At 44.4% G+C, this 57,671-nt stretch carries 49 protein-coding genes and 1 riboswitch (1 of these 50 running past the window's edge); of the genes, 29 read left to right on the top strand and 20 right to left on the bottom strand.

Annotation, left to right across the window (positions count from 1 at the left end):
• The 4 genes from HUO09_RS20360 to HUO09_RS20345 form a co-directional block, all read left to right on the top strand.
• Positions 1-1,404 carry the 3' portion of an ABC transporter substrate-binding protein gene (locus HUO09_RS20360; protein WP_188235161.1) on the top strand. The gene continues 156 nt to the left of window position 1, outside the view, so the window shows 1,404 of its 1,560 coding nt (coding positions 157-1,560); its start codon lies beyond the left edge, outside the window; its stop codon occupies positions 1,402-1,404.
• A gap of 170 nt (positions 1,405-1,574) precedes the next feature.
• A complete protein-coding gene (locus HUO09_RS20355) occupies positions 1,575-2,552 on the top strand; it encodes an ABC transporter permease (protein ID WP_167412571.1) in 978 nt (325 codons plus the stop codon).
• Positions 2,553-2,554: 2 nt separating this feature from the next.
• Complete coding sequence (locus tag HUO09_RS20350) at positions 2,555-3,493, top strand: ABC transporter permease (RefSeq protein WP_102964138.1); 939 nt, start codon at positions 2,555-2,557, stop codon at positions 3,491-3,493.
• Between the two features lie 164 nt (positions 3,494-3,657).
• On the top strand, positions 3,658-4,602 hold the full coding sequence (locus HUO09_RS20345; protein WP_188235160.1) for an SPOR domain-containing protein: 945 nt from the start codon (positions 3,658-3,660) through the stop codon (positions 4,600-4,602).
• 72 nt (positions 4,603-4,674) lie between these two features.
• Here the strand turns inward: HUO09_RS20345 and HUO09_RS20340 are convergent, their stop codons facing one another.
• The 5 genes from HUO09_RS20340 to HUO09_RS20320 form a co-directional block, all read right to left on the bottom strand.
• Positions 4,675-7,800: an efflux RND transporter permease subunit gene (locus HUO09_RS20340; protein WP_188235159.1), complete on the bottom strand. Its 3,126-nt coding sequence runs from the start codon at positions 7,798-7,800 to the stop codon at positions 4,675-4,677.
• A 6-nt stretch (positions 7,801-7,806) separates the two neighbouring features.
• Positions 7,807-8,955 (bottom strand): efflux RND transporter periplasmic adaptor subunit, encoded by a 1,149-nt coding sequence (locus HUO09_RS20335; RefSeq protein ID WP_188235158.1) that lies wholly within the window; start codon positions 8,953-8,955, stop codon positions 7,807-7,809.
• A gap of 491 nt (positions 8,956-9,446) precedes the next feature.
• Positions 9,447-11,168, bottom strand: coding sequence for a chromosome partitioning protein ParA (locus HUO09_RS20330; RefSeq protein ID WP_188235157.1), 1,722 nt, complete (start codon positions 11,166-11,168; stop codon positions 9,447-9,449).
• Between the two features lie 297 nt (positions 11,169-11,465).
• A complete protein-coding gene (gorA, locus tag HUO09_RS20325) occupies positions 11,466-12,821 on the bottom strand; it encodes a glutathione-disulfide reductase (RefSeq protein WP_188235156.1) in 1,356 nt (451 codons plus the stop codon).
• Between the two features lie 130 nt (positions 12,822-12,951).
• Positions 12,952-13,791: a 23S rRNA (adenine(2030)-N(6))-methyltransferase RlmJ gene (locus HUO09_RS20320; RefSeq protein WP_188235155.1), complete on the bottom strand. Its 840-nt coding sequence runs from the start codon at positions 13,789-13,791 to the stop codon at positions 12,952-12,954.
• A 206-nt stretch (positions 13,792-13,997) separates the two neighbouring features.
• Between HUO09_RS20320 and prlC the strand changes: the two genes are divergently transcribed.
• Together prlC and HUO09_RS20310 are read left to right on the top strand one after the other, a co-directional pair.
• A complete protein-coding gene (gene prlC, locus HUO09_RS20315; protein ID WP_167412577.1) occupies positions 13,998-16,040 on the top strand; it encodes an oligopeptidase A in 2,043 nt (680 codons plus the stop codon).
• A 101-nt stretch (positions 16,041-16,141) separates the two neighbouring features.
• Positions 16,142-16,351 carry a hypothetical protein gene (locus HUO09_RS20310; RefSeq protein WP_167412578.1) on the top strand — a complete coding sequence of 70 codons (210 nt, stop codon included), beginning with the start codon at positions 16,142-16,144 and terminating at the stop codon, positions 16,349-16,351.
• On the opposite strand, the gene HUO09_RS20305 is transcribed toward HUO09_RS20310, so the two are convergent.
• The 4 genes from HUO09_RS20305 to HUO09_RS20290 form a co-directional block, all read right to left on the bottom strand.
• Entirely contained in the window at positions 16,323-16,787 is a 465-nt protein-coding gene (locus HUO09_RS20305; RefSeq protein WP_188235154.1) for a DoxX family protein, read from the bottom strand. The two genes, HUO09_RS20310 and HUO09_RS20305, sit on opposite strands and share 29 nt — an antisense overlap.
• 10 nt (positions 16,788-16,797) lie before the next feature.
• Entirely contained in the window at positions 16,798-17,562 is a 765-nt protein-coding gene (locus tag HUO09_RS20300; protein ID WP_188235153.1) for a DNA-binding domain-containing protein, read from the bottom strand.
• Positions 17,559-18,404 carry a DUF692 domain-containing protein gene (locus tag HUO09_RS20295; RefSeq protein ID WP_188235152.1) on the bottom strand — a complete coding sequence of 282 codons (846 nt, stop codon included), beginning with the start codon at positions 18,402-18,404 and terminating at the stop codon, positions 17,559-17,561. Before HUO09_RS20295 ends, HUO09_RS20300 begins: the two co-directional genes overlap by 4 nt.
• Before the next feature lie 100 nt (positions 18,405-18,504).
• Positions 18,505-18,765, bottom strand: coding sequence for a DUF2282 domain-containing protein (locus HUO09_RS20290; protein WP_167412582.1), 261 nt, complete (start codon positions 18,763-18,765; stop codon positions 18,505-18,507).
• 310 nt (positions 18,766-19,075) lie between these two features.
• On the opposite strand from HUO09_RS20290, the gene uvrD reads away from it, so the two are divergent.
• The gene (gene uvrD / locus HUO09_RS20285) at positions 19,076-21,250 is read left to right on the top strand and encodes a DNA helicase II (protein ID WP_188235151.1); all 2,175 of its coding nucleotides are present in this window, start codon (positions 19,076-19,078) and stop codon (positions 21,248-21,250) included.
• Between the two features lie 746 nt (positions 21,251-21,996).
• Here the strand turns inward: uvrD and HUO09_RS20280 are convergent.
• From HUO09_RS20280 to rarD, 3 genes are all read right to left on the bottom strand, one after another.
• Positions 21,997-22,656: a LysE family translocator gene (locus tag HUO09_RS20280; RefSeq protein ID WP_188235150.1), complete on the bottom strand. Its 660-nt coding sequence runs from the start codon at positions 22,654-22,656 to the stop codon at positions 21,997-21,999.
• Between the two features lie 81 nt (positions 22,657-22,737).
• The gene (locus HUO09_RS20275; protein ID WP_188235149.1) at positions 22,738-23,532 is read right to left on the bottom strand and encodes an AraC family transcriptional regulator; all 795 of its coding nucleotides are present in this window, start codon (positions 23,530-23,532) and stop codon (positions 22,738-22,740) included.
• Positions 23,533-23,605: 73 nt separating this feature from the next.
• Positions 23,606-24,523 (bottom strand): EamA family transporter RarD, encoded by a 918-nt coding sequence (rarD, locus tag HUO09_RS20270; protein ID WP_188235148.1) that lies wholly within the window; start codon positions 24,521-24,523, stop codon positions 23,606-23,608.
• A 313-nt stretch (positions 24,524-24,836) separates the two neighbouring features.
• Between rarD and recQ the strand changes: the two genes are divergently transcribed.
• Positions 24,837-26,672 (top strand): ATP-dependent DNA helicase RecQ, encoded by a 1,836-nt coding sequence (gene recQ, locus HUO09_RS20265; RefSeq protein WP_167412586.1) that lies wholly within the window; start codon positions 24,837-24,839, stop codon positions 26,670-26,672.
• The gene (locus HUO09_RS20260) at positions 26,665-26,979 is read left to right on the top strand and encodes a DUF3630 family protein (RefSeq protein ID WP_167412587.1); all 315 of its coding nucleotides are present in this window, start codon (positions 26,665-26,667) and stop codon (positions 26,977-26,979) included. Before recQ ends, HUO09_RS20260 begins: the two co-directional genes overlap by 8 nt.
• 143 nt (positions 26,980-27,122) lie before the next feature.
• Here the strand turns inward: HUO09_RS20260 and HUO09_RS20255 are convergent, their stop codons facing one another.
• Positions 27,123-28,952: an ABC transporter ATP-binding protein gene (locus HUO09_RS20255; protein WP_188235147.1), complete on the bottom strand. Its 1,830-nt coding sequence runs from the start codon at positions 28,950-28,952 to the stop codon at positions 27,123-27,125.
• 138 nt (positions 28,953-29,090) lie between these two features.
• Here HUO09_RS20255 and HUO09_RS20250 point away from each other — a divergent pair, with 138 nt between their 5' ends.
• The 4 genes from HUO09_RS20250 to fhuB all read left to right on the top strand — a co-directional run bounded on the left by HUO09_RS20250 (position 29,091) and on the right by fhuB (position 34,976).
• Positions 29,091-31,196 (top strand): TonB-dependent siderophore receptor, encoded by a 2,106-nt coding sequence (locus tag HUO09_RS20250; RefSeq protein ID WP_188235146.1) that lies wholly within the window; start codon positions 29,091-29,093, stop codon positions 31,194-31,196.
• 107 nt (positions 31,197-31,303) lie between these two features.
• Entirely contained in the window at positions 31,304-32,089 is a 786-nt protein-coding gene (locus tag HUO09_RS20245; RefSeq protein ID WP_188235145.1) for an ABC transporter ATP-binding protein, read from the top strand.
• Entirely contained in the window at positions 32,080-33,012 is a 933-nt protein-coding gene (locus HUO09_RS20240) for an iron-siderophore ABC transporter substrate-binding protein (RefSeq protein ID WP_188235144.1), read from the top strand. Before HUO09_RS20245 ends, HUO09_RS20240 begins: the two co-directional genes overlap by 10 nt.
• Complete coding sequence (fhuB, locus tag HUO09_RS20235) at positions 33,009-34,976, top strand: Fe(3+)-hydroxamate ABC transporter permease FhuB (protein WP_188235143.1); 1,968 nt, start codon at positions 33,009-33,011, stop codon at positions 34,974-34,976. Before HUO09_RS20240 ends, fhuB begins: the two co-directional genes overlap by 4 nt.
• A gap of 27 nt (positions 34,977-35,003) precedes the next feature.
• On the opposite strand, the gene HUO09_RS20230 is transcribed toward fhuB, so the two are convergent.
• Both HUO09_RS20230 and rsmD read right to left on the bottom strand, forming a co-directional pair.
• Positions 35,004-35,270 carry a DUF1145 domain-containing protein gene (locus HUO09_RS20230; protein ID WP_042489753.1) on the bottom strand — a complete coding sequence of 89 codons (267 nt, stop codon included), beginning with the start codon at positions 35,268-35,270 and terminating at the stop codon, positions 35,004-35,006.
• The gene (rsmD, locus tag HUO09_RS20225; RefSeq protein ID WP_102969462.1) at positions 35,267-35,866 is read right to left on the bottom strand and encodes a 16S rRNA (guanine(966)-N(2))-methyltransferase RsmD; all 600 of its coding nucleotides are present in this window, start codon (positions 35,864-35,866) and stop codon (positions 35,267-35,269) included. The genes HUO09_RS20230 and rsmD overlap by 4 nt, the downstream gene beginning before the upstream one ends.
• Before the next feature lie 217 nt (positions 35,867-36,083).
• Here rsmD and ftsY point away from each other — a divergent pair, with 217 nt between their 5' ends.
• The 6 genes from ftsY to glpG all read left to right on the top strand — a co-directional run bounded on the left by ftsY (position 36,084) and on the right by glpG (position 41,591).
• Positions 36,084-37,283 (top strand): signal recognition particle-docking protein FtsY, encoded by a 1,200-nt coding sequence (gene ftsY, locus HUO09_RS20220; RefSeq protein WP_188235142.1) that lies wholly within the window; start codon positions 36,084-36,086, stop codon positions 37,281-37,283.
• Between the two features lie 79 nt (positions 37,284-37,362).
• Positions 37,363-38,037 carry a cell division ATP-binding protein FtsE gene (ftsE, locus tag HUO09_RS20215; RefSeq protein ID WP_042489747.1) on the top strand — a complete coding sequence of 225 codons (675 nt, stop codon included), beginning with the start codon at positions 37,363-37,365 and terminating at the stop codon, positions 38,035-38,037.
• Complete coding sequence (gene ftsX / locus HUO09_RS20210) at positions 38,027-38,995, top strand: permease-like cell division protein FtsX (protein WP_167412550.1); 969 nt, start codon at positions 38,027-38,029, stop codon at positions 38,993-38,995. Before ftsE ends, ftsX begins: the two co-directional genes overlap by 11 nt.
• Before the next feature lie 164 nt (positions 38,996-39,159).
• Positions 39,160-40,017, top strand: coding sequence for an RNA polymerase sigma factor RpoH (gene rpoH, locus HUO09_RS20205; protein WP_167412551.1), 858 nt, complete (start codon positions 39,160-39,162; stop codon positions 40,015-40,017).
• 393 nt (positions 40,018-40,410) lie between these two features.
• Positions 40,411-40,731 carry a thiosulfate sulfurtransferase GlpE gene (glpE, locus tag HUO09_RS20200; protein ID WP_167412552.1) on the top strand — a complete coding sequence of 107 codons (321 nt, stop codon included), beginning with the start codon at positions 40,411-40,413 and terminating at the stop codon, positions 40,729-40,731.
• An 8-nt stretch (positions 40,732-40,739) separates the two neighbouring features.
• Complete coding sequence (gene glpG / locus HUO09_RS20195) at positions 40,740-41,591, top strand: rhomboid family intramembrane serine protease GlpG (protein ID WP_167412553.1); 852 nt, start codon at positions 40,740-40,742, stop codon at positions 41,589-41,591.
• A 37-nt stretch (positions 41,592-41,628) separates the two neighbouring features.
• On the opposite strand, the gene HUO09_RS20190 is transcribed toward glpG, so the two are convergent.
• A complete protein-coding gene (locus tag HUO09_RS20190) occupies positions 41,629-42,033 on the bottom strand; it encodes a flagellar basal body-associated protein FliL (protein WP_167412554.1) in 405 nt (134 codons plus the stop codon).
• 167 nt (positions 42,034-42,200) lie between these two features.
• On the opposite strand from HUO09_RS20190, the gene HUO09_RS20185 reads away from it, so the two are divergent.
• Both HUO09_RS20185 and ubiA read left to right on the top strand, forming a co-directional pair.
• Positions 42,201-42,731 (top strand): chorismate lyase, encoded by a 531-nt coding sequence (locus HUO09_RS20185; RefSeq protein ID WP_188235141.1) that lies wholly within the window; start codon positions 42,201-42,203, stop codon positions 42,729-42,731.
• Positions 42,732-42,744: 13 nt separating this feature from the next.
• Positions 42,745-43,599 carry a 4-hydroxybenzoate octaprenyltransferase gene (gene ubiA, locus HUO09_RS20180; RefSeq protein WP_188235140.1) on the top strand — a complete coding sequence of 285 codons (855 nt, stop codon included), beginning with the start codon at positions 42,745-42,747 and terminating at the stop codon, positions 43,597-43,599.
• A gap of 49 nt (positions 43,600-43,648) precedes the next feature.
• On the opposite strand, the gene plsB is transcribed toward ubiA, so the two are convergent.
• Positions 43,649-46,087 (bottom strand): glycerol-3-phosphate 1-O-acyltransferase PlsB, encoded by a 2,439-nt coding sequence (plsB, locus tag HUO09_RS20175; protein WP_188235139.1) that lies wholly within the window; start codon positions 46,085-46,087, stop codon positions 43,649-43,651.
• Between the two features lie 227 nt (positions 46,088-46,314).
• On the opposite strand from plsB, the gene HUO09_RS20170 reads away from it, so the two are divergent.
• The 4 genes from HUO09_RS20170 (at position 46,315) to dinF (ending at position 49,714) form a co-directional block, all read left to right on the top strand.
• Positions 46,315-46,677: a diacylglycerol kinase gene (locus HUO09_RS20170; protein ID WP_167412558.1), complete on the top strand. Its 363-nt coding sequence runs from the start codon at positions 46,315-46,317 to the stop codon at positions 46,675-46,677.
• A 77-nt stretch (positions 46,678-46,754) separates the two neighbouring features.
• Positions 46,755-47,375, top strand: coding sequence for a transcriptional repressor LexA (gene lexA / locus HUO09_RS20165; RefSeq protein ID WP_167412559.1), 621 nt, complete (start codon positions 46,755-46,757; stop codon positions 47,373-47,375).
• 122 nt (positions 47,376-47,497) lie between these two features.
• Entirely contained in the window at positions 47,498-48,310 is an 813-nt protein-coding gene (locus HUO09_RS20160) for a class I SAM-dependent methyltransferase (protein ID WP_188235138.1), read from the top strand.
• 99 nt (positions 48,311-48,409) lie between these two features.
• Positions 48,410-49,714 (top strand): MATE family efflux transporter DinF, encoded by a 1,305-nt coding sequence (gene dinF / locus HUO09_RS20155; protein ID WP_188235169.1) that lies wholly within the window; start codon positions 48,410-48,412, stop codon positions 49,712-49,714.
• Positions 49,715-49,802: 88 nt separating this feature from the next.
• Here dinF and sthA read toward each other — a convergent pair whose 3' ends face one another.
• Entirely contained in the window at positions 49,803-51,203 is a 1,401-nt protein-coding gene (gene sthA, locus HUO09_RS20150; RefSeq protein ID WP_188235137.1) for a Si-specific NAD(P)(+) transhydrogenase, read from the bottom strand.
• Between the two features lie 280 nt (positions 51,204-51,483).
• Here sthA and fabR point away from each other — a divergent pair, with 280 nt between their 5' ends.
• Together fabR and HUO09_RS20140 are read left to right on the top strand one after the other, a co-directional pair.
• Positions 51,484-52,125, top strand: a complete 642-nt coding sequence (fabR, locus tag HUO09_RS20145; RefSeq protein WP_042489723.1) for an HTH-type transcriptional repressor FabR — start codon at positions 51,484-51,486, stop codon at positions 52,123-52,125.
• On the top strand, positions 52,125-52,499 hold the full coding sequence (locus HUO09_RS20140) for a YijD family membrane protein (protein ID WP_167412562.1): 375 nt from the start codon (positions 52,125-52,127) through the stop codon (positions 52,497-52,499). Before fabR ends, HUO09_RS20140 begins: the two co-directional genes overlap by 1 nt.
• 88 nt (positions 52,500-52,587) lie before the next feature.
• Here the strand turns inward: HUO09_RS20140 and trmA are convergent, their stop codons facing one another.
• On the bottom strand, positions 52,588-53,697 hold the full coding sequence (gene trmA, locus HUO09_RS20135) for a tRNA (uridine(54)-C5)-methyltransferase TrmA (RefSeq protein WP_188235136.1): 1,110 nt from the start codon (positions 53,695-53,697) through the stop codon (positions 52,588-52,590).
• A 153-nt stretch (positions 53,698-53,850) separates the two neighbouring features.
• Positions 53,851-54,049: riboswitch (cobalamin riboswitch) on the top strand.
• A 48-nt stretch (positions 54,050-54,097) separates the two neighbouring features.
• Here trmA and HUO09_RS20130 point away from each other — a divergent pair.
• Positions 54,098-55,921 carry a TonB-dependent receptor domain-containing protein gene (locus tag HUO09_RS20130; RefSeq protein ID WP_188235135.1) on the top strand — a complete coding sequence of 608 codons (1,824 nt, stop codon included), beginning with the start codon at positions 54,098-54,100 and terminating at the stop codon, positions 55,919-55,921.
• Positions 55,922-56,038: 117 nt separating this feature from the next.
• The gene (murI, locus tag HUO09_RS20125; protein WP_188235168.1) at positions 56,039-56,839 is read left to right on the top strand and encodes a glutamate racemase; all 801 of its coding nucleotides are present in this window, start codon (positions 56,039-56,041) and stop codon (positions 56,837-56,839) included.
• On the opposite strand, the gene HUO09_RS20120 is transcribed toward murI, so the two are convergent.
• Positions 56,808-57,266, bottom strand: coding sequence for an RNA-binding protein (locus HUO09_RS20120; RefSeq protein ID WP_167412566.1), 459 nt, complete (start codon positions 57,264-57,266; stop codon positions 56,808-56,810). The two genes, murI and HUO09_RS20120, sit on opposite strands and share 32 nt — an antisense overlap.
• Positions 57,267-57,671: the final 405 nt, after the last annotated feature.

The raw sequence follows: 57,671 nt of genomic DNA, 5'->3' as shown, positions 1-57,671 counted from the left end.
ATGGTATTTGATCCACTAGTTCGTTACACACAAGATTTGGAATTTGAACCTCGCCTAGCGGAAAAATGGGAACGTATTGACGACAAAACAGTACGTTTCCACCTGCGCAAGGGTGTGAAGTTCCATTCTGGTAACGAACTATCGGCTGACGACGTAGTTTGGACATTCGACCGTCTACAAGCTTCTCCAGATTTCAAAGCGATTTTCGAACCGTTTGAAAAAATCGTTAAAGTAGATGATTACACTTTTGACCTAGTGTCAAAAGGTGCATACCCGCTTGTTCTTCAATCAGCAACTTACATCTTCCCAATGGATAGCAAGTTCTATTCAGGTAAGACTGAAGACGGTAAAGAGAAAGGCGAAATCGTTAAGCACGGTAACTCATTTGCTTCTACTCACGTATCAGGTACTGGCCCGTTCATCGTAACTGCACGTGAGCAAGGTGTAAAAGTTGAGTTTGAACGTTTTGGCGATTACTGGGACAAAGCGTCTAAAGGTAACGTTGATCACCTGACTCTAGTGCCAATTAAAGAAGACGCAACTCGTGTTGCTGCACTGCTTTCTGGCGATGTAGATATGATTGCTCCTGTGGCTCCAAACGACCACAAACGCGTTGAATCAGCGAAAGGTGTTGATCTAATCACGCTTCCAGGTACTCGTATCATCACATTCCAAATGAACCAATCTAGCAACGAAGCGTTGAAAGATGTTCGTGTACGTCAAGCTATCGTTCATGCGATTAACAACAAAGGTATTGTTGATAAGATCATGAAAGGTTTCGCAACAGCTGCTGGTCAACAAAGCCCTAAAGGTTACGCAGGTTACAACCCTGAACTGGTTCCACGCTTTGACCTGAAAAAAGCAAAAGAGCTGATGAAAGAAGCGGGTTACGAGAAAGGCTTCACGCTTACTATGATCGCTCCAAACAACCGTTATGTGAACGATGCAAAAGTAGCTCAAGCAGTTTCTGCAATGCTGTCTAAGATTGGTATTAAAGTTGATCTGAAGACTATGCCTAAAGCTCAGTACTGGCCAGAGTTCGACCTATGTTCGGCAGACATGCTAATGATTGGTTGGCACTCAGATACTGAGGATTCAGCGAACTTCTCTGAGTTCTTAACCATGACTCGTAACGAAGAGACTGGTAAAGGTCAGTACAACTGTGGCCACTACTCTAACCCAGAAGTGGACAAGCTAGTTGAAGCGTCTGCAACTGAAACAGATCCAGCGAAACGTGCAGCAATGCTACAGAAAGTTGAAGCGACTCTGTACAACGACGCAGCGTTCGTACCACTACATTGGCAAAACCTTGCTTGGGGTGCGAAGTCTACTCTACACGCGAAAGACATCGTTAACCCAATGGAAATGCCTTACTTCGGCGACCTAGTGGTTGACGAGAAGTAAGATTAAGCATTAACAAGTAACACCACGCCTTCGGTGTTTGACATCGAAGGCGTGTTTTAGCACTTAGACAGTTTATTTTTTCAGTCGGATAAAGTGTCGTTTTTTTAGGCTGAGTATTTTCGCACCTCGTGTGTATTCCGAATTTTGCATGGAAAGTTAAGGGGCAAGGAATGTTTACGTTTCTGGTCAAGCGCCTGTTTCAGGCACTGATAGTGATGTTTGTGATCAGTTTAGTGGCGTTTGCCATCCAAGATAACTTGGGTGACCCGCTACGTGAGCTTGTCGGCCAATCTGTTTCAGAAGCTGAGCGCCAAGCTCTGCGCGATGAACTTGGTCTGAACGATCCCTTCATTACCAAATATTCTCGCTTTGTTACTGCTGCAGTGCAGGGTGACTTAGGCACATCTTATTTCTTTAAACGCCCAGCTATTGAAGTCATTCTTGATAAATTAGTGGCGACTTTGGAACTTGTATTTGGCGCGTCATTAATCATTATTGTTTGCTCTATTCCAATTGGGGTTTATACGGCAATAAAACCAAAAAGTCTGTTTACGAAAGTCGTGATGGCCGGTAGTAGCATCGGTATTTCAATTCCGGTGTTCTTAACAGCGATTATGCTGATGTATATCTTCTCAATTGAATTAGGCTGGCTGCCTTCTTATGGTCGAGGCGAAACATACAATCTATTGGGCTGGGAGTCAGGCTACTTTACCTGGGATGGCATTAAGCACCTGATCTTGCCATGTGTTTCACTGGCTTCAATTATGTTACCGCTGTTTATTCGTCTGGTTCGTTCTGAAATGTTGGAAGTATTAAGCTCTGAATACATTAAATTTGCTACGGCAAAAGGTTTACCGCTGAAGAAAATCTATTTCCAACACGCTTTGAAAAACACTATGTTGCCAGTACTAACGGTCGGTGGGGTTCAGATTGGTACTATGGTGGCATATACCATTTTGACTGAGACAGTATTCCAGTGGCCGGGTACAGGTTTCCTATTCCTTGAAGCGATTAACCGTGTAGATACACCTTTGATTACTGCTTACGTTATTTTTGTTGGCTTAATCTTCGTTGTAACCAACACTGTGGTTGATTTGTTATACGGATTGATTAACCCAACCGTAGACTTAACAGGAAAAGGAGCATAATCATGAGCGAATTTGCAGCAGCTCCTTCACGCTGGGAGCGTTTTAAACAGTCAGATTTTCTGTACTACTTCTTACGTGACAAAGTGGCAATGTTCAGCTTTGCCATCTGTATGATTTTCTTGGTGCTCTCAGTGGCTGCGCCGCTTATTGCACCGACAGACCCATACGATATGTCATCCATCGACATTATGGACGCAGAACTACCACCATCTTGGATGGATGGCGGTGATACACGCTTTCTGCTGGGTACGGATGAACAAGGGCGTGATATTTTATCGACCATGCTTTACGGCTCACGTCTTTCACTCACGATCGGTTTCCTAGCGGTAGCTCTACAGCTGTTCTTAGGCATTATCATTGGTCTGTCTTCGGGTTACTTTGGTGGCCGTATTGATAGCTACTTAATGCGTTTTGCAGATGTTCAGTTGTCGTTCTCGACCATGATGGTGGCGATCATTGTGTCGGCAATCTTCAAAGCGAGTTTTGGCAGTGAATTCTATAGTGAGTACGCAGTTTTAATGCTGGTGGTGATTATCGGTGTGGCTGAATGGCCTCAGTACGCGCGTACCATCCGTGCATCCGTATTAGCCGAGAAGAAGAAAGAGTATGTGGAAGCGGCTCGCGTGATGGGCTTTAAAGCGCCTCGCATCATGTTCCGTCACATTCTGCCAAACTGTTTGTCGCCAATTTTGGTTATCTCTACGGTACAAGTGGCAAACGCTATCATGTCAGAAGCGGCACTTTCATTCCTTGGCTTAGGTTTGCCAGTTGACCAACCATCGTTGGGCGCGCTGATTAGTATCGGGTTTAACTATATTTTCTCAGGTTCTTGGTGGATCACTGCCTTCCCTGGCGTGCTGCTTGTCACTTTAGTGTTGGTGATAAACCTACTTGGTGACTGGCTACGTGATGTATTTAACCCGAAAATCTATAAAGGGTGATCCTCGTCGATTGATTTTGTTGACATAATCTACCTAAACTAGAGCCGTAAGTGATTTACGGCTCTTTTTTTGCTTATGTTTTTTCATAGAACTAGAAATAGTTAGGTAGATACAAGCTCAGGTCGGGTTATGACAATAACCATAGTCACCTGAACGGAGAGCGTATGGATATTAAAGGGATCGCAATGCCAAAACTTTCTCACCTTCTTTTGATTGGATTGCCTTTTTGTTTCGCTTCTCAAACACTTTTGGCTGCAGAGCCTGAGCAGTTTTTGTGTGGTGGAACTCAAACTTCAACCAATGAGCTTCCTCGATTAAACAGCAACTGCCCAATTGGTAAGGGACTGTGGGGGAAATCGGCGCCAAAAGGGAAAGATTCTTCTTTCTGGATTCAATGTGGCTTATTGAACGAAGCAATGCCCTTAAGCCGAGCGAAGGTTCTTTATCAGCATATTTCGACCGACGTGTGGATGAAGCCCGAGGGTAAAGCGCTGCGTTGTTTGATTGGTCCGTATAACGACTACACCACGGCCAAGAAAGAGCTCGCAGGGGTAAGAAGTGAGAAGCTGTACAAGGAAGCATTCATCCGTGAAGTGCGCAAAGGAGAGCAAGACGCTCCCGTTGTTACTGCGAAAAAACCGGCATCTAAACCGAAGAATACGCCTAAAAAAGTGGTCGCTTCGAAATCGAAACCTGTTGCTAAGCCAGCAGCAAAAGCAAAACCTGTAGTAATGCCAGCCACAGCTAAGGCGGCACCAAAAGCGACGAAAGAAATGTCTACTATCACCATTCGACGTGAAGCAACGCTGGGTGGTATTCATTACGTAGTTCCTTACGTGATGGATGAAAAAGAACAGTTTTATATGGAGCATGATTTGGCGTGGAATCGCTTAAGTTATGCCGACGCAGAGAAGCGTTGCCAGCAGCAGAAAATGCGTTTAGCAACAGAAGTGGAATGGAAACAGCTGCTTGATTCTAAAGTGATGGAAAAAGATAAGTGGCCAGTTTATTTGCCGTACTGGGGAGAGAACAGTAAAGGCTTCTTTACCACAGGTAAGGTTAATACCTTAAAAGGTACCTCCCTTCTCAACGTACTTTGCGTAAAATAACTCTCAGTTTATCGATTTGAGATAATAAAAAACCCAGTGAATGCCACTGGGTTTTTTCATTGCTAGAAAAGATTATGCATCTTCAGGGATCTTATGTGGTTGTGTGCGGAACAACTTCATCACAATCACAAAGAATACCGGAACGAAGAAGATGGCCAGTATCGTTGCGGCGAACATACCGCCCACAACACCCCAACCAATCGCGTTACGGCTAGCCGCACCGGCACCAGTACTCAGTGCCAGTGGAAGTACACCTAAGATAAAGGCAAATGACGTCATCATAATTGGGCGCAGACGCATACGACACGCTTCTACCGTTGCGCTGATAAGGTCTTTTCCATCGTCGTAGAGTGCTTTTGCAAACTCTACAATCAAGATAGCGTTCTTCGCTGACAAGCCGATAGTCGTTAACAGACCCACTTGGAAGTAGATGTCATTGGAGAGCGACTTCATGGTTGCTGCCGCAATGGCACCAAATACCCCTAGCGGAACAATCAGGATGACAGAGAACGGAACACTCCAGCTTTCGTATAGAGCCGCTAGGCTCAGGAATACGATCAGGATAGACAACGCGTAAAGTAGCGGCGCTTGTGAACCAGTTTGTACTTCTTGGTAAGAAGCACCTGTCCACTGCAAGCCAATACCTTGAGGCAGCTGAGCAACAATGTTACTGATCGCCTGCATCGCATCACCCGTACTCTTTCCTGGAGCGGCTGAACCTTGGATGTTTACCGCTGGAACACCGTTATAGCGTTCTAGACGTGGTGAACCGTAAGTCCAGTCAGTCGTCGCAAAGGCATCAAACGGAACCATTTCGCCTAAGTTATTTTTGACATGCCATAGACGCAGATCTTCAGGGTTCATACGGTATTCAGCATCTGCTTGTACGTATACTTTTTTCACGCGGCCGTTATCGATAAAGTCATTAACGTAGCTTGAACCCAGTGCCGTTGATAGAGTGCTATTGATATCCGAAACAGACAGACCCATTGCCATCGCTTTTTCATAGTCGATGTTAATGCGGAACTGTGGTGTATCTTCCATACCGTTTGGACGAACACCTGTCAGGTTAGGATTTTGCGAAGCCATACCTAACAGCTGGTTACGAGCCTGAATTAACTTATCGTGACCTAAGTTCGCATTGTCGGTGATGTAAGCATCAAAACCCGTTGCGTTACCTAAGCCCATAATCGCAGGAACGTTAAAGGTATAGATGTTTGCTTCTTTCACTTGAGAGAATGCCCCCCAAGCTCGGCCTACAATCGCGTTGACTGACATCGCTGGATTTGTACGTTCATCCCAATCCTTGAGTCGTACAAACGCCATACCCATGTTCTGCCCCTGACCTGCAAAGCTAAAGCCCGAAACAGTAAACACAGACTGAACGGAGTCAGACTCGTTTTCCAGAAAGTGCTTTTCAACTTTATCCATCACGTTCAGCGTTTGCTCTTGCGTTGCACCCGCGGGTAACTGAATGATAGACAGGAAAATACCTTGGTCTTCTTCAGGAACAAAAGAGGTTGGCAGACGAGTCCAAAGCGTGCCTAAGATGCCGACAATAATTACGTACATAGCAAGGTAGCGAATACGTTGATTCACGCCTTTACTCACAACGTTTTTATAACCGTTAGTACCACGGTCAAACGCTTTGTTAAACCAAGCTAGCGGGCCACGACGAACGTGGTGTTCACCTTTGTGCATCGGTTTTAGCAAAGTCGCACAGAGAGCCGGTGTCAGCACCATTGCCACTAATACGGACAGCACCATAGACGATACGATAGTCAGAGAGAACTGGCGATAAATAGCACCCGCTGCACCACCGAAGAACGCCATCGGGATGAATACCGCACTCAGTACCATTGCGATACCAACTAGTGCACCAGTAATTTGCCCCATTGATTTTCGGGTCGCTTCACGTGGCGGAAGACCATCTTCTGCCATTACCCGCTCAACGTTCTCGACCACAACGATAGCATCGTCAACCAATAGGCCTATCGCCAGTACAAGACCGAACATAGTCAGAGTGTTGATTGAGAAGCCAAACGCGGACATAACGCCGAAAGTACCTAACAGAACAACAGGAACCGCGATGGTTGGAATCAAGGTTGCGCGGAAGTTCTGCAAGAACAGATACATCACGAGGAATACCAGCACGACCGCTTCCACAAGCGTATGCACAACTTCTTCGATAGAGATCTGAACAAATGGCGTTGTATCGTATGGATAAATAACTTCAATGTTGTCTGGGAAGGTTGGTGACATCTCGTTGATACGAGCTTTCACTAACTCAGAGGTTTCCAGCGCATTGGCACCTGTCGCCAGCTTAATCGCAATACCAGCCGCGTATTTGCCGTTATATAAAGCAACCGCTTGGTAACTCTCGGCACCTAGCTCAACGCGAGCCACATCTTTCAAGCGAATTTGTGCACCATCGGTGTCTACTCGCAATAGGATGTTTTCAAACTCAGATACGGTTCTCATACGGCTTTGGGCCGTAATGGTCGCATTCAGACGCTGACCTTTAATTGAAGGTGTGGCACCTAACTGACCAACAGAAACCTGAGTGTTCTGCGCGCTGACTGCCGATTTTACTTGAGCAGGAGTCAGGCTGTATTTATTCAGTTTGTTTGGATCTAACCAGATACGCATCGCGTTCTGAGCACCGAACACCTGAACTTCACCTACACCCTGAACACGGCTCAGTGGATCTTTAACGTTAGAAATCATGTAGTCAGAAAGATCAGTGTTGTCCATGCTACCGTCTGATGAGACGAAGCCGACAACCATCAAGAATGAACTAGATGATTTTGAAACGGTAATACCTTGTTGTTTAACTTCACTTGGTAGCGTTGCTTCAGCAAGTGCAAGTTTGTTCTGCACCTGTACCTGAGCAATATCCGCATCAGTACCACTTTCAAAAGTAAGCGTAATGCTGAATGCACCGGATGAACTACTTTGAGACGACATATAAATCAGGTTATCAATCCCGTTCATATTCTGTTCTATCGTCTGTGTCACACTGTTTTCGACGGTATCAGCTGAAGCACCCGGATAGGTACCTGACACAATAACCGTTGGCGGTGCGATATCCGGATACTGAGATACTGGCAGTGTCATGATCGATAACACACCAGCAAGCATGATGATTATTGCAATCACCCAAGCAAAGATTGGGCGATCTATAAAAAATCGAGCCATATCTTATTATTCCTTAGATGATTCCATCATTTGCGGATTTACCGTACTGCCCGGGCGTACTTTCTGTAAGCCGGCCACAATAACGGTTTCACCAGCTTCTAAGCCTGAATCAATCAACCATTGTGAATTCACAGTATGACTTGCCACCACTGGACGGACTTCTACTACGTTCTCAGCATTTACGACTAATACAGAAGCTTCGCCACGCGCATTGCGGCTTAGCGCTGTTTGTGGAACAAGAATAGCGTCGGAACGAGCTTCAACTGGCAGTTGAGCACGAACATAAAGACCCGGTAGTAAGAACTGGTCTGGGTTAGGCAAAGTGGCTCGAACGTTGACTGTACCTGTGTTTTCATTCACAGAAACTTCAGCAAACTGTAGCGTCGCTTTTTGTTCGATTGGCGTACCGTCATCAAGGAATAGCTTAATGCCTTTCAGCTCGTCTTTTTCTTTACCTGTGCTTTGGCGCAGTTTCAAAAGCTCATTACTTGGCTGAGAAAGGTCAACATAAAGTGGGTCAAGCTGCTGAATTGTTGCCAGTACATCGGTTTGGTTAGCCGTTACTAACGCACCTTCGGTAACGTGTGAACGACCGATACGACCTGAAATTGGCGCTTTAATATGTGTGTAATCAAGGTCAATTTGCGCAGCGTTAACGTTCGCTTGCGCTGCTTTTACAGATGCCAAAGCTTCTTTGTAAGTCGCTTGTGCATCTTCATAAGCTTGTTGGCTAACAGCATTCTTTTTCACAAGCTCGTTGTAGCGTTTTGCTTGAAGTTCTGTACGGCTAAGCGTTGCTTCCGCTTTCGCCAAATTTGCTTTCATGCTTGCCAATGATGCTTGGTAAGTTGACGCATCAAGTTCAAATAGAACATCGCCTTTTTCAACTAAGCTACCTTCAACAAATTTACGTGCGGTGACAATACCACGAACCTGAGGGCGAACTTCTGCGATTCGGAAAGCATTAGTACGACCAGGTAGGGTGCTAGTTACCTGAACTGGTTGTGTTGTGACTTTGATGACGTCTACCGCAACAGCTGGTGCAGCACCGCTATTGACCGCTGCTGGTTTGGCGTCAGGTTGACAGCCGGCAAGCACAATTGCAGCAGCAATCGTGGTCAACCACGTTTTTGACAAGGATCTACCTTGGCCCATATTGATCTCTCCTTTACCACTAGAACTCATCCTGCACGCTTCCTTATTTATGCTTTAAAGGTAATTGATGGGCAGAACGTGAATTGGAACTCGAATTTACTTATGCAAATACCGATAGTGTAAATAACCAACAGTTAATAATCGGTTAAGACATCAGTCTGTTACACATTCTAGCAATGACTTTGTCATTTATTGCACAGTTGGACAAGACCCTACACGCAATTCATCATCAAAATTAATGAAAAAGGTTGAACTATATGTTTGGTGAGTGTTTGAACAATTAATGCGGAAGGATCGACCTTGTTGGTTAAGGTGGCAGCAATCAGTACTTTGAGTTTTATACCACTTGTTTTCAAAGCGACTCACAATAGAAGTGATAACTCGGAATAGGTGTAGGTTTACTAGAAGTGGAGCGCCTAAGAATTGTCGAACCTTATCGCCGTGGAGTGAAGATATAAAAAAGCCCCGCATTAGCGGGGCAGAGCTGGCTATTACTGAGATATTTTTCTCATAATAACGGTTGCTTCTTTGTTACCGCTATTATCTAACGTATCACGTACTAACGTTCCTTGGTCCCAATCAGATCCAGCTGGAATGTAGCTGAAGCGGTTGATTTTGAAGTAATCGGACGTATCGCCATCGTCTCTGTCATTCCAACGAATTGTTGTGTTTAGCTGATCGAGAGTCGCTTTAGAATCACCAGCACTGTTAGTTGTGAACCACCAGTAATCCTTAGTAGCAAGTTCTTCATAAGTTAGGCTTTCACTTATATCATCTAGAGTACAACTACTGCCTGAACCGCCCAGCTCTTGACCACTGACGGTGGCTCCTGTTGATGTAAATACATAAGTAGATTCAGCTACTTTGTTACAGCCACCAGGCATAGTAGCAATAGCTTTCCATGTGCCAATGAAGTCAACATATTTGTCTTCACCAACAGCGTCTACTTGATAGATAAACTCAATGGATTCTTCTACACGGCCAACAGTTGCTTGACTGGTTGCCGTATATTCTTTACTACGAGCTTGAATGTATACACCTGTGATTGGGTCGTAAGTACTTGATAAAGTTTCTTTGCGCATCTCTGTGCCAGCAGCTTCATCTTCGTCAGAGTCGTCTCGTTCTACAATCTCAAATTGTGTCATTGATTGCTCGCTACAACTGCTAGCAGCCATACATTCGTACGCTCCTCCCATTTCAGCTACTTTTGTCCAGCTAGTTGTCTCGTCAGCTGAGCTTGTTGATGATGGGTTATTTAGAACATAGATATAAGCACTTGGGAGGCTAGCGTTAGTCGTTGTAGATACGCTACATGAATTATTTGAGAATGTTCCGCCGTCGGCTATACACTCTAAGTAATTTTCTGCATAGTCCTCACTGATGGTGCCATCATTCGAACCTGACTTAGTTATAAAGTTATCATTTCCCAGAACATAAGTTTGAGATGACAAGCCTGAAGTCTGTTCGAAGATATCATCACCATTGACATCGTCACCTAAAGTTTTATCACCGTGTATGACTATCTTATATGAGCCACTGCCCGTACTATCTATTCTTTGTGTTGCACTACGGTGAACAAACACACCATCTGAACCTTTTGCCCAGTCAGTCAGAGCGATGTCTTCGCCACGCGTTAAATCACTTAAAGAGCCATCCATATGTTCAATCGCGTCATCAGCACTCACGATAGAACTGATGCTAAGTTCTGATAGCAAATCAGCGATTGAGGCTTCAAATTCTGCATCATCAAGAGAGATTTTTTGCAATGCAGCAGAGAGAGCTGAACCATCAGTAACACCTTGAAGGGTAGTAGGGATAACGATATAGCTCTCATCCCTAGTATTATCGATAGTCAGTAGAAGACGAGCTAGGTTTACTGAACGTTCGTAGGTACCTGCCGCTTCGAATGGTGTTGATACTGAACGAGCTGAAATCGTACCGATTTCTAAGCCGTTTTTACCACCGAGATAGAACGTTACTACGGCTGCATCGGTATCCACATCATAAGCACCAGTGCTGTTTGCTGTGTAACCTGATTTAGTGCCTGAAATATAATACAAGCCTTCAACTGTCGCATCGACGAATGAGCCTGATGATGGAACTGAATACTCTTTCTTGTTACCAAGGTTACCACCTGAATCATCACTACCACCACAGCCAACAAGTGCGGTAGAGATTGCTAGAGCGATCAAGCTTAAGCCAACTTTTTTCATATTATCATCCTGAATAATTATTATTATCCCATTGAAGTGGGGGTATGGATAATAAAGTGATTGCTCTACTTGTTGTATACAGCACGGATTCAACTGCTTTTTTCTTGGTCGTTTTTTTCTCATTTATGCGAAGAATAAGACTAAGATCATTTATTTTTGTGATATTAGTTCTAATTTTATCAATAATATTTCTAGGTTTTTCATTGTAACTATTTGAATAAAAATGAATTTGTTAAAGTTTTGGCTGAATAAAAAAGCCCCGCAAATTTTGCAGGGCTTTGCTCTAACAAGTGGTTACTAACGCATGGTAACGAATTCTTCCGAACCCGTTGGGTGGATAGCTACCACTGAGTCGAAGTCAGCTTTGGTTGCGCCCATCTTCATAGCGACGCCGAAGCCTTGGATCATCTCATCGACTGCGAAGCCAATGCCGTGAAGACCAACTACTGTTTCTTCTTCACCTACACAAACCAACTTCATCTTACATGGTTGACGGTGTGCAGTGACGGCTGTGTACATAGCGGTAAAGCTTGAAGTGTACACTTTCACATTCTCTTCGCCGTATTTAGCAATTGCTTCAGGCTGAGTTAGACCGATAGTGCCGATTGGTGGATGGCTGAATACCACGGTAGGAACTAGGTCGTAATCCATTTTCGCGTTGGTTTTGCCATTGAATAAGCGCTCAGACAATTGGCGACCCGCTTTAACTGCAACTGGAGTCAGTTCAATACCGCCTTCCATGATGTCACCGACACAGTAGATGCCAGCCACGTTAGTGTTCTGGTACTCATCAACTTTGATATAGCCTTGCTCGTTGGTTGCAACGCCCGTTGCTGCTAGGTTGATCGCATCTGTTGCTGGATGGCGACCGATAGCCCAAATCAGGGTATCAACGTTTTGGCTTTCACCATTTTCTAGGTGAAGAGTCAGGCTACCGTCGGCTTCTTTTACCACTTCTTTTGGCACGCTGTGAGTATGTAGCGTTGGGCCTTCAGCGTTCATCACTTCAACCAATGTTTCGATGATCATTGGGTCAAAGCTACGCAGCGGAGATTCTTTACGGCAGAACAGGTGAGTTTCTGTACCAAGTGCGTTGAGAACACCGGCAATTTCAACAGCGATGTAACCAGCACCAATCACGGCAACACGTTTTGGTTGTTCAGCCAAATCAAAGAAACCGTTTGAATCGATACCGTATTCCGCACCCGGAATGTTAGGAATCGTTGGGCGGCCACCGACAGCAATCAGAATGTTGTCTGCCGTGTAGTGCTCACCGTTAACTTCTACAGTTTTCGCATCGATGAACTTAGCAAAGCCGCGAATCACTTCTACTTTGTTGTTACCAAGAACACGGTCATAAGATTGGTGAATACGGCCAATATAAGCTTGGCGATTTTCAACCATTTTTGCCCAGTTGAAGCTTTTTACGTCAACGTCGAAGCCATAATCAGGCGCGTATAGGTTCATTGCTTCAGCAACTTGTGCACCGTGCCACATAACTTTTTTCGGCACACAACCTACGTTGACACACGTACCGCCAAGATCTTTCGCTTCAATCAGCGCGACTTTCGCGCCGTACATAGCTGCACGGTTTGCTGAAGCGATACCGCCGCTACCGCCACCGATACAGATGTAATCAAAATGCGTTGCCATTACTTTCTCCATTTTTCTTTGATCGCTCGCCAGTAAGATTAAGCAGGGAGCCATTATTTATTAGGGCATAGCTAAATAGTTGGGGTAAACCGCGAGATCACAAGTTACCCCTTGGAAAAACTTGAGCAAGTTATTCCGGAACAATCCATTCCACTTTGTAGTGACCTGTCGCGGGTGCAATTGCTTGTTTTAAAAACGGCAGGATTTCTTTCATTTGGCTTTCAAGTTTCCATGGCGGGTTGATAACAATCATGCCGGATGCTGTCATGCCGCGCTCGTTGGTATCAGGAGAGACACCCAACTCGATTTGCAAAATTTTAGTAATACCTAAACTTTCCAGACCTTCAATCATATCTTCAATATCACAGCGGTTAACCACCGGATACCAAATCGCATAGATGCCCGTTGCCCAGCGCTTGTAGCTTTGTGCAATGGCATTCACCACGTCTCGATACTCTTTAGCCAGTTCGTAAGGCGGGTCAATGAGAACCAAACCACGACGCTCTTGCGGTGGCAAGCTTGCTTTCAGGCGTTGAAAACCATCTTCTTTGTAAATCGACACTTGGCGATCACGATCGAACTCTTGTTCCAACAGTGGGTAATCACTAGGGTGTAACTCGGTTAATACCATGCGGTCTTGCGGGCGCAGGTGAGCATGTGCCACGCGAGGCGAACCTGGGTAGTAACGCAGTTCATCACCTTGGTTAAGGACTTTGATTGCATCAAGGTAGCTTTGAATGTCTTCTGGCAGATTATCTTGTTGCCAAATACGCGCAATACCTTGTTTGTATTCACCTGTTTTTTCCGACCACTCATGAGTCAAGTCGTAGCGGCCAACACCGGAGTGAGTATCGTGATAAACAAACGGTTTATCTTTTTGCTGTAGTGCATTGAGGATTAAGCTTTGTACGATGTGTTTCACTACATCTGCGTGGTTTCCTGCATGGAAACTGTGTCGATAACTTAACAAGTGTCGCTCTCTAACTTATGGCTGAATATGGAAAAACGAATGCGGCTAATTATACACCCAAAATTGTATGTTGAGGTGGGTCTAGACACATTTCGAATTGTATTGAATTGACGCTACTCTTGAAAATTCATCCTCCTACCTATATTTATTAACCTAACAGACGAGGATATTTCATCCTCACTATTTTTCATAAAAAGGAACGTTTTATGTCTAATCCACTTCTTAGCTTTACGGATTTACCTCCGTTTTCAGATATTAAGCCGGAGCACGTAAAGCCAGCGGTTGAACAGGCAATAGAAGATTGCCGTGCAAAGATTGAACAGGTACTTGAAGGTAATACACAACCAACTTGGGAAAATGTTATTGCACCTATCGAAGAAGTGGATGACCGCTTGAGTCGTTTATGGTCACCAGTGAGCCATATGAACTCAGTGGTGAACAGCGACGAATTGCGTGAAGCTTATGAGAGCTGCCTGCCAATTCTGTCTGAATACGGTACTTGGGTTGGTCAACACAAAGGTTTGTTTGAAGCGTACAAAGCAATCAAGAACAGTGAAGCTTTTGCAACGCTGAGTCAGGCGCAGAAGAAAACCATCAAAGATGCACTACGTGACTTTGAATTGTCGGGTATTGGTTTACCTAAAGCAGAACAAAAGCGTTATGGCGAAATCAGCAAACGCATGTCTGAGCTGGGTTCTAAGTTCTCGAACAATGTGCTTGATGCCACTATGGGTTGGACTAAACACATCACCGACAAAAATGAGCTGGCGGGTATGCCAGAATCGGCCCTGGCTGCGGCTCAAGCAGCGGCAGAAGGTAAAGGTCTTGAAGGTTACTTGTTAACTCTGGATATCCCTTCTTACCTACCGGTAATGACTTACTGTGACAACCAAGCGCTACGCAAAGAACTTTACGAAGCGTATGTGACTCGTGCCTCTGAACGTGGTCCGAATGCGGGCAAATGGGACAACACAGAGAACATTGCTGAGTTGCTGAAACTGCGTTATGAAGTGGCTCGAATGCTGGGTTTCAACACTTACAGCGAAAAGTCACTGGCAACCAAAATGGCGGAAACACCGGACCAAGTTCTGAGCTTCCTAAACAATTTAGCGAGCAAAGTGAAGCCGCAAGGTGAGCGTGAAGTTCAGGAACTGCGTGAATTTGCCGAGCAAGAGTTTGGTGTGACTTCATTTGAACTGTGGGATATCGCTTACTACAGCGAAAAGCAAAAACAGAAACTGTTTAAGATTTCTGATGAAGAGCTACGTCCTTACTTCCCAGAAAACAAAGTGGTTTCTGGCTTGTTTGAAGTACTGAATCGCGTATTTGGTATGAAAGTACAAGAGCGTGAAGGTGTCGATACTTGGCATGAGTCGGTGCGTTTCTTCGATATTTTTGATAGCAATGATGTGCTGCGTGGCAGTTTCTATCTTGACCTTTACGCTCGTGAACATAAGCGTGGCGGAGCGTGGATGGATGAGTGTCGAGTTCGTCGTATCAATGCTAATGGCGAACTACAAACGCCTGTGGCCTATTTGACGTGTAACTTCAACCGTCCAGTGGGTGACAAGCCTGCACTGTTTACTCATGATGAAGTGGTGACTCTGTTCCACGAAACGGGTCACGGTATTCACCATATGCTGACTCAGGTGGATGTGAGTTCGGTTTCTGGTATCAACGGTGTGCCGTGGGATGCGGTTGAGCTACCAAGTCAGTTCCTAGAAAACTGGTGTTGGGAAGAAGAGGCACTGGCGTTTATTTCTGGTCACTACCAGACAGGTGAACCTTTACCGAAAGAGATGCTCGATAACATGCTGGCAGCGAAAAACTTCCAGTCAGGTATGTTTATTCTGCGCCAGCTTGAATTTGGATTGTTCGATTTCACTCTACACACTACTTATGACCCAGAAGTGGGGCCTCAAGTGCTGGAAACATTAGCAGAAGTGAAAAAGAAAGTAGCAGTATTGCCAAGCCTTGAATGGAACCGTTTCTCCCACAGCTTCAGCCACATTTTTGCTGGTGGCTACAGTGCGGGTTACTACAGCTATCTATGGGCAGAAGTGTTATCAGCAGATGCGTTCTCTCGTTTTGAAGAGGAAGGTATCTTCAATGCGGAAACGGGTTCAAGCTTCTTAAATAACATCCTAGAAATGGGTGGCAGTGAAGAACCGATGGAGCTGTTCAAGCGCTTCCGTGGTCGTGAGCCACAAATCGATGCCTTGCTGCGTCACTCTGGTATTGCTGCTTAAGTTCTACTTATTTGAATCATTCAGTTCAATAATTAACATAACCCTGCTTTAGCGAGCAGGGTTATTTGTTAGAGTAACTTTGGTTTTAAAAGGAGATTCCAATGACGAAAGTGCAGAAGTTAATCTTTTCTTTAATCACAACCTTGTTGCTTTTAGGATGTGCTGACCTTAAACAGGCTGGTAAAGAAGTTGGGCATGCCACTCGCGATGCGGCTACCGCTATTGGTCATGCGACTCGCGATACCACCAAAGCAATTGGTCACGCCTCGCGAGATGCGGTGGTTAGTGTTCATGATGAGCTGTCACAGTGAAGGATTTCCTATTTATCCATCGATCTATGGATAGAGATCCTGGTCCCCATATCATCACGGTTAACATCATCATTCCCCATAGTTGGTGGTCATAAAATCCTCTCTCCCATAGCAATGGGTATGAGATGACGGCTGTGATATTAACTGCGAAAAGTGCAGCAGCACTGAGCCTACCAAACAGTCCAAGAAGCAGAAAAATCGGAATAACCAGTTCCGCTGCAGTTGCGAGATAAGCGGCTATTTTCCAAGAGATAAATGGCACCTGGTATTCCCACTCAAATAGGTACAGCGTGCTACTCCATGTCGTGATTTTCGTTAGTCCTGAATTAAAAAACACCCAACTGACCCAGATACGGCTGATCAGCAATACGATTGGCGCGAGCCGTGATTCAAACCATTCAATAGATAGGTTGAGGCGAGCGATGGCTGATATCATACAGTGACTCCTAATAATGGTCTGCCAATGAGAAACCAGCAACGACATTGAGTGTAAGTAGAGACTGCAATGCGGCCAGTGCTTCGGGGGGAATTTTGCCTAATGGCGTTTTGTTGTTGATATTCGTTAGCAATTGGTATTCTTCGCGGTTTAAATCTTTTGTCCAAGGGTGTCCATGCTCATCACAAGCGATAACTCCGAACTGGGTGTTATTCAGGATCAGGTTGTCGAAATTTTGTTGGCTAAATGCTCTTTGGAGATCGAATACGGCGAAATCGGATGTAAACGGGAAAACCCAAGAATAAAGGTGAAGAATGAGGCTGGCGTGCTGTTGTTCTGAAAGGGTGCTGATGGCCTCAAGTTGCTGCAGTGACAGCCTTTCGTTTTTTCCAAACTCTTGCTGAGTTCTATCTAATGTCCATTCAAATCTTGCCAGTTCAACCGCATAGGGGGCCGCCTCTACAACATTGGGGAAAAGAGCCACAGTTTGGTTGAAATGTTTACCATAACCACTGACATCTCCTTGTTTAAGGGGATGGGAAAGAATGTAGTGACGGGCTATCGCATCGAAACACTCTTCACCTAATACCTCTTTAAGCATTGGATAGGTGGCTTGCAGCACTTCCGTTAAACTCATTACAAAATTATTGCGGTAAATCTGGAGTCTCTCTTCTGCACTAATTTGCCCGCATTTGATATTGCACGTCTCTCCTCGCGCTTGATAGCGCAAGCCCTCTGCAAAGGTTGCTTGTAGATGTGCCAATCCAAAGCTCATGATGCTTTCCTCTCCATCGTTTCGAGCATTGTGAGTATGTCGCTTGCTTTCTTTGCTTCCGCTAGCAGAACCTCAACATCTGGGATGTCTAAATCCCATTCAATCAAAGTCTTGCGGCTGCCGTGTTTTTCACACCAGTGTTGATAGAGTTGCCAAACTTCCGCAGATACCGGCTTGCTGTGTGTATCTATCCATATTTCCCCTTGGGGAAGGGGGTTAATGGAGAAGCCTGCAAGATGAATTTCGTCGACGGTATCAGCTGGAATCGAATCAATATAAGTCTGACTACTAAAACCATGATTGAAAGCAGAAACATGTACATTGTTCAAATCGAGCAACAAACGGCATTCTGTTCGCTGTTGTACTTGTGTCAGAAATTCCCATTCGGAAATAGTGGAGTGGTTAAACTGCAAATAGCTGGAAGGGTTTTCAATCAGAATGGGGCGCTTTATGGCGTCTTGCACGGTAAGTACATTACGACAAAAGACGTCTAGCGCTTCTTCAGTGTAAGGCAAAGGCAGTAAGTCATTAAAATAGTGACCACCATTCTCACTCCAGCTTAAATGGTCGGAAACAAAAAGTGGCTGAATTTCGTCGATCAAAGCTTTAAGTTGCTGTAAATGAGAGGTATTGATGCCTTGTACTGAACCTAATGAAAGACCGATACCGTGGCAGCTTATCTGATGGTTTTTACTAATATTACGCAGCTGATTACGGGCAACCGAATGGGGCGAAAAATAGTTTTCGCTGTGAATTTCTAACCAACTCACTCGTGGTACTTGCTCGACAAAATAGTTGATATGGGGAGAGCGCAATCCTACACCTACCTGGCTATGTAGCATGAAGCCTCCATTCGTTTTATTGTGGGTTTGCTATCGCGATGGAAAGAATAGTGGTGCACTTGTTGAGCTCAGTGCACCACTCAGTCGTGTGTTGACGCTATTAGGAAGACATAGTGCTCCCGCCAGAAAGTTTGCCGCAAAGGCCTTTAGGCACAACAACAAAGGCATCTTTTTGACCATCTTTTTTCGATGTACCCGCGCACGAGCTCATTTTAGTCGCACAATCGTTTTGACCTGCTTTCGCCACTCCGTAGCATTTTTCCTGATCGGCTGCGAACGCAGATGTTGCTGTTAGCATTGTGCCGCCTAATGCAAGTAAGCCTGTTACTGCTGCTGTTACTGCCAAATTTGATTTTTTCATCATCACTTCCTCATGAATTATTCTTACCTGATGTAGCAAGTTAATAACTTGTTAATCATTGAACTTGCTTATTAGAAAAGAGAGGCGTTACTAAAAAAAACTTTCAATGAATGGAATAAAAAATAGAAAAATTGAGGTTTAAAAATCGTTAAGCGAATGAATTCTTTAGCAATATATGTACAAAAAAACTTCAATTATTTTTTCTTTAGTCTGAAACATCTGGGAAGAAAATGGCTTGTTTAACGAGCATCTAGGTGGATTTTAGGGTTATAATCGTCGTCATTATGTATAAATAACCAGTAGCCAAGCCATGATGGATCCTTCTCTTTTACTCGACGGTTTAAACGATAAACAACGCGAAGCTGTTGCTGCGCCACTAGAAAACTTGCTGGTGCTGGCGGGCGCAGGCAGTGGTAAAACGCGGGTGCTCGTACACCGCATTGCATGGTTATTATCGGTAGAGCAAGCGTCACCGTTCTCAATTATGTCGGTAACTTTTACCAATAAAGCGGCTGCGGAAATGCGTGGTCGAATTGAAGAGCTAATGATGGGCAGTGCTTCTGGTATGTGGAATGGTACTTTCCACGGTATTTGTCATCGTATTCTTCGGGCTCACTATTTGGATGCCAAGCTGCAAGAAGATTTCCAAATTATTGATTCTGAAGATCAGATACGTCTACTGCGTCGTTTGATAAAAGCGCAAAACTTGGATGACAAACAGTGGCCTGCGAAACAAGTTTCCTGGTGGATTAACGGCAAGAAAGATGAAGGTCTGCGCCCAGCACATATCGATGCTTATCACGACCCTGTGACTCAAACTTACGTGCAGATTTATACCGCTTATCAGGATGCGTGTGATCGTGCTGGTTTGGTCGACTTTGCAGAGATCTTGCTGCGAACGTTAGAGTTATTGCGTGATAATAAGCACATTCGTGAGCATTACCAAGCTCGCTTTAAACACATTCTGGTCGACGAATTTCAGGATACCAACAACATCCAATATGCATGGCTACGTTTGATGACGGGCAAAGATAGTCACGTGATGATTGTGGGCGATGATGACCAGTCTATCTATGGCTGGCGTGGCGCAAAAATCGAGAATATTGAGAAGTTTACCCTTGAGTTCCCAAGTGTGAATACGATTCGTCTGGAACAGAACTACCGTTCAACCAAAACGATTCTTGAAGCATCCAACACGCTTATTGCTAACAACAGCGAGCGTATGGGTAAGGAATTGTGGACTGATGGTGTCGAAGGTGAGCCAATTTCTGTTTACTCCGCTTACAACGAGTTGGATGAAGCTCGTTTTGTGGTTGGGAAAATCAAAGCGTGGCACGAAGATGGCGGTGCTCTTGAAGACACGGCGATATTGTATCGAAATAACGCTCAGTCACGTGTTCTGGAAGAAGCGCTCATTCAGGCGGGTTTGGCATACCGAATTTATGGCGGCATGCGATTCTTCGAGCGTCAGGAAATCAAAGATGCGTTGAGCTACCTGCGTTTGATGGCAAACCGTAACGACGATTCAGCCTTTGAACGTGTGGTTAACACACCAACTCGTGGTCTGGGCGATAAAACGTTGGATACTATTCGTTTTGCTGCTCGTGACCGTGGCTGCACCCTGTGGGATGCGAGCGTTGTTTTACTTGAAGAAAAAGTACTACCAGGCCGTGCTGCTTCCGCATTAAGCCGTTTCGTTGAGCTGATTAACGCTATGGAAGACGATAGCGCAGAGATGAACCTGCATGAGCAAACTGACCACGTGATTAAATCCTCGGGTTTGTTTGAAATGTATCAGCTAGAGAAAGGCGAAAAATCGAAGGCACGAATTGAGAACTTGGAGGAGCTGGTAACGGCAACTCGTCAGTTCGAAAAGCCGGAAGAAGCGGAAGAGATGACGCTACTGACAGCATTCTTAACTCATGCGGCGCTTGAGTCTGGTGAAGGTCAGGCGGATGAGTTTGATGATGCTGTTCAGCTGATGACATTACACAGTGCGAAAGGTTTGGAATTCCCAATGGTATTCATGGTTGGTGTCGAGGAGGGGATGTTCCCGAGTCAGATGTCAGCCGAAGAAGCGGGGCGTTTAGAAGAGGAACGCCGCTTGTGTTATGTGGGTATGACCCGTGCAATGCAGAAGCTCTACATCACTTATGCGGAAATGCGCCGTTTGTACGGACAGGATAAATACCACAAACCTTCACGCTTTATTCGTGAACTGCCAGAGAAATGTTTGGATGAAGTGCGTATGAAAGCCCAAGTGAGCCGACCAGCGAGCAGTGGTCGCTTTAGCCAGACGGTTGTCAAAGAGAACTTCAATGAGACTGGCTTTACGCTTGGATCTCGCGTTCGACATCCAAAATTTGGTGAAGGTACCATCATCAACTTCGAGGGTAGCGGTCCGCAAAGTCGCGTTCAGGTAGCCTTTAACGGTGAAGGTATCAAATGGCTTGTGACTGCCTATGCTAAGCTGGAACGCATGTAATCGCTCTAGATGTATAGTGAGAAGAACCTAGCCTAAGTGCTAGGTTTTTTGTGTCGCCGATTTAGCTATGAGCAGAAAAAGAAAAACCCCGAGGGCGCGAGCCCTTCGGGGTTATAGTCTTACTTGCAGCAATCCGGCTACTAATAGGTGCTCCCTGCATCTATTCCTTGATAAGTGTGCTGTATTCCTTCAGCGCAATCCTTTCATCGCCATCCTAGCGGTGTCCATGATCTTCCTGATCTGCTAACAATCCTCGTTAGCTCACATCACTTGTTCCCTGAGCGGTGTCCCTGACATCATCCTGATGTTAAGTCCTTTCCTCATCCAGAGGTGTCCATTGCCATTCCCTTGTCGCTACCATCCTAGTAACGAATGAGTCCGTTCAATGTCCATTTCGCTTTCCATGCCGATTATTCATCCTGAACAACCGTAACTTCATCCTGAAGTTCACTATCCTTAGTGTTCTATTCCGTGTCAGCATCCTTCCGACAGGGTTCATAATACCGACAAGGAGGTATTCAGCAACGCAAAGAAATCGTTTGCATGCTGATATTTTTTGCCTAAAAAGTAACTTGTTAAGTTAAATCATGTAGTTACTTATTCGTGGCATCTTATTTCTAACGTAGAAAGAGATATTTCCCTATCTGTTTGTGAGAGATCTCGCACAAACTCTCGGGGTGATCAGCTATCTCTTATATTGGGTTAATTTTCACATTATGTGAATTTTCATTCACTCTAGCCCGGCTTTAGTGCATGAAACCGGCCAGAGACTGCCAAATAATGGTGAAACCTATCAGAGAAAAAATGACGCCACACAGTAAATCAATATAGCGACTTGCTCGGTTGAGCTTTGTTTGCAGGCGTTCTGTGGAAAGCATCCACGCAAGGCAAGCAAACCAAGTTAGCGATAACCCCCATAAGATAAGCAAGGCCAAGCCTTTTCCCGTTATCGACATACTTGCCGGAACCAGCGTCGACATTAAGCTTACAAAGAAAACCAGAGCTTTCGGATTCAGGATGTTTGTCATGAATCCACGGGAAAAAGCCTGTTTTTTATTGCTCAGTAACAGCGCTTTTTTATCTGCAGGCGTGATCTCTGCTACTGAGTTCCAGTTCGCTATAGTGGCTTTTAGCGCACCAAAGCCGAGGTAAAGTAAATAACTGCCTCCGCATAGTTGCAGTAAAGCAAACAAGACGGGCTGTTGGTGAACCAAATAGCTGATACCGGTAATGCTAAGAAGTGAATGCAGCAATATGCCGAAAGAGAGTCCAAGCGCGATGTAAATACCAGTTTGGCGGCCATAACGAGTGGCATTTTGCACTACTAATGCGACATCGGGGCCCGGACTCATCAGTGCGACGAAATGGACTCCGGCTAGAGTGATAAGGATACTGGCTTCATTCATATAAAAACTCCTACTTCGAATGAAGAGATTGTGCCTTGGGCTCTCTTAGTTGGCTTGTAAATTTTTGACAGTGTGAAATGTTTAATTCACTGCCGATGGAGAAATACCGTAGCAGTGTTTAAAAGCTTTGGTGAAATGTGCTTGGTCGTAGAAGCCAACCTGCATTGCGACTTCAGTGCCAGACAAGCCACTTTTTACTAGCTTCATTCCCTGTTCTATACGTAAACGAGTGAGCCAGGCGTAGGGCGTCATGTTCATGCGGGCTTTGAAATGGCGTTGAAACTGAGTCGGGCTGAGCGAACAAAGGTTCGCGAGCTGTTCTAAGCGGACTGGCTGATCAAGATGTGCAAGAAGATACTCTTTCAGCGTAGCCAGTGACTGCTTTCCAAGTGGGATGGCTGCCTTTTGTTTTAACGCACCATAACGTTCAACCAATCCACCTAAACCCTCATAAGGAAGGCAATCAAGCGCTAGTTGGCTCAAGTTCGGTTGCATCAGCTTTTGATGTAATTGAGCAAGAGGGGCAAACAGATTTGGATCGCTAATGATGAGCTGTTTAAAGCTCAACATGTCACTTGGTTGCGTGAACTCTAGGTTGTCAGTAAACCACTTTGGATCAATAGAAAAGACGCGTACCTGATAGCCCGTATCTAAGATAGAACTGCCGTCGTGGAGTTCATCTGGCGGCATAACAATAATGTCACCGTAACCGACATTGTGTTGAGTACCTTGATGAGAAAATTTTTGCTGTCCGCTGGTCATTAACCCAATGTGAAAATCTAAGTGATAGTGGCGATCGAAAGCGAACTGATGGTAATCAGCTTCGATCAAACTTATCCCTTGATGTTGAGTTGATGAGTAGAGGATTTTGTCCATATTAAGCTTGGCGAAATAAACAGCAATTCACCAAGCTTAACCAGTCGCTATAGGAATGTCTTGTAAAAAACGATCACTTAGCTGCAACAATCGTTGCTGGGCGCTTTCTGCCTTGGGTTAAACCGTCATAGCTGAACACTACTAACGCACCCCAGATGAAGGTGAAAGTGATGGCTTTATCGGTGGAGAATGCTTCTCCGTAAATCAGAACGGCCAACAAGAACATCAAACTTGGGCCTATGTACTGGAAAAATCCCAAGGTCGACAGTTTCAGTTTTGTCGCTGCACCGGTAAAACAGAGCAAAGGCAATGTAGTCACGATACCGGCACTGATGAGCAGTATGTTGAGGTGTAAATCGTTATCTGCCATTGAGCTGGTGGCCGAGTCCGCGAACCACGCCAGATAAATCAAAGCGGCTGGTATCAGTACCAAGGTTTCAATAAACAGACCAGTCTGACCGTTAACACTGACTTTTTTGCGCAATAATCCATAAAACGCAAAACTGACTGCTAACGCGAACGCGACCACAGGGACAGAGCCGAACACAACGATTTGAATCGCAACACCAATTGCAGCCAGCGCTACTGCAAACCACTGAAGTTTACGTAATCGCTCACCGAGAAACAGCATGCCAAATACAACGTTGATCAGAGGGTTAATGTAGTAGCCCAAGCTTGCGTCCAACATGTGGTTGGCGTTAATTGCCCAGATGAAAATCAGCCAGTTGGCACCGATGAGTAAAGCGGTGGCAATCAGATATAACATCTTAGATTTTGACTGGAAAATGCTGACAACGTTACGCCACTGGTGACTAAAATGGATGATGATCGCCAAAAAGAAAAATGACCAAATAACGCGATGGCTGAGGATTTCCAGAGCAGGAACGAAAGTAATGGTTTTAAAATATATGGGTGCAATCCCCCACATTGTGTAAGCACCGATAGCCAGTAATACGCCTTTTTTAGCGTTGGTTTGCTCTTCTGGAGTCATTGTTTATTCTCGATTGAGAGTTGTTCGATACCTAGTTATAAATGGCCGCATTTACCTAGGTATTACAGAATATTTCGAAAGGAGTGTGCAGTATATACACAAAATACCCGACTGTGCAGCTAAGGAATTATCGACAGGTGAAATTTACCACTCATTCGTAGAACCTCTGATTTCTCGAACTTTTCTTGCCGCGGTTTCGAGTTCACCATTCTCTTATACATTTAGCGGTTTTATTCACCGTTAAAGGTCTCTACAATATCGGGCTAATTTGATGCTTACCCATCATTGGTTTTACCCATCACTGAGAGCTTGCATGACCGCCACTTTAATTGCCGAACATTCAGAGTCACCGTTGACTGCGACAGATGTCTTGCGTGACGTATTCGGCTATCAAACCTTCAGAGACGGTCAGCAAGAAGTTATTGATACGGCGATTGAAGGTAATGACAGCCTTGTGATCATGCCGACCGGCGGTGGTAAATCACTCTGTTACCAAATTCCAGCTTTGGTTCGTTCTGGTGTCACTGTGGTGATTTCGCCACTGATTTCACTGATGAAAGACCAGGTTGATCAGTTGAAAGCGAACGGTGTGTCAGCGGAATGCGTTAACTCGACGCAAACCCGTGAAGAGCTGATCAGTGTTTATAACCGTATGCATGCGGGACTGGTTAAGCTGATTTATGTATCTCCCGAGCGAGTACTCACTAACGAGTTTATCGAGCGTTTGCATAATATTCCGTTGTCGATGATTGCGGTGGATGAAGCACACTGTATTTCTCAGTGGGGGCACGACTTCCGCCCTGAATATGCGTTGTTGGGTCAGCTAAAGCAGTTGTTCCCCCATGTGCCCATTATGGCGCTGACTGCGACCGCCGATGACGCTACTCGCAGCGACATTCTGCATCGCCTAAACCTGACTGAGCCTCATATCTATCTGGGCAGTTTTGACCGCCCCAATATTCGCTATACCTTGGTTGAAAAGCACAAACCGGTTTCTCAAATTATTCGCTACTTGGGCACGCAAAAAGGGCAGTGCGGAATCATCTACTGCGGTAGCCGTAAAAAAGTGGAAATGCTGACAGAGAAGTTGTGCAACAACCACATCCGCGCGGCCAGTTACCATGCTGGGTTAGAGGTCGATGAACGTGCCTACGTGCAAGAAGCCTTTCAACGAGATGATATTCAGATCGTGGTTGCGACTGTGGCGTTTGGTATGGGGATTAACAAACCGAACGTACGTTTTGTGGTTCACTTTGATATTCCAAGAAATATAGAGTCTTACTATCAGGAAACGGGGCGAGCTGGACGAGATGGTTTACCTGCAGAAGCGATGATGCTTTACGATCCTGCCGACATTTCTTGGCTTCGCCGTATGTTGGACGAGAAAGACGAAGGACCTCAAAAGCAGGTTGAAACTCATAAGCTGACCGCGATGAGTAACTTTGCTGAAGCGCAGACGTGTCGCCGTCAGGTTCTTCTTAATTATTTTGGTGAGTATCGTGAAAAGCCTTGCGGCAACTGCGATATCTGCCTTGACCCGCCAAAGCACTTTGACGCGACAGATGAAGCGCGCAAGGCGTTGTCATGTGTTTATCGTATCAATCAAAACTTCGGTATTGGTTATGCCGTTGAAGTGTTGCGCGGAATGCAAAATATTCGCGTTCGCGAAAATGGTCACGATAAAATTTCCACCTACGGCATCGGGCGTGACCACAGCCATGATTACTGGGTGAGTATTTTCCGCCAGTTAATTCACAAAGGCATGCTGTGTCAAAACATCACTCGAAATTCGACGCTTCAGCTTACTGAAGAAGCTCGTCCGCTTTTGCGTGGTGATATGACGTTAGAGCTGGCGGTTCCTCGTCTCGACACGGCTGTTCGCGCTGCCAAATCCGATAAGCTTTCGAGCAAAAATTACGATAAGAAGCTGTTTGCCAAGTTACGTAAACTGCGTAAATCCATTGCAGATGAAGATGGTTTACCACCTTATGTGGTATTCAGTGACGCCACCTTAATTGATATGGCGGAAATTCTGCCAACATCTTACGGTGAAATGCTGGCAGTCAACGGTGTTGGTCAGCGTAAGTTGGAAAAATACGCCGATCCATTCTTAGATTTAATTCAGGAGCATTTAACCAACCATGGCTGAGTTCGGTTTAAAGGAATATCTGGCACAAGAAGGTCGATTGATTGTTCAAACTCAGGCGTTTGAGTTTGATAGTTTTCCTGCAATGGGTGAGCGTTTACTTACCTTGTTGTCTGCAACAGCAGTAGAGAAGCAACAGGATGCAGATCTCCATTCATGGCTGATTGATTTTGAAGGTTGTCGTTTGATGCTGCGTGCTGAGCACTACAGTGAATGTGTGTGGCTAGAAGCAATGGGTGAAGGTCAGAGCAAAGAAGAACTGGATTTTATTGCAGGTTTGTTAGCTCGCGGAGTTCCCTGTTCTCGATAAATAACCTGTTGATGGTTGCGAACGGGTAGCAAACGCAAACACGCATAAATCCATCCTTGGAGCTCCTATTTGTCGTCCATGGCAAATAGGGTTTGCTTATTGATACCCGTTCACTGTAATGCGCAGTCTAAAATCAGCGAGAATTATTCCTCGCCAATAAACCCACCAGTTTGGTGTGTCCACAACTGAGCGTATACACCATTTTGAGCAAGTAGCTCTTGATGTGAACCTTGCTCGATGATTTCACCTTTATCCATCACGATCAGGCGATCCATGGCTGCAATGGTTGATAGTCGGTGCGCAATGGCAATCACTGTTTTACCTTCCATCAGTACTTCTAAGTTTTCCTGAATCGCGGATTCCACTTCAGAATCCAGAGCAGACGTCGCTTCATCCATAATGAGGATAGGTGCGTTTTTTAGAAGAACACGTGCAATCGCGATACGTTGACGTTGGCCGCCAGATAATTTCACACCCCGCTCACCCACTTCGACATCGTAACCTTCTCGGCCTTGTTCATCTTTTAAATCCACGATGAAATCATGCGCGTGAGCCTGCTTTGCTGCCTGAACTAACGCCTCTTCACCTGCATCTGGATTGCCATATAAAATATTTTCACGAATAGAGCGATGAAGTAGAGAAGTATCCTGCGTGATCATGCCGATCTGTTTTCGTAGTGACTCCTGTGTCACCGCCGCGATGTTCTGATCATCAATAGAAATTGTGCCGGACTGAACATCGTAAAAACGCAGAAGCAAGTTAACCAAACTCGATTTACCCGCACCTGAGCGTCCAACAATCCCGACTTTTTCACCCGATTTTAGTTCCAGGTTCAAAGATTGGAACACAGGTTTATCTTCACTGTAATGGAAATCGACCTGATTAAATTCGACTTTACTTTGTGTCACTGTCAGTTCTGGCGCATTGGCAACGTCTTTGATTTCGACATCGCTGGAGATGGTGTTCATGCCATCGACAACTGTACCAATGTTTTCAAACAGCGCGCTCACTTCCCACATGATCCACTTAGACATGCCCTGAACTCGTAACGCGATACTAATCGCAACCGCAATTACACCAACGGTAACGGCGTTATCCAACCAAAGGTTGATGGATAGCGCAGCAATGGAAAATAGCAGCAAGTAGTTAATTGCATCAACGCTGAATAACAGACACGTCACCATACGCATTTGCTTATAAACGGTTTTCAAAAACAGCTTCATGCTGCTTTCGGCATAATCCATTTCACGTTGAGAATGGGAAAACAGCTTTACTGTCGTGATGTTGGTGTAACTGTCGACGATACGTCCCGTCATGACTGAACGAGCATCCGCTTGTTCGGTAGCCACTTGCTTCATCTTAGGGATGAAGTAGAACTGAATGACGATGTAGGTAAGTAACCAGATCAGAATCGGCAGCATCAGCACCCTATCCGATTCGCCCATCATCCAAATCATCGAAACAAAATAGACCGAGATGTACACCAGTACGTCGACCATTTTCATCACGGTTTCACGCACAGCAAGGGCACTTTGCATCACTTTCGTAGCAACACGCCCCGAGAAATCCCTCTGAAAGAACCCCACGCTTTGCTTCAGCATATAGCGGTGGACTAACCAGCGAATCGACATTGGGTAATTACCCAGAAGGGTCTGATGCATGATGTTGGAATGCAGAAATGCGAGTAATGGCATAACAAGAGCAACAAGAATTGCCATCGACCATAAACGACCACTTTGATCTGCCCAAAAGGTCTCTGGATTTTGGCTGCTGAGAATATCAACCAACTCCCCCATATAACGTAATAGCGTTACTTCAGCGATGGCAACACAGGCACTTAACATCGACATGATCATCAATGGCTTTTCAAAACCTCGAGTGTAATGACGGCAAAAAGCAAACAAGGTTTTTGGCGGTTTTTGAGGCTCTTCTTTGGGAAACGCCTCGGTAAGTTTTTCAAACCATTGGAACATGTTTAATTTGACCTTTCTTAATGAAATTGAGATTGCTTCGCATTTGCACTTCCAATCATGGGAATTATCAGTAAAATGCTGCTGCATAATAATGATAATCAAAACTATTCTCAAATATTTGTAGCAGGGGTTCCTATTATGGTAAAAATACGCCCAATTAGACTCAGACAAGCAATCCGCACCGCGCTTTGTTTGAGCTTGGCGCCATTCTCACTTCTTACTAGTCAAAGCGTATTGGCAGAAGAGGTTGTTCAAAAAGATTCTCAAGCAGTAGAAACCATTGTAGTTACTGCTTCTGCGCTGAAAATTGATACGCCAGCGCAAGAGACGCCGAAATCTGTTTCTGTGGTAACAGAGCAAGAGTTGGTCAATCGCGTACCTCAAAAACTGGATGAGGCACTTCGCTATACCTCTGGCGTAACGTCTCAACCATATGGTGCGGATAACGACACTGACTGGATTAAAGTTCGTGGTTTTGATGCAGCGACCTATCTAGATGGAAGCCGTTTATTCAAAAACAGTTACTACACTTGGTTGCTTGAACCTTATGGTTTAGAAAAAGTTGAAGTACTTAAAGGCCCTGCATCAATCCTTTACGGTGAAGCGCCTCCGGGTGGTGTGGTGAATGCTGTACAGAAGAAACCGACAGATACCCCTCAAGGTGACGTGGGTGTTCAAGTCGGTAACAACAGTCTTCGTACTTTATCTTTGGATATTTCTGACTATGCAAACGAAGATGGCTCTGTACGCTACCGTTTAGTCGGCCTAATGAAAGAGAATGATGGTGAGCTAAACGGAACTGAAAGCCGTCGTTTTTATCTTGCTCCAAGTCTGGCTATCGATATTTCCGAGCGTACCCATTTAACCTTGCTGACTAGCTATTTAGAAGATAGTGGTATTCCAACTAACCCGTTTTTCCCTGCTGCAGGGACTTTAACCGATTCAAACTTTGGTTCTATTGATCCATCAACCAACTTGGGACAGCCTGATTACGATAAATATGAACGTAAACAGATTTCTGCTGGATACATTCTTGAGCATGAATTAAATGACGTATGGTCACTGACACAGAAGTTTAACTACGGATACAACGAGCTGTATTTGCGTAGCAGTTATTCATTTATGAACGCAGATCCAAGTACAGATACCTTATCTCAAGGCTTGGTTTTCCGTGAAGGCAAGACTGAAAGCTTTAGTTTGGATAACAATTCAATTGCTAAGTGGGAATCATCTCGTATTGCCAACACAATTTTACTCGGTTTAGAACTACAGCGTCATAAAACTGATGGTGTTGAAGCTGATAACTATAGCTTTGGTAGTATTAACCCATTTAATCCGGTTTACGGCAACTACACCGCAATTGACGAATCTTCAGCAGCAGATCGTGATATTACCAAGCAACAAGCCAGTTTATACGCTCAATATCAAATCAAGTTTGATCGCCAGTGGATTGCTTCAATCGGTGGTCGTTTTGACTGGGTTAAAACGGATAACGAGAGCGTTTCGAATTCACAGCGTGAAAGCCGTAATGATTCAGAGTTTTCGCTAGATGCCGGTGTTATGTATATCTCTAGCGTGGGGCTTTCTCCTTATGTGAGTTACTCACAATCATTTGATGTATTGAGCACAATAGATAGTGCGACTGGAGATTTATATAAACCACTGAAGGGTGACCAAGCCGAGGTGGGTATTAAATACGAACCAAGTTTTTACAATGGTTATATAAATTTGGCGTTGTTTGATATGACGCAAAAGAACGCTTTAGTTACCAATCCAACGACTTATGTAGCGACTCAAACCGGTGAAGTCACTTCTCACGGTGTTGAAATTGAAACGACAGGATACCTAACTGATAGTCTGAAGCTAACTGCGAGCTATACATACACTAAAGCCGAAACTGATGAAACGTCAGGAAAAGGAACGAAACAAGCTGCTTTGATACCTGAACATATGGCTTCTGCATGGTTAGACTTTGATGCAAACAAAGTGGGACTTGAAGGTTGGAAATTTGGCTCTGGTATTCGTTATATCGGTGAGTCAAAAGACAACCCTAAGTCGAGTGACTTAACGGTTCCAAGCGTTACGCTAGTCGATATGATGGCGTCTTACGACATCACGAAAGCTTTGCAAGCACAGTTAAATGTTAACAACCTATTTGATAAAGAATATATCTCAGGTTGTGACTATTGGTGTTATTACGGTCAGTCTCGTAGTGTTGTGCTAAGCGCGAATTACCGTTGGTAATCCTTTTAAACTCACTCTCTTAAGGGAGTGAGTTTTTTGTTTGTTTGTTTTATTCCTGCTCAAGCAGGATTTGTTGTTTGAGAATTCCCAAAATCAGGGAGAGAGAGATGTATCATTTACAAGGGGTTGAAATGGTACGAGGTGGGCGAACCATCTTGTCTGTTGATTCACTGAATATACCAACCAATGAGTTAACGGTTGTGCTCGGGCACAATGGTTCAGGTAAGTCTACTTTAGTCAGCCTTTTGTCTGGTCAGCAAGTGCCGGATAAAGGTCGAGTTGAGTTAAATGGACAATCTCTCTCATCTTTAGCTGCAAAAGAATTGGCGAAATCCGTCGCATTTCTTCCACAAAAATTGCCTACCTCTGCGGGTTTAACTGTTCGTGAGTTGGTTCGTTTAGGGCGTTTTCCTTGGCGCGGTACGCTTGGTCGCTGGAAAGCAGAAGATGAAACCATTATTGATGAGTCGATTGCCAAAACGAGGGTTACGGACTTTGCTCATGCGCTTGCTGACGAATTGTCTGGAGGTGAGCGTCAAAGAGCTTGGGTCGCGATGTTACTGGCACAGCAATCGCCCGTTCTGATTCTTGATGAACCCACTTCGGCGCTAGACGTACATCATCAATATCAATTGATGGCTCTATTGGCTGAACTCAACCAAACACAAGGTTGTGGAATCATTGTGATTCTTCATGACCTGAATTTAGCTCTGCGCTATGCCACTCATATTGTGGCGCTAAAGCAAGGGAGAATCGCTTTTGAAGGTGCGGCGGAATTACTGCTTGATGAGCAGCGTCTATCAGAGCTCTACCATTCTCCCATCAAATTAATTGAACACCCGCAGCCCGCTGCTGAATCTAAAACTAATAAGGTCGCCATCGTATGTGCTTAAAAACCCTAAAAAAGGCATCTCAAAGCCTAGTTGTACTCTTCAGTTTATTGCTCTGTGGTCAGGCAGTGGCTGACATTCATATTCAAGACAGTCGTGGCGAACAAGTCTTTTCCCAATCTCCGCAACGTGTCGTTGTGTTGAACTGGGATTTACTTGAACAGGTTTTAGAACTTGATATCACCCCAGTCGGTGCGCCAAATTTACCTTCATATACTGAGTGGGTTGCTCAGCCTGAGATCCCTGCTGGCGTTGAAGATATCGGTACTCGCGCCGAGCCTAATCTCGATAAAATTTCAGCGTTAAAGCCGGATGTAATTATTGCGGCTTCTCCACAGAAGGACCTTATTCCCACTCTGGAACGCATTGCTCCTGTTGTTTATCTGTCGAACTATGGTCAGCAAGACCAGTCAGCACAAGTGGCTATTGAGCAATTCAAAACATTGGCGGTGTTATTTGGTAAGCAAGAATTAGCACAGCAGAAGCTAGATACAATGAATGAACGATTTAAGCAATTAAGCACATCGTTACATCAGGCATTCGGCGAAGAACTGCCATCAGTTGTCGCAATGCGTTTTGCCAGTAATACGTCTGTGTTCTTGTATGGTGAAAACTCTGGCACTCAATACGTAATTGAACAGTTAGGCTTAAAAGCGGCGTTGCCTCAGCCTGCCACACCTTGGGGTATCGTTCAAAAACGCTTGAATGAATTGCAGAACGTGAAAGATGGGTATGTGCTCTATATCTTGCCATTCCCAGAACAAGAGAAGCTCAATAAATCCATGTTGTGGAAAGCGATGCCTTTTGTGCACAGCGGTAAGGTCAATGCAGTTCGTACCGTATGGAGTTACGGTGGCGCCATGTCCCTGCTTTACACGGCTGAAGCATTGACTGAAAGCTTGCTTGAGGTTGCGCCAAGGTCATGAGGTTTGGTTATTTAAACCTGCTTGGCTTATTTGTGTTGCTGGCGGCTGCGCTCAGTTTACAGATCGGCAACGAACTCAGTTTATCCATGCAATGGAGCCTCGCAACCTTAACCACTGAAGCGCAAGAGTTTGCGGACTTCAACTTTTTCTATGCTCAATTGCCAAGGGCGGTTATCACTATTCTCGTCGGAGCGATGTTAGGTTTGGCTGGCAGCTTAATGCAGCAACTCACGCAAAACTCTCTGACTTCACCACTGACACTGGGCACCTCCTCCGGTGCTTGGCTGGCATTAATCGTCGTTAATATCTGGTTTCCTGATTTAATTGCCGATTACAGTGCGCTTGCAGCAATGGTCGGTGCGTTGTGTGCATTTGGTGTGATTGTACTCATCACGGGTGTGAACAATATGACCGGCTTGCCTTTAGTGGTGTCCGGCATGGTTGTGAACATCCTTCTTGGTTCTATTGCCACCGCGATCATTTTGCTTAATGAACAGTTCGCACAAAACGTATTTATGTGGGGAGCTGGCGATTTAGCGCAAAATGGTTGGGAATGGCTAGAGTGGTTGCTTCCTCGATTAGCTGTCGCTATTCCGTTATTAATCGTAGCGCCCAGAATTCTGACTTTGATGAGATTAGGCCATCAAGGTGCCGCTGCTCGTGGTCTTGCGGTTATTCCTGCCTTCTTGTTATTGATGATGGCTGGCATCTGGTTGGTTTCAGCATCTATTACCGCGGTAGGGGTGATTGGCTTTATCGGTTTATTAACGCCAAACATTGCTCGCGCGATGGGTGCAAGAACACCAAAGATGGAGCTGTATTCCAGTATGTTGCTTGGTGCTTTGTTATTGCTGTGTACGGACATGTTTTCTATGTGGTTAAGCTTATGGACGGCGGAAGTAGTACCAAGTGGTATCACCACCGCAGCGATTGGTGCTCCTGCGTTAATCTGGTTTAGCCGTCGTCAGTTAAAAGCACAAGACACGTTGTCTATTAGCTTGCCTCATCATCGAAGCAATGTGAGTACCGTCAGTGTTTCGCTTCTTGTTTTCGCTTTTGTTGTGGCGATAGCGCTACACAGTTTTTTGCAAGTGAGCGAGAACAGTTGGAGCTGGACCATTCCCAGTGAGTATCAATGGCAACTGCGCTGGCCGCGTGCTTTAACCGCTCTGTTTGCCGGTATTGGTCTGGCGATTGCAGGAACGATTCTACAACGTTTGATCTATAACCCATTAGCAAGCCCAGACATTCTTGGTGTCTCTTCCGGAGCGACCTTTGCTTTAGTGTTTGCCAGTTTGTTTCTTGGTCAATCAATGTTGAACACCAACTGGGCAACGGCATTGTTGGGCAGTGTGATTGTGTTAATTGCTCTGCTGGTGTTAGGTAAGCGTCATCAGTATGCCCCTTCCAGCTTAATCCTGACAGGTATTGCGATTACAGCATTGCTAGAAGCTTTAGTGCAGTTCTGTCTTTCAAAAGGTACTGCGGGCAGTTATCAAATCTTACTGTGGCTAGCTGGCTCAACGTATCGAGTCACTTCCTCTCAAAGCCTCTACTTGGCTGTCGGAGTTGTCGGGTTGTCCTGCTTTGCTTTGCTGACGTCACGCTGGCTAACTTTGATCTCTATTGGACGCAGTTTTGCCGGTGCACGAGGCTTAAGCCCGCAAACCGCCAGTTTAGTTCTGCTGATTGTTGTGGCTCTATTATGTGCCTTGGTGACAGCAACCATGGGGCCTGTCTCTTTCGTTGGCTTAATTGCGCCACATATGGCAATGATGCTGGGAGCGCAGAAAGCAAAACAGCAACTATTAATGGCAAGCTTAGTTGGCGGCTCGTTGATGCTTTGGGCGGACTGGTTGGGGCAGGTGATGCTCTATCCAATGCAGATTGCGGCGGGAACTATCGTTGCTATTCTCGGCGGAAGTTATTTCTTGTTGCTGTTAGTTTTCAGCAGAACGAAATAAAAAGAAAAGAGCCCGTTCGGGCTCTTGTTACATCATATGTTTACGGCGAATGTCGAGTAGGGCGAAGATGCCGAAAATCAGTATTGACCATTTTTCCCAACTGCTGGTTTTTACTTTGTCACCAAATGCGCCGACAAAAATCAGCATTTGCAGACCATGCATCATGAACAGGAAGGCGGTCATGATGTAAAGTGCGATAGCCGCCTTGCCGGGAAACGGCATAACAATGTTGAGCAGTAAAACAAGCCAGACAAAGGCAATCGCAGCTTTCGCTAATACTAATAGAGCTTTCATTCTGTCGTCCTTTCAAACAGTCGGTAACATACTTGGCCAGCACTTTTTTCTCGGTATAGTTGCCAGCTTTCTGGTAATTCAGGTAACGATAATTCTTTTTCGGTTTCTATGTAAATCATCGCGTTATCAGCAAGCCAACCATTTTGCTCCAGCAGTTGCAGCGTTTCATCTAGCAGTCCTTTACGAAACGGCGGGTCGATGAACACCACATCAAACGGGGAACCACTCTGCTTCAAATACGCGAGAGAGTCGGTATTAATCGCTTCAATATTGGTCGCTTTCAATGTAGCGATGTTGGTTTTCAACTGATTGAATGCCTGAGTGTTCATCTCCAGCATGGTGACACTTTCCGCTTGACGAGAAGCACACTCAAAACCTAAACCACCCGATCCTGCGAACAGGTCAAGGCATTTGGCATTGGGTACATCTTGAGCAATCCAGTTAAATAGGGTTTCTTTGACTCTATCTGTAGTTGGGCGTAAGCCTTCAGCATCGTGAACGGGTAGTTTTCTTCCGCGCCATAAGCCGCTGATAATTCGAACTTGCCCACTTGGAGCACGATTTTGTGATGGGTTTTGTTGGCGACGTCTTACCATAGATTTTTTGACCGCTAATTAAGTGTTACTATAGCCAACCTTTCAGTAATAATACTTTTGCTGAAGATAAGCATTCATAAATATGGCAAAGTTTACCAAGTGAAGAAGAAAGTTATCACTGCTTTGTCATTTTTCTTTTCTTTTTAGGGATAATTCTTTAAGAAAAGAGTCATAGTTTAGAAAAATAATCAGACAAGAAAATCTAGGATATCCTCAGATGACGGAAAAAAAGAAGCGTGGCTTACTGTCATGGCTTGGCTTTGGTGATGAAGAACCAAGCCAAACAAAAGCAACCGAAGAACAAGTAGAACAAACAGAACCAGAACAAACGGTTGAAGAGCCGGTCGAGGAAGTCGAGACTGAAANGGTCGAGGAAGTCGAGACTGAAAAAGCAGAAGCAGAAGCAGAAGCAGAAGCAGAAGCAGAAGCAGAAGCAGAAGTTATTGAAGAACCTCAAGCGCAAGAACCTCGAATCCAAGAACAGGAAAAGCCAACAGAGAGCTTCTTCGCTCGTCTGAAACGCAGCTTGAGCCGCACGAAAGCGAACATCGGTGCCGGTTTCTTTGGTTTATTCAAAGGCAAAAAAATCGATAGTGATCTGTTTGAAGAGTTAGAAGAACAGCTATTGATTGCGGATGTGGGTATGGATACCACATTGAAAATTATCGAAAACCTGACAGAAAAAGCATCTCGCCAGCAATTAAAAGATGGTGAAGCGCTGTACGATCTACTGAAAGGTGAGTTGGCAGAAATTCTGTCGACCGTTGAACAGCCTTTGGTTGTCGATAGCGCAAAAACGCCGTATGTGATCTTAATGGTTGGTGTAAACGGTGTGGGTAAAACCACAACAATCGGCAAGCTGGCAAAACAATTCCAGTCTCAAGGTAAGAAAGTGATGCTGGCTGCGGGTGATACTTTCCGAGCGGCAGCGGTTGAACAGCTACAAGTATGGGGTGAGCGTAATAATGTTCCAGTTATTGCTCAACATACTGGTGCAGACAGTGCATCCGTGATTTACGATGCGATTGAAGCTGCGAAAGCACGTGGTGTAGATGTGGTTATTGCAGATACGGCAGGTCGCTTACAAAACAAATCCAACTTGATGGAAGAGTTGCGTAAAATCGTTCGCGTAATGAAGAAGATCGACGATTCAGCACCGCATGAAATCATGCTGACATTGGATGCGGGTACTGGTCAAAATGCGATTAGCCAAGCGAAATTGTTTAGTGACGTCGCCCCAATCACCGGTATTACTCTGACTAAACTCGACGGTACTGCAAAAGGTGGTGTGATTTTCGCGATTGCCGATCAGTTCCAAATTCCAATTCGCTTTATCGGTGTTGGTGAAGGTATTGAAGATCTTCGTCCATTCGAAACGCAAGAGTTCATCGACGCGCTGTTTAGTCGCGATGAGTAATAACCCAAAGTAATACGAACAGTAACATACCCTAGAGAGATATCCGTTGGGGTATCTCGCTGCAAAAAAGGAATGATGCGTGATCAAGTTTCAACAGGTGAGCAAGGTATATCGAGGCGGGCGACAAGCTCTGCAGAAAGTCGATTTTCATTTACGTCGTGGTGAGATGACCTTTCTGGGTGGGCACTCTGGCGCGGGTAAGAGTACTTTGCTTAAGCTCATTTGCGCTATTGAGCGACCTACTGACGGCAAAATCAGTTTTAACGGCCATGACGTCACACGTATCCCAAACAAAGATATTCCTTTTTTGCGTCGTAACATCGGCATTGTTTTCCAAGATCACCGCCTTTTGATGGACAGAACCGTGTTCGATAACGTTGCGTTGCCAATGCGAATTGAGTCTATCTCTGAAAATGATATTAAACGCCGAGTTTCGGCAGCGTTAGATAAAACCGGTTTGTTGGATAAAGCTCGCTGTTTGCCGAGCCAGTTATCGGGTGGCGAACAGCAACGTGTTGGTATAGCCCGAGCCGTGGTGAATCGTCCCACTCTACTGTTAGCCGATGAGCCTACGGGTAACTTGGATCCAGAACTATCGACTCGTATCCTGCATCTGTTCGAAGAGTTTAACCGAGCTGGGGTGACCATTTTACTGGCAACCCACGATCACAACTTAGTGAATTCTCGCCCTCAGTATCGCCACTTAGAGTTGAATCAGGGCTTTTTAAGTGAGGTTGAAGATTATGGCCGTTAAACCTAAAAACAAAAAAGCGCCCAAAGCTCGTGATGCAAAAAGAGTGAAAACCGATAGCTTTTTGGCTATTCATATCAAACAAGCCAAAGCGTCGTTCTCCAGTCTATGGCAACGCCCTATGGGTAATATTCTCACACTGGCTGTCATCTCAATGGCACTGACTCTACCAGCGTGCATGTATCTGATAAGTAAGAATATAGCATCTGTGGCAGACAACGTAGTTAGCCCTTCACAAATCAGTGTCTATATTAAAGAAGATACGCCTGAACCAAGAATCATGGTGTTGAAAGACGAAATCGAAAGCCGTGCTGAAGTCGATAAAGTTGAGTACATCTCTCCACAGCAAGGTCTTGAGGATTTGAGCCAGCATTCTGGCTTTGACCAAGCTATTAGCCTACTTGATGAATACTCATTGCCAGGTGTACTTATTGTTTCTCCAAATGTGGAAACGGACCAAGAGATAAAAGCGATTGCTGATTCCATCCGTGGGCAAGAAGGGGTAACAGACGTACGTTTAGATGAAGACTGGCTCGCTCGATTAGATGCTATTCGTAATCTGGCAACGATTGTGGTTATTAGCTTGTCTTTATTAATGCTGACTTCCGTGTTTTTGATTATCGGCAACACACTTCGTTTTAACGTTCAGGCCAACAAAGAAGAAATTCAGACTATGAAGCTGATTGGTGCGACCGATAGCTTTATTCTGCGTCCTTATTTATACGTCGGTATGTGGTTTGGTGTTTTGGGAGCCATATCTGCTTGGTTGCTAACGGCCTTCATCACCATAGTGCTGAATGGTGCGGTGGAAGATTTAGCTCAGTTGTACGACAGCCAGTTCCGGTTAATCGGTTTAAATTGGGATGAATCTTTACTGCTGCTTATGCTGGGAACGGCCTTAGGCTGTATCGCGGCGAAAAGTGCAGCCCAACGTCACTTAAAAGAAATTGAACCTGTGTAGCGAATCCTTGTCATTATTAGGTGAAAACAATATTTGGGTGGCTAGTTGACTTGTCACTAACATTTGTTTATGCATAATAACCAATCGGTCTTGAATACTGTTCATTTTGGGTTCAAGATTGTTAGATTAAATTGGCTCCAGATCAGAGATTGATGAGGAATTGAATGGCTACGTCAACATATCAATTAGCGCTTGTTTCGCAAGATAGCTTAGATAGTTATATCCGCACAGCGAACAGTTATCCTATGCTGACCGCAGAGGAAGAGCGAGAGCTTGCTGAGAAGTTGCATTATGAAGGTGATATTGAAGCGGCTAAAGGCTTGATTCTGTCACACCTTCGTTTCGTTGTTCACGTTGCTCGTGGTTATTCTGGCTACGGCTTGCCATTAGCGGATCTTGTTCAGGAAGGTAATATTGGTCTGATGAAAGCGGTAAAACGCTTTAACCCTGAAGTGGGTGTAAGACTGGTATCTTTCGCGGTTCACTGGATCAAAGCTGAAATCCACGAATACGTATTACGTAACTGGCGTATCGTGAAGATTGCGACGACAAAAGCGCAACGTAAACTTTTCTTCAATCTACGTAAGTCGAAAAAGCGTTTAGGTTGGTTTAACAATGGTGAAGTTGAGACTGTTGCTCGTGAACTGGGTGTAGAACCTTCAGAAGTTCGTGAAATGGAATCTCGCTTAGCGGCACAAGATGCAACATTTGAGTTTTCTGCTGATGACGATGACAACAGCAACTCTTACGCAGCGCCAATGCTTTATCTTGAAGACAAGAATTCAGATTTAGCCGACAACCTAGAAGAGCAGAATTGGGAAAAACATACGACTCAACGTTTGAGTTTTGCTTTAGCAACGCTTGATGAGCGTAGTCAGCATATCGTGCGTTCGCGTTGGTTGGATGATCACAAATCGACCCTTCAGGAACTGGCTGATATGTATGAAGTATCTGCTGAGCGTATTCGTCAGTTAGAAAAGAATGCGATGAAGAAATTGAAAGAAGCGGTGGGCGAATTGTAATCCCTAGCCATTCTATGAATCCCCAAAAAACCGAGGTCTGTTGATCTCGGTTTTTTTATGCCGGATCGAAAACATCCTCAAACTGAACCTAGCTAACTGTGGATAAGTCTGTGGTAAATTTATTCACTGACTGTCATCAAGTAGGGTAAACAAAGGTATGAACGCTGTTTTTTATTTGGGGATACTTTTAGATCTACACACAGAAAAGGCAGGATCATCACTAGATGTTGTGGATCGATCTTAAGAAAAACACTTTATCACCGCAATCCACAGGATTATCCACAGTTGATGAACAAATGATCGCTGGTGGATAACCTTACTAAGCCCATGTACTTGTCGTTCTCTGGATAGGTTACAATGGCGCTGAAAAAAATATTAAAGTGAGAGTAAATCATGGACCAATTTCAGCACATTGATGTAGCGGGCGCTCAAACCCTCATCGAACAGAATAATGCCAAACTAGTGGATATCAGAGATCCCCAGTCATTTGCGGTTGCACATGCAAAAACCGCATTTCATTTAACCAATGACAGTATCGTTTCATTCATGGAACAGGCTGAATTTGATGAGCCTGTTCTGGTGATGTGTTACCACGGAATCAGTAGCCAAGGCGCCGCCCAATACTTGGTTAACCAAGGCTTTGAACAGGTGTATAGTGTGGATGGTGGTTTTGAAGCTTGGCATCGTGCCAACTTACCTGTCGAAGCGAGTTAGAGAAACAGATGATTAGATTGATCACGTTAAACAACCCTCGAATGGCGCAAGCATTTATTGATTACATGGCGTCACGGCAGATAGAGATAAAAATGATGCCTGAGGGAAGTGGTCAATTTGCCTTGTGGTTGATGGAAGATGAACATCAACTGGAAGTGGAAAATGAAATAGAGCTTTTCCTCGCCAATCCCAACGACGGTAAGTATCAGGCTGCTTCTTGGGATATGGCAGAAAGTCGTAAACCTCAATTCCAATATCACTCACCCAGTATGATGGCGATGCTTAAAGCCAAAGCGGGCCCATTAACCTTATCCATCATGACGGTCTGTGTTGTTATCTTTGCTTTGCAGCAAATAGGGATGTCGGATGCGGTGTTCTCCGCATTACACTTCCCAGCAGAAAGCGGTCAGCAGTGGCAGTTATGGCGTTGGGTAAGCCATGCACTTCTGCATTTCTCTGTCTTACACATAGTGTTCAACTTGCTATGGTGGTGGCAATTTGGCGGAGATATCGAAAAACGCTTGGGTAGCTTTAAGTTGTTACAGATTTTTTTAGTTTCTTCTGCTTTTTCCGGCGCAGGGCAATATTGGGTAGAAGGTGCTAATTTTGGTGGGCTATCAGGCGTGGTTTACGCTTTGGTGGGTTATCTATGGATGCTTGGCTGGCGAGCACCTGAGATGGGACTGGGCATTCAGAAGCCACTGGTTGTGTTTATGCTGGTTTGGTTGGTGCTTGGTTTTGTGCAACCCTTTATGGCGATTGCCAACAGTGCTCACTTAGCGGGCTTGGTGGTTGGTGTCTTGCTAGGGCTCAATGATGCGAGCCGATTCTCTCTGAAGAAACAAAAAAACGGCTCATAAGCCGTTTTTTCTAAGGGATAATTCGCTGTCTGTTTCACTACTGGTATAGATATTTGGTGAACAGTAGGTCGGCGATGATGGTGCGCCCAGTTTCTGGTAGTAATGTATTATTCAGTTGTTCTACTAGCGTTTTACGCAGATCTTCGCGGCCAGCTAATGACTTAATCACATCTTCGTTTTGTTTGCCCAATAGTTCAACGACCGCATCTCTAATTAAAGGTTGGTGCTTTTCTATCAGTGGTAAATCGGCGCTGTTGCTCACCATGACATCAATACGCACTTGGATATACCCCAGCTTTTTACCTTTGGTGTAAAAATTCGTGGTCACATCCGGCTCGAGAGTGAAATAAGCCAGCTTTGGTGCTTCTTCCTCAGCAATAACTAAGCTGGAAAACAAAAGGCCAAATGCGAGTATTATCGGAGATAGGTATTTTCTAAGCATATGTCTATTAATTCTTTTCTCTGTTCAAGATACTCGAACTGCCCGAGTCTTGTTACAATAGAGCATCTTTTTGTAAATAAAAATACTCTATTAGGTTTCATGTCCTTGGTTTGAGACCATGAGCGGACTTTCTTTCGAGACTACTGCTCGCTGTATTGAATATTAGTATGAATCAATCAATTTCGCTGTACCTGACTGCTTTAAGTCAAGTGAACTGGTTATCGCCAGAAGAATTCACATTTCCAGATCCTAATGCAAAAGCATGGTTGCTAGAGCAGGGTTCGCTTTCTCGTCGATTATCGGAAAACTGCCAACAACTGACGGTTGAGCTACTGAACAACCAGTGGGTGGAATCTGCATTTTTGGACAAGAGTGAATCTGAATTGTTGCCAGCAGAACCGTGTCTTTTGCGAAAAGTCATTCTACAAGGAGATGGTAAGCCTTGGATAGTCGGAAGAACATTGATTCCAAAATCATCAGTTCAGGATCCATCGCATAATCTCGAACACCAAGGTGAAATACCACTTGGACTGACAGTATTCAGTGCTGATAATGTTAAGCGCGATGAATTGTTGGTGGGGTGGGCTGAAACGCCTGATGGATTGCTGTTAGCGCGCCGCTCACGTTTATGGATGAATAATAGACCTATGTTAGTGGCTGAATTATTTCTGAGTGATTCCCCTGCTTATTTTTTCTAAGGAGCAAGTATTAATGAGCGCTGTAAAGGCAAAGGCGTATTGGCAGCTAATGCGAATGGATCGCCCTATTGGTTCATTACTGCTTTTGTGGCCTACCATCTGGGCTCTTATTTTATCGGCTCAAGGTTTTCCGGATATCAAGGTTCTTATCGTTTTCGTCTTAGGTGTCTTCATGATGCGTTCGGCTGGATGTGTGATCAATGATTTCGCCGATCGAAAAGTCGATGGGCATGTAAAGCGCACGTCTCAGCGTCCTCTACCATCAGGAAAAGTGTCAGCAAAAGAGGCGGTGATTTTGTTCCTCACGTTATCTATTGCATCGTTCTTGTTGGTGTTGACCATGAATCCGCTGACCGTCCAACTTTCTTTTGCTGGTTTAGTGCTTGCCTTCATCTATCCCTTTATGAAGCGATTTACTCACTTGCCTCAGCTGTTTCTGGGGTTAGCCTTTAGTTGGTCTATCCCTATGGCATGGGCTGCTCAGGCGAATGAATTGCCGTTAATTGTCTGGTTTGTTTTTGTGATTAACGTGGTGTGGACCATTGCTTACGACACCCAATATGCCATGGTCGATAGAGATGATGATTTGGTGATTGGGATTAAGTCGACCGCCATTCTCTTTGGCCGATATGACAAAATGATCATCGGTGGCTTACAGCTTATGACCATTGCCATGCTGATTCTGCTAGGCAACTATTATGAACTGAGTGCGAGTTACTATTGGGGATTACTTGTGGCTGGAGGGTTGTTCGTTTATCAGCAACATTTGATTCGTCATCGAGAAAGACAGCCTTGTTTTCAGGCATTCTTGAATAACAATTACGTGGGAATGGTTGTTGCGGCAGGATTGCTGGTTTCATACTTCTGATTCAAAAAGAAAAGGCATCCACTGGATGCCTTTTTTGTCTTTGTTATCTTTATTTCACAAGATGTTGGTCGTATTGATAAATACTTTCTTGAATGGTCAGTCTTACTTCTGGATAAAGCATGCCGTATAACTTTTTAGCCAGACGTTTTGCTTGCTCAACGTTACATTCACCATCATTGTCTAGATAGCCTTCCGATTTCAAAGTCACAAACATTGCTGAGAACACGCCTTTGTCGAAGAACTCCGGCGCGTTAATACCGTGCAGACGACCGAGACGTTGAGCAATCTCTTGGCTCTTCGCTTCTAAATCTGACTTACCAAGTTCAGGGTTCTCTACCAGCAAGTTCAGAGCAATAGCATAACGTTGCAGCGTTTCTGAAATCGTGCGACCTAGTAGCATCAACACTTGGGTTTTCGCCTGGTTGATCGTTACCATGCCATCATTGATTGAGATTAAATCTTGGCGTTGCAACTCATCCAAGTAGTGCGTCACTTTTTCGATTAACTGTTCGTTATCAAGGCTCAGGAAAAGCTCTTGTTTTAGGAACGGGTAGATAAGCGCAACATTTTCCTGAATTTTCTCAACGCTGAGTTTTTGTTGACGAATCAGCATTTGAGCAATCAGAGACGGCAGTGCAAGTAAGTGAATGATATTGTTACGATAGTAAGTCATTAGAATCGACTGATTACGATCTAATGAAATAATGTCGCCCATGGTATCGGACTCAATCACAAACTTGTCGAGCGATTCTGCGTGATTCACCAAGCTTTCGGCATTGTCATCAGGAATCGTTGACGTATTGGAATAAGGAACATTGCGTAGAATGTTCAAGTAGCAATCAATCTGGTTGATCAGTGTATCTCTTGACAGGGCACGTTGACGGGAAGCAAGCAGAGCCGTTGCACACAACGTTAGCGCGTTAGTTGCTGCTGCGTCGTTAATGTGCGTCATCATCTTAGTCGCAAGCTTGTTCACCACAGGGTTCATCCATTGTGGTTTCGTTGCTCCGATAGGATCGATATCTTGAGTCCAAGTCGGTACTTGCTCGTTCAAAAATTGGTTCAGTGGAATTGGCTCACCAAAGTTCACATAACCTTTACCGAAGTTACGCAGTTTACGAATAGTACGTATTACTAGGCCTGCGTTCTCTTTCTCTTTTTGCTTACCGCGCAGTTCTTTGGCGTAGGTGCTGACTTCCATTACGTGCTCGTAGCCAATATAGACTGGCACAAGTGTTACCGGACGATTCAATCCGCGCAGCATGGCTTGAATGGTCATTGCCAACATGCCAGTTTTCGCCGTTAGCAAGCGACCTGTACGAGAGCGGCCACCTTCACTGAAATATTCAACCGAGTAACCTTTAGAGAATAACTCTGCGAGATATTCACGGAAAATGGTGGAATACAGCTTGTTGCCTTTAAAACTGCGACGCAGGAAGAATGCGCCACCACGGCGGAAAATCGGGCCGGCTGGGAAGAAGTTCAGGTTAATGCCTGCAGCAATATGCGGTGGTACTAAGCCTTCGTTGTACAGAACGTAAGACAGAAGTAAGTAGTCCATATGACTGCGGTGACAAGGAACATAAACAATTTCATGTCCGTCTTGCGCTAGGCGGCGTACAGTTGAAGCATTGTTGATGTTTAAGCCTTGGTATAAGCGGTTCCAAAGCCAGCGCAAAACTCGACTGCCTTTTTTCACCAAGGAGTATGAGAAGTCCGCTGCAATTTCATCCATGATGTCATGGGCTGCTTTGCGAGCTTTCTCAATCGAAATGTTTTTGGCTTGGGCTTCATCTCGAATCGCTTTATCAATCGCAGGAGACTGCATCAAACGGCGGAACAATACTTCACGTTGAGGAAGATTAGGACCAGAAGCCGCCAGTTTTTGACGAGAGAAGTGGATACGTGCCACGCGAGCGAGTTTATGTGCAATGGCTTCATCAGTACCATGTGAATTTGCCATATGGCGCAGTGATACCACTGGGCTAAAGCGCACCAAACAATCTCGTCCAGCCAGAATAACCGCTTGTGCTTTTTGTAAGCCATTCATGGGTTGCAGGTATGGCTTCTCGCTGCCTTCTTTACCTGGTTTTCTTCCCCACAGAACCGAAGCCGGAATCACTTGTACATCAAGTTCTAAATCATTGTGATGCAGTGCCAGAAGTTCAGTGAAAGTTGCGATGGAGCCGCTTGGCACATGGCTATCATTCTGTAGCAACGTAGGACGAGAAGAGATAAACACGTAACGTTTTAGAGTCTTACCTTGAATTTCTAAAGGAGATAGCGGATCCGGTAAGCCTGCTTCTTTCGCGTGAGTTTGCAGTGTCAGCAAATCAATATTTGAACGGAAAGGTAGTGCGTAAACGATAGGCTTGTTAATATCGATGCCGATATCTTCAATCGGATTTGACGGAATTGCCGTCCCTTTTACTAGTAGCGTTGTCGGTAACTTTAAAAGCGAACGTGATAGTGATTGTCCAGAAGACATAAGAGTTCAAAGCCTCAAAAATCAGTACAAAAACTCAAGAGTATTTCCGTGTTCCTAATTGGTATGAGAAGGAAAATGGAGATGCACCTAAGTTGGTCTTTATTTTTCGAGCAGCAAGAATACCAGAAACTGGTCAAACCTTTTAATTTTATTCAGTGATGTTTGCTTTTTGCGCAGATATTCTGAATTTTCTCGCAGATTGATTTTGTTAATACGTGGAACAAAGAGTGTATAAAAAGAATCCTCAAGGGCTAAAGCGCCTTTTTAAAGCAACAGGTTATTCCTACAAGGGGATCTGTGCGGCATTTAAACATGAAGCAGCATTTCGTGAAGAAGTATTGTTAGCTGCAGTCGCCATTCCGTTAGCCATTTGGCTAGATGTATCTCAAGTTGAGCGCATTCTGATGATATCGAGCGTGCTACTGATCGTGTTGGTTGAACTATTAAATAGCGCATTGGAAGCGGTCGTCGATCGTGTTGGTCAGGAGCATCATGAATTATCTGGACGAGCCAAAGATATGGGCTCTGCAGCGGTATTTATCGCGATGATTATTGCTGGGTATATTTGGCTGGAAGCCCTATTTATCTAAAAAATAAGCGATTGCCTTTGCATTTAATCAATTACTGGATATACTCACAGTCAACTGTATAAAAAAACAGGTGAACTATGAAGCCGTTAACGCCACGCCAGCAACAAGTTTTTGATCTTATCAAAAGCAAAATAGATGAAACAGGAATGCCACCGACTCGTGCTGAAATTGCACGTGAACTGGGTTTTCGTTCTGCAAATGCAGCAGAAGAACATTTAAAAGCTCTTGCTCGTAAACAAGCAATTGAGATCGTGCCGGGAGCTTCTCGTGGTATCCGTATTCTACTGGAAGCGGCGAATGAAGAAGAGCAAGGTTTACCTCTGATCGGTCGCGTTGCGGCTGGTGAGCCTATCTTGGCTCAAGAGCATGTAGAATCACATTATCAAGTTGATCCGAACATGTTCCGTCCACAAGCTGACTTTCTATTACGTGTTCACGGCGAGAGTATGAAGGACATCGGTATTATGGATGGCGATTTGCTTGCAGTGCATAAAACTCAAGATGTGCGTAACGGACAAGTCGTCGTGGCTCGAGTTGAAGATGACGTAACAGTTAAACGTTTGGAGCGCCGTGGTTCAAAAATTTTACTTCATGCCGAGAACGAAGAGTTTTCCCCAATTGAAGTCGATTTAACCTGTCAGAATCTATCTATCGAAGGTATTGCGGTTGGTATTATTCGCAATACTGACTGGATGTAATCATACCTTTCTGGCGTTATTTTGGGGTTCCACATCTGCGCGATGTATCCAAAATTTAAAGATTTGCAAATCTAATTGATATTCATTATCATCTTCATTGTCGCGATGCAAGGAAGATGATAATGCGCTCCCCCCACAAGCAAAACTCACAACGTTATCAAATCCCTACCCGTTTGGTTCAACCACTTTGGCTACGTAGTCGTGAAAGCTTGGTCGATAACGGCCTTGTCTATGATCCTATTGCAGCAACCGCCTGCCAACGTTGTCATTTAGCAGCCGATTGCATCAGTGGTGATATCGATCAGAAGCAACTGCTTCATGTCACCCTCACTCAGTTGTGTGATAAACAAGTACTCCGATTTTTAGAAGTCCATCCTGACGGATGGATTGTTAACGTCGGTGCAGGCTTGGATACGCGTTTTTACCGAATTGATAACGGACGCTGCCATTGGATTGAGTTGGATGTGACGGAGAATTTGTTATGGCGACAAAAGCTGTTTCACCGCAGTGAACGTTATTTGCATCAGTGTGGCAGTGTTGGCGAAATTGGTTGGTTAGACTGTTTACCCATCCCAGAATACGCGCCTGTTTTAATTTTGTGTGAACATGCATTACTCGATTGTAATGCCATACAAACGTCGAGATTTATTCGATCCTTAGGACTCGGTTTTGCTAACGCAAGCGCTTGTCTTGTTCTTGCTGGCGATAAAACGTGTACCCGTTTAGGACAGAAAATGGGTTCTGGTACATATGCTCATGGATTTATAAAACCAAAACAAGCGGTAATAAATTGTTTACCTTGGGCACGGCAAGTTTCGATTTCTTCCCCTCTGGATAGCCAATGTGTGCGTTGGAAGTTTTGGCAACGAGCATTGAGTAAATTTGATGGGTTAAAACAAAGATTTACACCTGTTGTTGTTCAAGTGCATTGGTAGACGACCGTAGCCGATAGCCCTTAACTTAGTTACACTTTGTTCTCCAATGCAAGGAGCAAGGTAGTGGCTTTCTTTATTCAAACTCTCTCTGACCGATCTATGCATCGACAGGTATTGCTACTCGCAATTCCTATGGTGCTGTCTAACATTACCGTTCCTCTGCTAGGTTTAGTCGACGCTGCGGTTATTGGGCATCTTGAGCACGCTTGGTATTTGGGCGGTGTTGCTTTAGGTAGCACTATGATTAGCGTCGCTTTTTGGTTGCTCGGCTTTCTTCGGATGTCCACCACAGGGCTTACCGCTCAGGCTTTTGGTGCCAACGACCCACAAAAACTGGTGCGTGTTTTACTTCAAGGCAGCTTGATGGCTTTGGGGTTTGCCGTCATTTTTCTTATCCTTCATCGATTTATTTCCAACTGGATTTTTTCGTTCAGTGATGCCAGTGAACAGGTGAAGTTTTATGGTCAGCAATATTTTGTTATTCGAGCCTGGAGTGCTCCCGCTTCGTTGATGAACTTTGTCATACTCGGCTGGTTACTCGGTACACAGAACTCGAAGGAGCCTATGTGGATGGTGATTATTACTAATATCACCAATATTGCTCTCGATATCCTGTTTGTTGTTGGCTTTGGCTGGAAAGTACAAGGTGCGGCGGCTGCTTCGGTTATTGCCGATTACGCTGGCCTGAGCTTTGGCCTTGTTTGCGTATGGAAATACTGGCAAGCGAATCAATTACCGAATCTGTGGAGCAAAATTTCTGGCAGCAGTGAAGGTTTGAGCCGTTTTGTAAAACTCAATAGAGATATTTTTCTTCGCTCTTTGTGCTTACAAGCCGCGTTTAGCTTTATGACTTTTCAAGGCGCAGCGTTTGGCGACCACACTGTGGCGGCCAATGCCGTTCTTATGAGTTTTCTTATGATGATTTCCTATGGGATGGATGGGTTTGCTTATGCGATGGAAGCTATGGTTGGAAAAGCGATTGGAGCAAAAAGTGAAACTCAACTAAAAGCCTCAATGGTTGGCAGTGCTTTTTGGTGCGTGATCATCTGCACTTTGCTGACGTTCGTCTTTGGTTATTGGGGATCGGCACTGATCCACTTGATCTCGGATATACCGCAAGTACGAGAAGAGGCGAATGTCTATTTACCTTGGCTGGTCGCGATGCCTTTGTCTTCTATGTGGTGTTTTCTACTTGATGGTATTTTTATTGGGGCGACCAAAGGCAAAGAGATGCGCAATAGTATGGTGATATCGACAATGGCGTTTTTCTCAATGTTCTATTTGTTTTCGCAGTATGGAAATCATGCTTTATGGCTGGCCATGCTTAGTTTTATGATAATTCGCGGGCTAAGTTTGGCTATGGTTTTGGTCGGGCAGTGGAAACAAGGCGTCTTCTTTGCTTAACACTGTTGTTTTCTGAACCAAATAAAAAATCGCAGCCCATAGAGCTGCAATTTTTCGTTTAACTGATTTTTTCGATCAATGATGAAAGCTAAAACAGGCGATTTAAGCCATTCAATGCGGCTACGCGATATGCTTCAGCCATTGTCGGGTAGTTAAAAGTGGTATTGACGAAATACTCGATGGTATTTGCTTCCCCTTTTTGTTCCATGATGGCCTGACCGATATGGATGATTTCCGCAGCACGCTCACCAAAGCAGTGAATACCTAAAATCTCTTTCGTTTCACGGTGGAAGAGAATCTTCAAACTGCCGACATCTTTGCCTGAGATCTGTGCTCGTGCCAAGTGTTTGAATGAAGAACGACCCACTTCATAAGGGACTTTCGCGGCTGTTAATTCTTGCTCTGTTTTACCAACCGAACTGATTTCTGGAATGGTGTAAATGCCCGTTGGGATATCTTCAATCAGTTTGTTTGTGGCTTGCCCTTGAGAAATCGCTTGAGCAGTGAAACGACCTTGGTCATAGGCGGCACTTGCAAGGCTTGGATAACCAATCACATCGCCCACAGCGTAAATATGACTGACCTCTGTCTGATAGTTGCTGTTAACACTTAGCTGACCTCGAGAATCTGCTTTCAGTCCAACTACTTCAAGGTTGAGTTTGTCTGTATTGCCCGTACGACCGTTTGCGTAAAGCATACAGTCAGCTTTCATCTTTTTACCTGAGTTCAGGTGAACGATAACACCATCTTCAGTACCTTCGATTTTGCTGTATGTTTCGTCGTTACGAATAACCACGCCGCTGTTCCAGAAGTGGTAAGACAAAGCATCGGACGTTTCGTTATCTAGGAACGAAAGCAAGCGGTCACGTGTGTTAATTAAGTCTGTTTTAACCCCTAAACCACGGAAGATAGATGCATACTCACAACCGATGACACCTGCGCCATAAATGATGATGTGTTGTGGGTCGTGCTCAAGGTTCAAGATAGAGTCACTGTCATAAACGCGTGGGTGACTGAAATCCACATCAGTAGGGCGATAAGGGCGTGAGCCAGTCGCAATAACAAATTTATCTGCGGTGTAGTTTTCAACCGTGTGATCGCTTTTTGTCACTGCAACAGTATTGGCATCGATAAAACGAGCTTTACCAAAGATTAAACTGCACTGGTTACGGTCATAAAAGCCTTGGCGTAGACGAGTTTGCTTATCAATAACGTTTTTAGCATGACCAAGGATAGTTGAAAAAGTAGAGTGCAGGCTTGAGTTGTTGTTGCAGAACAAAGGGTTGCTATTAAATTCGATGATACGGCTAACCGCATGACGCAATGCCTTGGAAGGGATAGTTCCCCAGTGTGTACAACCACCGCCTACGCTGCTTTCTTTTTCAATAATGGCGACATTCATCCCCGCTTTGGTTAACCCCATTGCTGCACCTTCACCGCCAGGTCCACTACCTATTACGATGACGTCAAAGTGGTTATTCAGTGCCATAGATGATCCTTGTTATAATTTGGTTAACATTGCGATAGCGAGATTTTAACTGATATGTGCAAAGCGTGAAGCTTAAACCCCTTATAGAGTGGAGAGGATCACGAGATTAAAACAAATATTGTCAATTTGGCGCTTAAGTCGGCCGATGATGAAAAATGCAACGGTTATGTTAGGAAATTGTCTGATGCTTCAAAATGGTCTGTTTTGCCTCTTAGATCTGTTGGTTAATCGCGTTATAGTAGGCGACTTTAGTGACTGACTTGGCAAGGCTTGGCTTAAAATGAAATCCACGGGAATTCGCGCACAACAGAAAGAAAAAACGCGTCGTTCGCTGATTGATGCGGCATTTAGCCAATTAAGTGCTGATCGTAGTTTTTCGAACTTAAGCTTACGTGAAGTCGCACGAGAGGCGGGGATAGCCCCAACCTCTTTCTATCGCCATTTTAAAGATATGGATGAATTAGGCTTAACCATGGTTGACGAAGGCGGTTTGTTACTGCGCCAGCTTATGCGTCAAGCTCGCCAACGTATTGTTAAAGAGGGAAGTGTGATTCGCACCTCCGTAGAAACGTTTATGGAGTTCATCGAAAGTAGCCCAAACGTGTTTCGTCTATTATTGCGTGAACGTTCTGGCACTTCGTTTGAGTTTCGTGCGGCAGTAGCGCGTGAGATTCAGCATTTTTCTGCCGAACTTTCTGAATATCTGATCGCGACAGGTATGAATCGTGAAGAAGCCATCACTCAAGCAGGAGCTTCAGTCACATTAGTATTTAGCTCTGGTGCAGAAGCATTAGACTTAGATCGACGTGATCGCGATGAACTCGCAGAACGTCTGATCATGCAACTGCGAATGATAGCCAAAGGGGCTTTCTGGTATCGCAAAGAACGTGAACGAAATCGACTAAAAGGCGGGATGAATTAATGTCAAATGAAAGTAGCGGCTCAATCAATCATGGTTCAGAACGTAAAACACTGATACTTGCGTTAATCGCGGGTATGTGTGGTGACGCTTTACTGTCTTGGATGACCATCAGTGAAGTCTCTTTTTCTATTTTCCCTGTTATCGCTTTGGTGCTGTCTGTACAAGCGCTGTATCAGGAATACCTACGTAATCCAGTTGCGGAAGACATTCCATTAGTAGGTTTGGCGTGTTTCTTTGTTGGTGCTTTTGGTCACTCGGCATTTGTTAAGGCTCAGTATCCAGAAGCGGGGTCTAACTTCTTTTCGATCATCGTAGCTCTTCTGCTCTTGCTATGGGTTGGAAAGAAGCTAGGATTTATCGGTCAATCTGAATAAGTACACATCAACTAAGTACAAAAGTTAATAACAAAAACGAGCCAATTGGCTCGTTTTTCTATTTGTGAACGTTGGTATTAAGTGTGAATTACGCTTTTCGCTCTAGCATCACGCCCGCTTCCATGTGGTGGGTGTATGGGAATTGGTCAAACAAAGCAAAACGCGTCACTTTATGTGTTTCACACAAAACATCTAAGTTTTCTTTTAATGTTTCTGGGTTACATGAGATATACAGAATACGCTCATAAGCCTGCACCGTCTTACAGGTATCAATATCCATACCTGAGCGAGGCGGATCGACAAAGATGGTATTGCAGTTGTAGCTTCTTAAATCGATACCTGCATCTTTCAGGCGGTTGAACTCACGTTTGCCTTCCATTGCTTCGGTAAATTCTTCTGCTGACATGCGGATGATTTGTACATTGTCGATCTTGTTCGCAGCAATGTTGTATTGTGCTGAATGTACCGATGGCTTCGCTAGTTCAGTAGCCAAGACACGGTCGAAGTTTTGAGCCAGTGCCAATGAGAAGTTACCGTTACCACAGTAAAGCTCTAGCAAATCGCCTTTGCTTTCTTGGGTGCAATCGACCGCCCACTCCAGCATTTTTTCTGCAACTTTACCGTTTGGTTGAGTAAAGCTGTTTTCAACTTGTTGGTAGATATAAGGTTGACCGTTCACACTCAGTTTCTCAACCACATAATCTTGGTCCAGCACAATCTTCATTTTACGTGCACGGCCAATAACGTTCAGATTAAAGCCTTCATTTTGTAGCGTTTGCTTGAGTGCTTTTGCTGCTGTAATCCACTCTTCATCAAGTTGGCGATGATATAGAAGAGATACCAGAACTTCGCCACTCAGAGTGGATAAGAAGTCTACTTGGAAAAGTTTACGGCGCAGAGTGTCGTTGTCTTTCATGGCGTCTATCAGTAATGGCATTAAGTCATTAATAAGGCGACTTGCCGCAGGGAACTGATCAACGCGGTATTTCTCACGAGTTTGTTGGTTGAACATGATGTAGTACATATCATCACCTTCATGCCAGATACGAAACTCAGCACGCATACGGTAAAACTGAGCCGGAGACTCAAAGACTTCCAACTCAGGCACACCATAAGATTCAAACATCTCTCCTAGTCGAGTGATTTTCTCATCCAGTTGCGCTTGGTAGTTGTCTGGGTTTACATCAAGAGTCGCCATTGCTTTACCTTTTTCTGGTACGTTCAAATAAAGAGCGCAGATTTTATTCAATCTCCCGCGCATGTCCAGTACTCTGACCAAATTGATAGCTTTATCGATCGTAAAAACTATAGCTTATATCAATCTAAGCTAGACAAGTTATCGATTGCTCAATACTATCGACGGCAAGCTGGTGTTGTTTAGCAGGCTAGATGGCTAAATTGACTTAAAAGGGAATCTGGTGAAAATCCAGAACTGACGCGCAGCGGTAAGAGAGAACGAATACTCAAATGACACTGCAATTTGTGGGAAGTCGAGTTAGTAGGTTAACAGCTCTCAAGTCCGAACACCTGCCAGCAACTGAGCAAACCAATGGGACGGACCCATGCTCGGTAGGATTAACGCGATTTAGGACAATATAATGAATAAATCCCTTCTAGCGGTGGCAGTGGCGTCGCTGTTTTCTCATACCTCTTTTTCATACGCACAAGAAGCAACAGCTGATGAGACGGTTGTGGTAACTGCGAACCGTTTTGAAACCAAAGTAAACGAAACAATCGCACCAGTTGAAGTTGTCTCGCGTGAAGAAATTGATGCGATTCAAGCTCAATCATTAACGGATGTATTACGCCGTTTGCCTAGCGTACAGGTTGCAAATCAAGGTGGGCCAGCCCAAAGTTCCGAGTTGTACATTCGTGGACGCGCTAGCAAGAATGTTTTAGTGATGATCAATGGTGTCCGAATTGGTAGTGCCACATCAGGTGTTGCCGATTTATCTGCAATTCCTCTTAATGGTGTCGAACGTATCGAAGTGCTGCGTGGACCTCGTGCTGCAGTGTATGGTTCTGATGCAGTCAGTGGTGTAATTAATATCATCACTACAAAAAACACTAGCGGTTTTAACTCAGTTAAATCTGGTATTGGCAGCGATGGTGCGTACGATGTTGGAGCAAATCTTTCTACCGTTTCTGATTCAGGAAGTTGGTTTAATTTGTCAGCTACTTATAAAGCTGCCGAGGGCTATAATATAACTCCATCAAGTAAAAACAGTTTTGACGCCGACAATGATGGATTTAAGTCTCAGTATTTACTAGTCGATGCAGGATCACAGCTTTCTTCAGAGTTGACTTTAAAAGCTAATGGTTATTATCAAAAGCAGAACTTGGAATTCGATAACTCTTGGGGTGGTGTTGATAGTACTGACAGCGATTTGTATAGCTTAGCGACGGTAGGTGAGTACAAAAAAGATAAATTGAACAGTCACTTTACATTAGCGACTAACCAAGATGATGCCGTGTCCTTCGGCCAAGGCGAATCAAGTCGATATACGACCAATCGATACGTGGCGTCTTGGGACAACCTATACACAGTAAATGATATTCTTTCTGTAGTCGGTGGCGCTGAGTGGTACGAGGATAAAGTTAAAGTAGAAGGCAAAGATTACACTCAAACCGATAGAGATAATGCGGCTCTTTATGTGGGTAGCTATTTAAATAAAGGAGACTTTTCAGCGGAGAGCAACTTCCGTTGGGATGATAACAGCGCTTATGGCACTTTCTGGACATACCAATTTGGCTTGGGTTATCAGCTTACTGAGTCGATAAAAGCTGTTGGTTTATATGGTACATCTTTCAAAGCTCCGACGTTTAACCAACTTTATTATCCTTTGGAATGTGGTTCTTATGGTTGCTACCAAGGTAATGCTAACCTAGTTCCAGAAGAAACAGAAAGCTCAGAGATTGCATTAGAGGGCAATTTTGAATTGCTAACTTGGCGTTTAGCTGGTCATTACAGTGAAGTGGATAAAATGATTGCGAGTAATGGAACAACCAACGTCAATGTGAATAAAGCTGAGATAAAAGGTGTTGAAGTAAGTGGTCAGTTTGATACTGGACCTCTAGCTCATAGTCTGTCTTATGACTACCTTGATACTCAAGATAAGTCTACGGGTAATGAGTTGGTTCGCAGAGCCAAGCATAGTGCGAAATGGAATATGACATATTTGCTAGATGCTTGGAGATTTGATGTAAGTTATCTCTATCAAGGAAAGCGTTACGACGATGCTAAAAATACAAAGGAGCTAGACCCATATTCATTGGTCGATATCGCCACTTCGTATTACTTTGATAGCGGTGTAGCTATCAGCGGTAAGATCGGTAACGTGTTTGATGAAGATTACGAGACTGCTTTGGGATATAAAACTCAAGACCGTAATTACTACGCAAGTATTGCGTACCAGTTCTAACGAATCCTCAAACCGCCTTCGGGCGGTTTTTCGCTATTTGGTGTTTTAACAATCATTGCCAATTGATATAGAGCGAGTATGATCGCTGCGTTATCGTTGTTCTATCTGGTTCCCATTGTGTCTAATCAATCTGTTCCTAAAGTCTTAATTTTCGACTCTGGTGTTGGTGGCTTATCTGTTTATAGAGAAATTGAAATGCGCCTGCCGCAGCTTTCTTATACCTATTTATTTGATAACGCAGCCTATCCATACGGAGAGCTAGACCAACAAGTCTTATTACAAAGAGTTGAACGGTTAATAACAGGACTAGTAGAGGAAGAGGGTTTCGACATAGTGGTAATTGCGTGTAATACAGCAAGTACCATAGTACTTCCTACATTACGTTCAAAACTGTTTATACCCGTGGTAGGTGTTGTTCCTGCGATTAAACCCGCTTCTTCTATAGCGAATAAAGCTGTTGGGCTAATTGCCACCCCCGCTACTATCACTCGCCAATATACACATGATCTTATTCGAAGCTTCTCAGCGGATAAAAATGTTGAGTTGCTGGGTTCGACACGCCTTGTTGATATGGCTGAAGAAAAACTGAGAGGCAAAGAGATTGATTTGCAGGAACTGCAAAATATCTTAAGTCCTTTGATCAGTCACATTGATGTAGCTGTATTAGGATGTACTCATTTCCCATTAATCAGAGATGAGATCCAACAGGTGCTAGGAAAGGATGTACTGCTGGTGGATTCGGGTGAAGCTATTGCGAGAAGAGTAAAAACATTACTTGGGATAGAAGGAAGTGTTTGCTCAGAGAACAAACACACCATTTATTCTAGTGCACCTGCTTGGGAAGAAAGTGCACTGAATGAAAGATTAGAGCAGCTTGGGTTTTCTGCTATACGTCCATATCCTCTTCTGGGTGTTTAGGGTCATTTGCAATTCTAACTTTCAGCGTTCTCTGCATGTAATCATGCTCATTTAATGCATCAATCGCAGATTGAGCATGTGTTGCCGCCATAACTACAAAGCCAAATCCTCGACGTTTACCTGTTCGCTTATCTTTCATTAGACGAACCGCAAACACATCACCATGCTGGGCAAATAAATCACGTACATGTGATTCGTTTGCTTTGTATGGCAAATTGCCTACATAAAGTGTCTTGGTTGGTAAGGCTGAATCGTCATCTTCTTCAGTAACAGATGGGGTTGATAGGAAAAGTTTAAATACAATAGTTGCTGCCACAACACCCACAATAAAACTTACAGCTGAAGGAATGCCTGGAATTAGAGAAATTATTGCACCGCCAATAATCGCAATCGCGATATTTAAAAACATTGGTTTATTTAAGTTCATAAAAGAATACTACTTGTAAGAATGAAATTAGATGCGTATCTATGATTAACAAAATAGATACATCAATCTTACGTACATGCTTGAGTTTTTTCCAACCAATTGCTGTGACCCCCCTCAAATGTTGAAATTTTATTCGATAAACAGTGCTTTGCTTGCTTTTTAAGCGAACGAAAAATTATTTAAAAAAAGTGCTTGTCTTAATCTCGTACCTCCCTATAATGCCGCCACACCGACACGGAGTGAGACGAACATCACAACGTATCGAGTAAGAGAGAAAATTAAGTTTGAAATAAACGTTGACTCTCAAGAATTAAAGCGTATTATACGCACCCCTAGCGACGAGGCTTTCAAAGCTGAAATCGATAGAAAGCTCTTTAACAATTTAAACCTATCAATCTGTGTGGG

This window comes from Vibrio sp. Y2-5, from assembly GCF_014596725.1.
Lineage (GTDB): Bacteria > Pseudomonadota > Gammaproteobacteria > Enterobacterales > Vibrionaceae > Vibrio.
This window is presented reverse-complemented; position numbering and strand designations above follow the sequence as displayed.

Excerpts from the sequence above, each read along its gene's own strand:
- HUO09_RS20355 (WP_167412571.1), top strand. The coding sequence starts at position 1,575 with ATGTTTACGTTTCTGGTCAAGCGCCTGTTTCAGGCACTGATAGTGATG.
- HUO09_RS20350 (WP_102964138.1), top strand. The coding sequence starts at position 2,555 with ATGAGCGAATTTGCAGCAGCTCCTTCACGCTGGGAGCGTTTTAAACAG.
- HUO09_RS20345 (WP_188235160.1), top strand. The coding sequence starts at position 3,658 with ATGGATATTAAAGGGATCGCAATGCCAAAACTTTCTCACCTTCTTTTG.
- HUO09_RS20340 (WP_188235159.1), bottom strand. The coding sequence starts at position 7,800 with ATGGCTCGATTTTTTATAGATCGCCCAATCTTTGCTTGGGTGATTGCA.
- HUO09_RS20335 (WP_188235158.1), bottom strand. The coding sequence starts at position 8,955 with ATGGGCCAAGGTAGATCCTTGTCAAAAACGTGGTTGACCACGATTGCT.
- HUO09_RS20330 (WP_188235157.1), bottom strand. The coding sequence starts at position 11,168 with ATGAAAAAAGTTGGCTTAAGCTTGATCGCTCTAGCAATCTCTACCGCA.
- gorA (WP_188235156.1), bottom strand. The coding sequence starts at position 12,821 with ATGGCAACGCATTTTGATTACATCTGTATCGGTGGCGGTAGCGGCGGT.
- prlC (WP_167412577.1), top strand. The coding sequence starts at position 13,998 with ATGTCTAATCCACTTCTTAGCTTTACGGATTTACCTCCGTTTTCAGAT.
- HUO09_RS20310 (WP_167412578.1), top strand. The coding sequence starts at position 16,142 with ATGACGAAAGTGCAGAAGTTAATCTTTTCTTTAATCACAACCTTGTTG.
- HUO09_RS20305 (WP_188235154.1), bottom strand. The coding sequence starts at position 16,787 with ATGATATCAGCCATCGCTCGCCTCAACCTATCTATTGAATGGTTTGAA.
- HUO09_RS20300 (WP_188235153.1), bottom strand. The coding sequence starts at position 17,562 with ATGAGCTTTGGATTGGCACATCTACAAGCAACCTTTGCAGAGGGCTTG.
- HUO09_RS20295 (WP_188235152.1), bottom strand. The coding sequence starts at position 18,404 with ATGCTACATAGCCAGGTAGGTGTAGGATTGCGCTCTCCCCATATCAAC.
- HUO09_RS20290 (WP_167412582.1), bottom strand. The coding sequence starts at position 18,765 with ATGAAAAAATCAAATTTGGCAGTAACAGCAGCAGTAACAGGCTTACTT.
- uvrD (WP_188235151.1), top strand. The coding sequence starts at position 19,076 with ATGATGGATCCTTCTCTTTTACTCGACGGTTTAAACGATAAACAACGC.
- HUO09_RS20280 (WP_188235150.1), bottom strand. The coding sequence starts at position 22,656 with ATGAATGAAGCCAGTATCCTTATCACTCTAGCCGGAGTCCATTTCGTC.
- HUO09_RS20275 (WP_188235149.1), bottom strand. The coding sequence starts at position 23,532 with ATGGACAAAATCCTCTACTCATCAACTCAACATCAAGGGATAAGTTTG.
- rarD (WP_188235148.1), bottom strand. The coding sequence starts at position 24,523 with ATGACTCCAGAAGAGCAAACCAACGCTAAAAAAGGCGTATTACTGGCT.
- recQ (WP_167412586.1), top strand. The coding sequence starts at position 24,837 with ATGACCGCCACTTTAATTGCCGAACATTCAGAGTCACCGTTGACTGCG.
- HUO09_RS20260 (WP_167412587.1), top strand. The coding sequence starts at position 26,665 with ATGGCTGAGTTCGGTTTAAAGGAATATCTGGCACAAGAAGGTCGATTG.
- HUO09_RS20255 (WP_188235147.1), bottom strand. The coding sequence starts at position 28,952 with ATGTTCCAATGGTTTGAAAAACTTACCGAGGCGTTTCCCAAAGAAGAG.
- HUO09_RS20250 (WP_188235146.1), top strand. The coding sequence starts at position 29,091 with ATGGTAAAAATACGCCCAATTAGACTCAGACAAGCAATCCGCACCGCG.
- HUO09_RS20245 (WP_188235145.1), top strand. The coding sequence starts at position 31,304 with ATGTATCATTTACAAGGGGTTGAAATGGTACGAGGTGGGCGAACCATC.
- HUO09_RS20240 (WP_188235144.1), top strand. The coding sequence starts at position 32,080 with ATGTGCTTAAAAACCCTAAAAAAGGCATCTCAAAGCCTAGTTGTACTC.
- fhuB (WP_188235143.1), top strand. The coding sequence starts at position 33,009 with ATGAGGTTTGGTTATTTAAACCTGCTTGGCTTATTTGTGTTGCTGGCG.
- HUO09_RS20230 (WP_042489753.1), bottom strand. The coding sequence starts at position 35,270 with ATGAAAGCTCTATTAGTATTAGCGAAAGCTGCGATTGCCTTTGTCTGG.
- rsmD (WP_102969462.1), bottom strand. The coding sequence starts at position 35,866 with ATGGTAAGACGTCGCCAACAAAACCCATCACAAAATCGTGCTCCAAGT.
- ftsX (WP_167412550.1), top strand. The coding sequence starts at position 38,027 with ATGGCCGTTAAACCTAAAAACAAAAAAGCGCCCAAAGCTCGTGATGCA.
- rpoH (WP_167412551.1), top strand. The coding sequence starts at position 39,160 with ATGGCTACGTCAACATATCAATTAGCGCTTGTTTCGCAAGATAGCTTA.
- glpE (WP_167412552.1), top strand. The coding sequence starts at position 40,411 with ATGGACCAATTTCAGCACATTGATGTAGCGGGCGCTCAAACCCTCATC.
- glpG (WP_167412553.1), top strand. The coding sequence starts at position 40,740 with ATGATTAGATTGATCACGTTAAACAACCCTCGAATGGCGCAAGCATTT.
- HUO09_RS20190 (WP_167412554.1), bottom strand. The coding sequence starts at position 42,033 with ATGCTTAGAAAATACCTATCTCCGATAATACTCGCATTTGGCCTTTTG.
- HUO09_RS20185 (WP_188235141.1), top strand. The coding sequence starts at position 42,201 with ATGAATCAATCAATTTCGCTGTACCTGACTGCTTTAAGTCAAGTGAAC.
- ubiA (WP_188235140.1), top strand. The coding sequence starts at position 42,745 with ATGAGCGCTGTAAAGGCAAAGGCGTATTGGCAGCTAATGCGAATGGAT.
- plsB (WP_188235139.1), bottom strand. The coding sequence starts at position 46,087 with ATGTCTTCTGGACAATCACTATCACGTTCGCTTTTAAAGTTACCGACA.
- lexA (WP_167412559.1), top strand. The coding sequence starts at position 46,755 with ATGAAGCCGTTAACGCCACGCCAGCAACAAGTTTTTGATCTTATCAAA.
- HUO09_RS20160 (WP_188235138.1), top strand. The coding sequence starts at position 47,498 with ATGCGCTCCCCCCACAAGCAAAACTCACAACGTTATCAAATCCCTACC.
- dinF (WP_188235169.1), top strand. The coding sequence starts at position 48,410 with ATGCATCGACAGGTATTGCTACTCGCAATTCCTATGGTGCTGTCTAAC.
- sthA (WP_188235137.1), bottom strand. The coding sequence starts at position 51,203 with ATGGCACTGAATAACCACTTTGACGTCATCGTAATAGGTAGTGGACCT.
- fabR (WP_042489723.1), top strand. The coding sequence starts at position 51,484 with ATGAAATCCACGGGAATTCGCGCACAACAGAAAGAAAAAACGCGTCGT.
- HUO09_RS20140 (WP_167412562.1), top strand. The coding sequence starts at position 52,125 with ATGTCAAATGAAAGTAGCGGCTCAATCAATCATGGTTCAGAACGTAAA.
- trmA (WP_188235136.1), bottom strand. The coding sequence starts at position 53,697 with ATGGCGACTCTTGATGTAAACCCAGACAACTACCAAGCGCAACTGGAT.
- HUO09_RS20130 (WP_188235135.1), top strand. The coding sequence starts at position 54,098 with ATGAATAAATCCCTTCTAGCGGTGGCAGTGGCGTCGCTGTTTTCTCAT.
- HUO09_RS20120 (WP_167412566.1), bottom strand. The coding sequence starts at position 57,266 with ATGAACTTAAATAAACCAATGTTTTTAAATATCGCGATTGCGATTATT.